Origin of the sequence: Beduinella massiliensis (assembly GCF_900199405.1) — a bacterium.
Classification (GTDB): domain Bacteria; phylum Bacillota; class Clostridia; order Christensenellales; family Aristaeellaceae; genus Beduinella; species Beduinella massiliensis.
The window spans coordinates 517,463-575,133 of record NZ_LT963430.1 but is presented as its reverse complement, the minus strand read 5'-3'; the positions used below and the strand labels follow the sequence as shown (position 1 = coordinate 575,133).

Here is a 57,671-nt window from a genome sequence, read left to right as displayed (position 1 = left end):
CCGTCCACCGCGGTTCGTATCCATCCAGCCAGGTGTCGTCCGCCGCCAGAACGCCTACCTGAGGCTGCATGCGCCCCATGCCCGTCAGGTAGGGGCTGGCGGCGATGATTTCGTCAAAGACCCTGCGGCACTCCGCCTCGGCGGGCGTATTTTTGATGAACCATTCGCCGTCGTGCAGGTGGGAACGCCAATGGATGGGGAAAATGATGCTGATCCCCATGCCCACGTCCTCATAAACCAGCCGGCGCAGCGTTTGCGGCGTAAAGGAACGGCCGCCGCCCGCGGCGCTCAGGTCGGCGGTCTTGTTGCCCAGGCGGGGCACGATGACCGGCGCGCCGTAGGAGGTGTTCAGGCAGGTCAGAATCACGTTTCGGCGCTCCGCGTCGTCGTCGATGAGGATGTGCCCCATCTCGATGCCGTCGCAGGCCGCGGCCAGGGTGTCTGGCTGCTGCCCCAGCCGGGCCCGCGCGTCGCCGTGCATCATGGAGCCATGGGTGGGATAATAGCACAGGTGGGTGTCGTCCTCGCTCAGAATTGCCTGATAATAGTAAGCGGCCCGGTCCGCCATGGCCTGTTCGCGGTAGCGCAGCCAGAGCCTGCGCGCCGGGCTGCCCGCCCGGAGGGTGTCCCGCTTCGCGGGGACCTCCTCGCCCTCCCGGCGGCACCAGGCGGCGAAGTGGGCCCAGGAGGCGGGCCGGTAATCGCCGCTGCCCAGGTTGAAGTATTCCGGGTAGAGCATTTCCGCGCCCATCACGTAGGCGGCGACATAGTGGCAGCCCGGCAGCAGCGCCGCCTGACGGGCCAGCTGCCGCGCGTACAGGCGCAGCAGCTTCGGGTCGTCGATGGCCGGCATGGGAATGGGGGTGCCGTTGAGGATGTCCGGGTCCCTCAGCTCCAGAAAACGGCCGTCCACATCCTGCATCAGCGCTTCCGGGATGCGGGCTTTGTACTGGTGAAAGCCCGGAAAGTATACGTTGTTGTGCTCGCCGCCGCCCATGATGGTGTGGCGCTTGCCCTCGATCACGTCGTGAAAGCCGATGAGGCGCGCCGACAGGTCCGTCTCTTCCAGCACGTATTGGCCCTGCGCCTCGTCCCAGACCACGGGGGAGGTTAATTCGCCGTGGGTGCAGTTGCAGTGCGTGCGCTCCGCGCAGCATTCAAAGTCGGACGCGTTGTCAAAGACGCCGAGCTTTTCGCCGGGGCGGTGGATCCGCCCGAAGTAGGCGGCGTTCATTTCCTGTTGCAGCATAAGTTCCCTCCGTGTGAAAGAGGTTCCCCGGCAGCCGTGCGAGGATACCGGGGAACGCGGTCGCTATTGGGTTTACTGGGCGGCCTCGGCATAGGGCGGGAAGAAGAACTTCACCCCCAGCTGCGCCTTGCCCGCCTGGAGCGCGTCGTCTTGGTACTGCAGGTACAGCTCCATGTCGTACACGGTCGGCAGCGTCTGCTGAATTTCGGCGTACTTGGCCTCAAAGGCTTCCGCGCTTTCCGCGGTGAGCAGCTCGGCCTCCGCGATGTCCAGGTAGCTTTCGCGCTTGATTCTTTCCTCGTTCACCGGCATCGCGCGCTCGTCGTTGGGGTCATACCGGTACTGCGCGGAGCGGTGGGAATACTGCGCCATGGGCTGCTTGAGCTGGACGTCCGAGGTGCGGCTGACCTTCAGGTCGTTGGGGTTGGTCAGGTCCAGATTCGGGTCGTACTGCATGAGGAAGGCGAAATTCGCAAACAGGTCGAAGCAGGACACGCCTTCCTTCTTGGTCAGCGTCGGGTCGTTCTTGCAGGCCTCGGCCCAGCTGTCCAGCGTGGCGATCTTGCCGTCCGCGTCGTACGCCCACTGTTCGCCCTCCCAGCCCTTGGCCAGGTGGATCGCGCCCTCGTCGTTCACCAGGTAGGAGATGAACCGGATCAGCTTATCAGGCGCCTTGCAGTTGGCGCTGATGCAGGTCTGCAGATAGCCCCAGCCGGAGATGTCGCCCAGCACGGGGTCGTCGCCCCTGCTGTTGCGCAGGACGACCGCCTTGTAGTAGGCGTTGGGGTCCGCGTCGTAGAGGGTGCAGAATTCATTGTAGAAATCCTGGGGCGCGGCGATCAGCGCGAACACGCGGCCGCTGGCGATCTTCTCGCGGACCTGGTCGCGGGTGTCGGCGTAGTTGGCGTCCAGGATCAGGCCGCGGCGATACGCCTCGTTCAGGAACGCGTAGGATTCCTTGTTGGTGCCCGCGGCGAAGGCGTCGAAGGCATGGCCGTCTTCGGTCTCCCACGGCTCGGCGAAGTAGGAGCCCACGATGCTCTGCGCCTCGTTGCCGCCCTCGTAGAGCTGAATGCCGACGACGTCCAGGCCGTTATAGGCGCCGATTTCCTTCACCGCGCGCTCGCAGACGTCCAGGAACGCCGCGGGGGAGGACATGTCCGGATTGCCGAGCTGCTCGAGCATGTCGGCGCGCACCATGATGCAGCGGTTCGGCACCAGGCCGGTGCCCTCGGGCAGGTCGTCGGTGGAGTAGGCGAAGTTCGGGTAGGCGTAGGTCTTGCCGTCGGAGAGCGCGTACCAGGCCAGCACGTCGGAGCGGAAGCCGGCCTTTTCCTCTTCGGGCACGTACAGGTCGATCAGCTCGTCATAGGAAACGAGCATCTCCGCCTCGGCCATCTGCCTGATCAGATTGGTCGAGGGGCTGTCCCACAGGCCCTTCATCGTGATGATGTCCGGCACGGAGTCCGAGGAAATGAGCGTCGCCAGCTGAGAGCCGGATTCGTCCGCGGCGGTGACGAACTCGATCTCGATGCCGAACCTTTCCTTGAATTCGGCGGTCATGCGGTCAAGGCCCCAGCCCTCTGAGTTGAACACGAAGGAGGGAACGTCCACAAACCAGGTCAGCCTGACGGGCTCCTCGTCCGCCAGGGCGGGGATGGCGGTCGCCAGAAGCAACAGCGCCATCAGCAGGGAAACCAATCTCTTCATGATAGAGCCTCCTTTTGCGGGTATCCCGCATCTTTCTCAAACCGCGCGCTGCGGTCGGATTCGTTCTTCAGCCCTTCAGCGAGCCGAGCATGATGCCCTTGGTCAGGAAGCGCTGCAGAAAAGGATAGATGCACAGAATCGGCACGGTCGAAACCACGATGGTGGCGTAGCGCACGGTCGTCTGCGTCACGTTCTGCTGCATGTTGGCGGGCAGGCCGCCCATGTCGGCGCTGCTGACGAATTCCGAGGTCTTGATCATCTTGTACAGGAAAAGCTGCAGCGTCTGCAGGCTGCGGTCGGTGGTGTAGACCATGCTGTCATAAAAGGAGTTCCAATGCCCCACCGCGACCCACAGGGCGACCGTCGCCAGCACGGGGGCGGACAGCGGCAGGTAGAGCTGGGCAAAGGTGCGGAACTCCGACGCGCCGTCCAGCATGGCCGACTCGTGCAGCTCCTCGGGGATGCTGTGAAAGTAATTGGAGCAGATAATCATGTTGTAGACCGAATACAGTCCGGGGATGATGTACACCCAGAAGGTGTTGATCAGCTTCAACTGCTTGAGCATGATATAGAAGGGGATCAATCCGCCGCCGAAGAACATGGTGAACATGTTGAACCAGTAGATGGGCGTGCGCAGGGGCAGGTCGCTGCGGCTCATGGCGTAAGCGACCATGGCCGTGAACAGCACATGGGTGACGGTGCCCACGACGGTTCTGAGGAACGTCACCCGCAGGCCTATCCACAGCCGCGAGTCGATCAGCGTCACCATGTAGTTCTGCAGGCTGATCTTGCGCGGCCAAAGGTAGATGCCGCCGCGCATGTAGTCGCCGCCGTCGCTGAAAGAGCCGATCAGCACATACCAGAAGGGATAGACGCAGATGAACAGGAAGAGGAACATGAAGGCGGTCATCAGGTAATCCCAGCCGTTCTTTCTGTTCATCAGGCCCGAAAGTCTCCTTCGGTACTTTCCAAGCGCGCGTTCGGTTTCCGGCATCGTCTCATTCCTCCTTTTTCAGAACAGCCCGTTTCCGGTCAGCTTCTTGCTCGCGAAATTGCCCGCCCCCAGCAGAACCACGGCGATGATCGAGCGGAACAGCCCCACAGCCGTGGTGAAGGAGAACCGCCGCTGGGAAATGCCTACCTTATAAATATAGGTATCCAGCACCTCGCTGGCGGCCAGGTTCAGGGGATTTTGCAGCATGTAGATTCGGTCGAAGTTCGAGCCCAGGATGCCGCTGATGGCCAGCAGCAGCAGCACCGCGATGGTGGAGGAAATGCACGGAAGCGTCACCCGGAAGGCCGTCTGCCAGCGGTTTGCGCCGTCGATGTGCGCCGCCTCATAGATTTCCTGATCGACGCCCGCGATGGCGGACACGTAGATGACGGAGCTCCAGCCCGTTTCTTTGACGACCGTGGAAAGAATCACAATCGCGTAGAAATACTGCGGCTTGGACATGAACGGGATGGCCTGCTCAATGACGCCCGCATCCTTCAGGAGGTTGTTGACGATGCCGCCGTCCGAGGAAAGAAAGGAAGTGACGATGCCGCCGAACACCACCCAGGAAATGAAGTGGGGAAAGTAGGTGCCGGTCTGGATCACCCGGCGGAATTTACCGCTGCGCAGCTCGTTGAGCAGCAGCGCGAAGAAGATGGGCAGCGGAAAGGTGAGCGTCAGCTCCAGCACGCCCAGCGCCAGCGTGTTGGTCATCACATTTTTGAACTGCGCGTCCCGAATGAATTTCACAAAATTCTCCATGCCCACCCACGGCTTGGCATACAGGTCCTTCATGATGTTCATGGAGTAGTCCATGTTCTTAAACCCAATGACGATGCCGACCATCGGCAGATAGGCGAAAACCGTCAGGAACGCTACGCCCGCCATGGCCATCAGGAAAACCTGCCAGTTAAACCGCTTCGGGATCAGGCGCCTCCTCTTGGATGGCTTGGCCCATGCTGTCATACCCCTACCTCCTGTGCTTTTTTCAGGACCCGTCCGCCCGCGCATCCGGGCGGGCCGGGGCCCTTTTTCCCCCGCGCAAAGCGCCTGCGTGCGCAAAGGCCCCGTTTACGGCAAGATGGAATCATTCCACAAATTTGATGCGTCATATTCTATCAATCAAACATGCCGCAATCTTTTTACATTCATATTTTAACAAAACCCTATAACATGTGATATAATAAAATGGCTGGTCATGTATAAAAAATGGCTCCAAAGAGGAGGGAAAGCATGCAGGCCACGATGGAATATCTGGGCATCAATCAGTTTTTGCAAATCCCGTTTTACGTCAACCTGCACACACACAGCACGTATGAGCTGCTCTATTATTACCGCGGCGAGGGAAGTCTCCATTGCGGCAGCAGCCTGTTTGCGTATACCTCCGGTTCCGTCGTGGTCATTCCCCCCAGCGTGACCCACGACGAAATCCATCGCACCGCCACGAACGTGGCGTATATACACTTTTCCATAGACGACGACAGCCTGTTTCCGCAGCCCAGCATCTACAGCGATATGAAGGAAAAGGTCGAGGGCATGGTGCAGGATTTGAGCGCCGAATGGACGTTGGACTCGGCCTATCACGAGGAAAAGCAAAACGCGACGCTGCTGCTGCTGCTCATCGAATTGCTGCGCACACAAAACGCGCACAAGATCGGCGGGATCAGCGGGTATTTCGCGGCGATCCGCTCCAGGGACAGCGACGTAAGGCACTTCATGCTGGAGGAACAGGAAATTTCCAGCCTTGGCTATAGCCGCGACCGATACCGCCATATTTTCAAGGAAAAGACGGGGATCGCGCCGCACCAGTTTATCATCCAGACGCGGATCGAAAAGGCGAAATACCTGTTGACGTACACCAGCCTTACCATTACCGAGATTGCCGCGCTATGCGGCTACTCGTCCAGCGCCTACTTCGCCATGCAGTTCAAAAAGCACCTGGGCGTGACGCCCTCGGATTACAGGGGAACCCGGTAGCTCCCGCATGGGCCCGCCCTCCTGCGCGGCGTCCTTCCGCGCCCCTTTGCCCACGAAAAAGGCCGCGCCCCCCGAATGGGGAGCACGGCCCTGGCCATCGACAAAGTCGATGGCCTCGTGCAAAATGAAGAATCATTTTGCACGAATGTTACGGGTGATGTTTTCCTCCGCAAATGCTGCGCATTTGACTACGGAAAACGCCCCGCCCGACCGGCAAAGCCGGTCGATACGATTCCCCATGAAGGGGAAACTTCCCCTTCATGCATCCCCTTTTACAAGACGATAAATCGCTCAGTTGTACTTCGGCAGCCAGCCCTCGTGCGCGGCGATCAGGTCGTCGCACATCGCCACGATGTCGTCGATGGAAAGCTCGCTCTGACAGTGCGGGTCCATCATCGCCGCCTGATAGATGTATTCCTTCTTCAGCGTGCGCGCCGCCTCGATGGTGAGGAGCTGCACGTTGATGTTCGTGCGGTTCATGGCCGCGCACTGCTCGGGCAAATCCCCGATGACCGTGGGCGCGATGCCGGTGGCGTCCACCATGCAGGGCACCTCGACCACCGCGTTTTGCGGCAGGTTGGTGATGAGGCCGGTGTTGAGCACGTTGCCGCCGATCTTGTAGGGCTGGTTCGTCACCATGGCCTCCATGATGTAGCTGGCGTATTCCTTCGTGCGCTCGTGCGTCAGGTGCGGGTCCTGCGTCAGCTCCACGCGGCGCTTCTCCCAGTCCGCGATCTGCTTCACGCAGCGGCGGGGGTACTCGTCCAGCGGGATGTTGAAGCGCTCGATCAGCTCCGGGTACTTGTCCTTGATGAAGAAGGGCATGTACTCCGCGTTGTGCTCGGAGGATTCCGTCACGTAATAGCCGAAGCGCTTCATGATCTCGTAGCGCACCATGTCGCCGTGCTTCTCGGTGCGCGCCTCGGCGCGGCGCTTGACCTCGGGGTAGAGATCCCTGCCGTCCTTCGTCAGCTCCAGCAGCCAGGCCTGGTGGTTGATGCCCGCGATCTTCCACTGCACCTGCTCGTCGTAGGACATGCCCAGCCCCTCCAGCAGGTTCTTCGCGCAGGACTGCACGCTGTGGCAAAGGCCCACCGTCTTGATGGGCGTCATGCGCAGCATCGCGCCGGTCAGCATGGCCATGGGGTTGGTGTAATTGAGCAGCCAGGCGTCCGGGCAGACCTCTTCCATGTCGCGGGCGAAGTCCATCATCACGGGAATCGTGCGCAGCGCGCGGAAGATGCCGCCGATGCCCAGCGTGTCCGCGATCGTCTGGCGCAGGCCGTACTTCTTGGGCACCTCGAAGTCCGTGACCGTGCACGGCTCGTAGAGGCCGACCTGAATCGCGTTGACCACGAAGTCCGCGCAGCGCAGCGCGTCCTTGCGGTTTTCCACGCCCAGGTAGGTCTTGATCGTCGCCTTGTTGCCCACGTTGTTGTTGATCGCGCCGAGCATCAGCGCGGATTCCTCCAGGCGCTTGCCGTCGATGTCGTACAGCGCGATCTCGCTGTCCGAAAGCGCGGGCGTCAGCATGCAGTCGCCCAATACGTTCTTGGCAAACACCGTGGAACCCGCGCCCATAAACGCAATTTTAACCATTTGATGTTCCCTCCTAAAGGCTTGTCGTTACCTGCATTATAGAAAAACAGGGGCTTGATTTCAAGGCGAAATGGTTGTACATTATTCATGAAATGTTGCATCCTCTGAAATGTTGCATCCTCGAAAGAAGGGAACTCCATGTTTTACGACACGCCCGGCGCCCCGCACGCCCTGCGGCTCAAGGTACGCGCCTGCGGACGCGAGGACTGCGCGCCCGGCCACCGCTTCGGCCCCGCGGTTCGCGAATACTTCCTGCTGCACGTGGTCTCCGGCGGGCGCGGCGAGTTCGTGAGCGGCGCGGGCCGCTTTTCGCTCGGGCCCGGCGAGGGCTTCCTGATCTTCCCCGGCGAGGTCACGGTCTACACCGCCGACGCGCAGGACCCCTGGCGCTACGCCTGGGTGGGCTTTTCGGGCGAGGGCGCGGACGCGCTGCTCGAATCGCTGGGGCTCTCGCGCGCCCGGCCCGTGCTTCGCCTGGGCGAAAGCCTGCCGGGGGCGCTTTCCATCCTCTACGCGCTCTACGAGGACGCGGTCGGCCTGCGCATGGGCGAGCTGGCGGCGGTGGGCGGGCTGTACCGGCTGCTCGCGCTGCTGGGACAGGGGGCGCAGGCCGCGCTGCCCAGCGGCTCCCTGTGCGAGCAATACTACCGCAAGGCCGTCTGGATGATGGAATCGGGCATGGGCCAGCCGCTTCGCGTGCAGGAGATCGCCCGCGCGATGGGCCTGAGCCGCTCGCAGCTCTTCCGCGTGTTCAAGCAGGTCTGCGGCCGCTCGCCGCAGCAGGTACTGCTGGAAAAGCGGCTTTCGCAGGCGCGCCGCCTGCTCGAGGAGACGTCCCTTTCCATCGCGGAGGTGGCGGAGGCCTCGGGGTTTTCCGGCGCCGTGCACCTGACGGACGCGCTGCGCGCGGCGGGCTTCCCCCCGCCGGGCAAGCTCCGCCGCGCGGGGAGCGGCCCGGCCGGCGGGCGCATACACTACGAATGAGCGCCCGGCTTTTCGGCGCTTTTGCGTTGACTGACGGGGCTTCATATGGTACGCTTATGTTTAAACATCGCGGCATTGCCGCGCCAAAGTGGGGTTGAAACCATGATCGTCGATTTCCTCGTGCGCCGCTTCGTGCCCGACTGCGACGCCATCCAGAACCCGAAGGTACGCGCGCGCTACGGCGCGCTCTCGGGCCTCGTGGGCATCTGCCTCAACCTGTGCCTGTTCGCCTTCAAATTTCTCGCGGGCGCGATCACCGCGTCCATCGCCATCACGGCGGACGCGTTCAACAACCTGTCCGACGCGGCCAGCTCCGTGGTGACGCTGGTGGGCTTTCGCATGGCCGAACGCCCCGCGGACGACGAGCACCCCTTCGGCCACGGGCGCATCGAATACATTTGCGGCCTGATCGTCTCCGCGGCGATCTTCGTCGTCGGGCTGGAGCTGCTCAAGAGCTCGTTTGAAAAGGTGCTGCACCCCGCCGCCACCGCCATGGACGCGCTCTCGCTCGTCATCCTTTTGTGCGCCATCGCGGTCAAGCTGTGGATGTGCTTCTTCAACCGCAGCCTCTCCCGGCGCATCGGCTCCACCGCCATGGCCGCCACGGCCAAGGACAGCCTGACCGACGCTGTCGCCACCTCCGCCGTGCTGGTGGGCGTGGGCGTAAGCTCGCTGTTCGGCCTTCACATCGACGGGTACATCGGCCTGCTGGTCGCCGCCTTCATCCTCTACACCGGCTACTCCACCGCGCGCGACAGCCTGTCCCCCCTGCTGGGGCAGTCGCCCGACCCGGACTTCGTTGCGCAGATTCAGCAGACGGTGCTCGCCCACGAAGAGGTGGTGGGCATCCACGACCTGATCGTGCACGACTACGGCCCCGGCCAGCGCATGGTCTCCCTGCACGCGGAGGTGCGCTCGGACGAGGACATCCTCGTCATCCACGACGCGATCGACCGCATCGAGATGGAGCTGCGCGGCAAATTTCACTGCGAGGCGACCATCCACATGGACCCCATCGAGGTGGACGACGCGGCCACCAACGCCATGCGCGCGCGCGTCCGGGAGGCCGTCCGGGCCATCGACCCGGCGCTCTCCATCCACGACTTCCGCATGGTCGTCAGCCCCACGCACACGAACCTCATCTTCGACGTGTGCGTGCCGCACCGCTTCCGCATGACCGACGCGCAGGTCTCCCACTCCGTGCACGAGAGCATACGCAATCTGGGCGAGCACTACTTCGCGGTCATCCAGGTCGAGCACGGGTACCTGTAGGGGACAAGGACGAGGAGGATGCCGGGACGCCCCGATGTGCGCAAATCGACGACAAAAGCCGCCTGAGCGCAAACGGCGCGGTAGGCGGCTCTTCTAATGATGAAGGCCGAATATCAAGCGAATTAAAAATCAGAATGGAGTTTTACCCATGACCGATACGAAGAAGGAACAGGAACGCGCGGAGCTTCACCGCGTGATTTGGAATATCGCCAACGACCTGCGGGGCAGCGTGGACGGCTGGGATTTCAAGCAGTATGTGCTGGGCATGCTGTTCTACCGCTACATCTCCGAAAACCTTGCGGGGTACGTCAACCGCGGCGAATGGGAAGCCGGAAATGCCGCGTTTGATTATGCCGCACTCTCGGACGCAGACGCGGAAGAGGCCCGTGCGAGTCTGGTAGAAGAAAAAGGCTTTTTTATCCTGCCCAGCGAACTCTTTCAAAATGTCCGTGCCAAAGCACCGCAGGATGAAAACCTGAACGAAACGCTGGAGGCGGTTTTCCGCAGCATTGAAGCCTCCGCGCAGGGCAGCGTCAGCGAGGACGACTTTAAGGGCTTGTTTGACGACATCGACGTCAACAGCAACAAGTTGGGCGGTACGGTCGCCAAGCGCAACGAGCGTCTGCTAAAGCTGCTGAACGGCGTAGCCGACATGAAGCTGGGCAATTATCAGGACAATACCATCGACGCTTTCGGCGATGCCTATGAGTACCTCATGGGCATGTACGCCTCCAACGCCGGAAAGAGCGGCGGCGAATACTTCACCCCGCAGGAGGTTTCCGAGCTTCTCACGCGGATTGCGGTCTACGGCAAGGCAGAGATCAACAAGGTCTACGACCCTGCCTGCGGTTCCGGCTCCCTGCTGCTGAAAACGGCGAAGATCCTCGGGAAAGAGAATGTCCGCCAGGGCTTCTTCGGGCAGGAGATCAACATCACCACCTACAACCTTTGCCGGATCAACATGTTCCTGCACGATATCGATTACGACAAGTTTAATATCGCCCATGGGGACACGCTGACCGAGCCCCAGCACTGGGACGAAGAGCCCTTTGAGGCCATCGTCTCCAATCCGCCCTACTCCATCCATTGGGACGGGGACGCTAATCCCCTGATGATCAACGACCCGCGCTTTTCCCTGGCGGGCGTGCTGGCCCCCAAGTCCAAGGCCGACCTTGCGTTTATCCTGCACAGCCTTTCGTGGCTGGCCACCAGCGGCACGGCGGCCATCGTCTGCTTCCCGGGCGTGATGTATCGGGGCGGCGCGGAGCAGAAAATTCGCAAGTATCTGATTGAAAACAACTTCATCGACTGCATTATTCAGCTTCCCGACAACCTGTTCTTCGGCACCAGCATCGCCACCTGCGTCATGGTGCTGAAAAAATCCAAGACGGACAACGCCACCTTGTTCATCGACGCCTCCAAGGAGTGCGTCAAGGTGACGAACAGCAACAAGCTGACGCAGGACAACATCGACGCCATTGTGGAAGCCTTTGCAAAACGGGAGGACAGGCAGTATTTCACCCGGCTGGTGCCAAATGACGAAATCGCCGAGCAGGGCTATAACCTGTCCGTTTCCACCTATATAGAGCAGGAGGACACCCGGGAAAAGATCGACATTGTGAAGCTCAACGCGGAGATTGCGGAGATCGTGGCGCGGGAACAAAAGTTAAGGGAAGAGATTGATAGGATTGTGAAGGAGATTGAAGAGAAATAACCTTATGGGAAACAAACAACAAGAGAAGAAATGTCTCGAACTTGTTCTCCACGATAAACCGTCATGTCAATTCGGGAAAGAAATCCAAAAGTTATTGAAGGGCGAAATCTTGGAGAGGGAAACACCAGATTTTCTGATTAACCGGATGGGTATTGAGCATTTTCTTGCAGATATGTTTTTTACTACAAAGAAAAAGAATGCCATGTCAACAGCGCGAAAGAATTCATCGAAAATAATCGAGGCGGTCAGTCATTATCAAAATAATGCAGAATCTTTAGAAAAAGATGTTGATAATGGAAAAGCAACGGAATTTATTGAGAACATTGTAAATTCTCAAGTTGATGGTATAAGAAATTTCAAATATCAAAATTTTATCGAGAATTATAAGCGACAATTTAATAATCACTATGAAAACAGGAATGAATACAGAAAAAAGTGTGACAAGCTTGGTTTTTTAATAGAAATTCCTTATATAAGTCCCTGTATAGGGGATTACACAATAACAAAAGGCAAACGTACATATCGCCAAAAGGTAAGAACAATTCCCCTTTCCAACAACATGTTCGAATATATTTGGGAACATCATGATTTAGATTTTGTTATCTTTTGCATTTACCCGATTAACATTAACAAAAAAACTCAACCAAAGGAAATTGCTATTGTATATATTGATCCTAAGAATAAAAATCTATTTAATCAAAGCATCGTCTTATGTGATGAATTTGATTACACTATTAAATTGAATAAGAAGTTAAAGCTAAATGTTAAACCTTAGAAGGTGTTTATAGATGTTTAGAATGGATTATCTATTGCAGAAACTTTGTCCGAATGGAGTGAAGCACTTAACAGTCACAGAGCTTTTTAACACAAGAAATGGGTATACACCACCTAAAGCTAATATAGAACTCTGGGATAGCGGAACGATTCCATGGTTTCGAATGGAAGATATCCGAGAAAATGGACGCATCCTTTCTAAAGCGACAAAATATGTTTCTGCAAAAGCAATTAAAGGTTCTCTGTTCCCAGCCAATTCCATTATTATCGCAACGTCTGCAACGATCGGAGAACACGCATTAATTACAGTTCCTTCTTTGGCTAATCAGAGATTTACTTATTTGATGCTCAAAGATAAATACACAAACATTGTCGACATAATGTTTATGTATTATTATTGTTTCAAATTAGACGAATACTGTAAATCACATCTTAATCAAGGAAATTTTGCTTCTGTAGATATGAAAAAGTTTGCAGAATTCAAGTTTCCCCTCCCCCCTCTGCCCGTCCAGAAGGAGATCGTTCGGATTCTGGACAGCTTTACCGAGCTGACCGCCGAGTTGACCGCCGAACTGACCGCCGAGCTGACCGCCAGACGGAGGCAGTATGAGTATTATCGGAATGAATTGTTGCTGTCCGAAGATAATGTTACTACGATGACCTTGGGCGATATAGGAAAAGTTTCAATGTGCAAGAGAATTATGAAATCTGAAACAAGAAGTATAGGTGATGTTCCGTTTTTTAAAATCGGTACATTCGGTAAAAAGCCTGATGCCTATATCTCACAGCAAAAATATGAGGAGTATAGTACAACTTATTCTTTTCCTAAAAAGGGAGATGTCCTTATTTCAGCAGCAGGAACTATAGGCCGAGCCGTTATTTATAATGGTGAACCTGCATATTATCAGGATTCTAATATTGTTTGGATTGATAATGACGAGAGTGTTGTCTTAAACAAATACCTATTTTACTACTACCAACTACAACCTTGGGTAATTTCCACTGGCGGGACAATTGCTCGGCTGTATAACGATAATTTAAGTAAAACAAAAATCACAGTTCCCCCACTTTCTGAACAAGCTCGCATCGTCTCCATCCTCGACCGCTTCGACGCGCTGTGCAACGACCTCACCAGCGGCCTGCCCGCTGAGATCGAAGCGCGGAAAAAGCAATACGAATACTACCGGGACAAGCTGCTGACGTTTCAGGAAAAGGATGTGATCTCATGATAAAGGGCGTTATTTACATTCTGACAAACCCGTCTTTTTCCCATCTTGTGAAAATCGGCTACGCGAAAAACATCGAAAGCCGCTTACGACAGCTCAACAGCAGCGACCACGTGCCCTTCGCTTTTCGTGTCTACGCCGTTTATGAGGTGGAGAAGCCTCTGACAGATAAAAAGCTGCACCTGTTGATCGATAAGCTCAACCCTGATCTGCGCACGATTGAAACCTTTGACGGGAGGGAACGCGCCCGAGAATTTTATGCCATGTCCGCCGAGGATGCGTATAACCTGCTGGAGTGTATTGCGGAGATCAGCGGCACAAAAGACCGTCTTAAGCGCATGACGCCGGAAGGGCACGAGATTATCGACGAGCAAATCGCCGATGATTTGCGGGAAACCGCAAGGCGCGGGCCGTTCCGATTCAGTGATTGCAATATTCCTGTTGGGAGCGAAATCGCCTTCATCGAAGACCCCACCGTCAAGGCCCTAGTGGTGGACGACCGCCATATCGAGTATAACGGGGAAACAACGTCGGTTTCCGCCCTTGCGCAGTTATTGAAAGGATTTGAGCATCCTGTTCAGGGGACATTGTGGTTTACCTATCAGGGGGAACGGCTTACCGATCTTCGGGACCGCCTGGAGGCCTCCGGGCAATAAGGAGGATACCGGTGAATTGTTACAACATCGTCGCCCAAACAACGGAAAACACCGTCGTGGCGGAATACACGCCGCAGCCGCGCCAGTCCGACGCCTACCAGAGCGAGGCGGCGCTGGAAAAGGAGTTCATCGGCCTGCTCTCCGCGCAGGGGTATGAATACCTTGCGATACACAGCGAAAAGGCGCTTATTGCCAACCTGCGCACGCAGCTGGAGCTGCTCAATCGCTATGCTTTTTCCGATGCCGAATGGGAGCAGTTCTTCACCGAGTGCATTGCAGGGAAAAATGATGGAATCGTGGAGAAAACCCGGCGCCTTCAGGACGATTATATCCAGATTCTCCGCCGGGACGACGGCTCCACAAAAAACATCTATCTGCTGGATAAAAGAAACGTCCACAACAACCGCCTACAGGTCATCAATCAATACGCGACCGCGGAAGGAACCCATAAAAACCGTTATGATGTAACGGTGCTGGTCAACGGCCTGCCCATGGTGCATATAGAGCTCAAGCGCCGGGGCGTCGCTATTCGGGAGGCGTTTCATCAGATCAACCGCTATCAGCGGGAAAGCTTCTGGGCAGCCTCCGGGCTCTTTGAGTACGTGCAGATTTTCGTCATTTCCAATGGCACCAATACCAAATACTATTCCAACAGCACCCGCTTCAACCATATCCGGGAGGCGGGAGCTTCCGGGAAAAGCGCCAAGGCCAAAACCAGCCACAGCTTTGAGTTTACCTCTTTTTGGGCGGATGCGCAAAACCGTATCATCCCGGATTTGATTGATTTTACAAAGACCTTTTTCTCCAAGCACACGCTGTTGAATCTTTTGACCCGGTACTGTGTTTTCACGGCAGAAAACATGCTGCTGGTCATGCGCCCCTACCAGATTGCCGCAACAGAACGCATTTTGAGCAGGCTGGAGATTGCGAACAACTACAAAACCTATGGAACCATTGCGGGTGGCGGATATATCTGGCATACCACCGGCAGCGGCAAGACCCTGACCTCCTTTAAAACGGCGCAGATTGCTTCCAGGCTGCCCTACATCGAAAAGGTTCTCTTTGTGGTAGACCGCAAGGACCTGGATTATCAGACCATGAAGGAATACGACCGCTTTGAAAAGGGCTCGGCCAACAGCAACACCTCCACCGCCGTATTGCAGCGGCAGCTGGAGGATAAGGACCGCCGGGGCAATCCCCATGAATACAAGATCATCATCACCACCATTCAAAAGCTATCCACCTTTATCAAAAAGAATCCCGCGCATGAGGTCTACCAAAAGCGTGTCGTCATCATTTTTGATGAATGCCATCGCAGCCAGTTTGGGGATATGCACACGGCGATTACCAAACATTTTAAGAAGTATCACCTCTTCGGCTTTACCGGAACGCCGATTTTTGCGGTCAACGCGCCGCACCACGGAAAACCGACGATGAAAACCACGCCGCAGGTTTTCGGCGGCGAACCGGACAAGGACGGGAAAAGGGTACTTCCTCTGCATACCTATACCATCGTGGACGCGATCAACGACAAAAACGTCCTGCCGTTCCGGGTTGACTACATCAAAACCATGGACAAGGAACCGGATATGGACGATAAGCAGGTCAGAGACATCGACCGGGAAAAGGCCTTCTTAGCTCCCGAGCGGATTTCTCTGGTGACAAAGTACATTCTGGATCATTTCGATCAAAAGACCTACCGGAACCAGCGAACCTATTCGTTCAGCGTCTTACAAAACATTGCAGAGGTAGCCTCCGCGGGCGGCAGGGATGAAACGGAAGAGATCAAGCAAAAACAGCGGTTGAGCGGCTTTAATTCCATTTTTGCCGTTTCTTCTGTGGAGGCCGCAAAGCTTTATTACGCCGAATTTCAGCGGCAGATGGCAGAATCCCCCGCCAAACGGCTGAAAATTGCGCTGATTTACAGCTACGGGAACAACGAAGAGGAAGCAGATGGCCTATTGGACGAGGAAAATCCAGAGGATACCAGCGCATTGGACCCCTCCTCGCGCGATTTTCTGAATGCCGCTATTTTGGATTATAACCGGATGTTCCGCACCAATTATGACACCACCAGCGAAAAATTCCAGAATTATTACAAGGACGTCTCCCTCCGCATGAAAAACAAGGAGCTGGATTTGCTCATCGTCGTCAATATGTTTTTGACCGGCTTTGACGCTACCACGCTCAATACGCTGTGGGTGGATAAAAATTTGAGAATGCACGGGCTGATTCAGGCTTTTTCCAGAACGAACCGCATTCTGAACACCATTAAAACCTTTGGCAATATCGTATGCTTCCGCAACCTGCAAAAGCGGACGGACGAAGCCATCGCCCTGTTCGGCGATAAAGAGGCTGGTGGGATCGTCCTTTTAAAAAGCTATAAGGATTACTATGAGGGCTACACAGACCCGGATGGAAGCAAAAGGCCCGGTTATTGCGATATGGTACAGGAGCTTCTGGAGAAATTTCCGCTTTCCGAGCCGTCGATCATCGGAGAGAAAAACCAAAAAGACTTTATCGGTCTGTTCGGCGCCATTCTGCGTATGCGGAACATTCTGGTTTCCTTTGATGACTTTTGCGGCAATGAAATCTTGTCGGAGCGGGAATTGCAGGATTATCTGGGGCGATATCAGGACCTTCGGGATGAGTGGAAGAGGCAGCGGGAAAATGGCGGCAAGGAGAACATCAACGACGATATTGTGTTTGAAATCGAACTGATTAAGCAAATAGAAATCAATATCGATTACATTCTCATGCTGGTAAAGAAGTATCACGACACCCATTGCGAGGACAAAGAAGTGCTCATATCCATCCGACGGGCGGTAGACGCCAGTCCGGAGCTTCGCAGCAAAAAGGCGCTGATTGAAACTTTTCTTGCCGGGGTCAACGACGTTTCGGACGTACTGCTGGAATGGCGTGAATTTGTCATCAAAGAAAAGGAAGCGGAACTGGAAGCAATCATCGCTTCTGAAAAGCTGAAGCCGGAGGAAACCAAACGGTATATTGAAAATTCCTTCCGAGATGGCGCTTTGAAAACGATCGGAACGGATATTGACAAAATCATGCCGCCTGTTTCCCGCTTTGGAGGCGGAAGAGCGGAGAAAAAGCAAGGGATCATCAGCAGGCTTACGCAGTTCTTTGAGAAGTACTTCGGAATTTAGCTCTATGATATAGCAAACGGAAGGCATATCCGAAAATACGCCTTCCGCTACAAACCAATGATACACCTTTATTAGGCGGCCCCTTGATCAGGCCGCCTTTTTTACGCTTCCGTCCCCGGTCCGGGGAATTATCCAGCCGAACGGACAGCCCGGCCTGCGGTCAGTCCTCCCGTTCGCCTTCCGCCTCAGCGTCCGACGAAGACGAGGACTCCGGCGCATCTGCGGCTTCCTCAAAAGCCTCTTCCTCCGCCTCAGCTTCGTCCTCGGGCTCCGCCTCCTGCGCGCCGTCCCCGGCGTCCGGCGAACCGCCCGCCTCCTGCGCCCGCTCCCGCTGCATGCGGGCGATGATCTCCTTGACCTGCTCCAGCTCTTCGGGGGAGAGCGCCATCATCTTGGCGGACATATCCACCTTTTTCGCGGCGCGATCCACCTTTTCAGACACGTTCTTGCAGAACGCGTCGCTCACGAACTTGCCCTGCTCGACCGTGAGCTCGCCCTTTTCGATCAGGCCGTCCGCGATTTCCTTCGCCTTTTCCGCCGTGACCGCCACCGCGCCCACGCCGGCCATCAGCACCTTTCTCAGTTCGTCATACAGCGCCATCGCCTTGCGCCCCCTTTCTGTCTGCATTGTAAATCCCGGACGGCTCCCTGTCAAGGAAAACGGCGTCCGGGTCAGCGTTCAGAGCCTGTACACGTACTCCTCCGCGAAGTGCGCGGCGGTCGCGCCGTCCGCCGCGGCGGTCACGATCTGGCGCAGCGGCTTTTGCCGCAGGTCGCCCGCGGCGTAGACGCCCGGCAGGTTCGTGCGCGTGGACTCGTCCGCGGCCACGTAGCCCGCCTCGTCCAGCTCCACCTGGCCGCGCACGAGCTCCGTGCTCGGCACGCGGCCGACCGCCACGAAGATGCCGTCCACCGCGATGTCGCTCACCTCGCCGGTCTTCACGTCCTCCAGCCGCAGGCCCGTCACGCGCTTTTCGTGCAGGATGGCCACGGGCCTTCGGCTCAGCAGAAATTCGACGCCGCTCTCCTCGATCAGCGCGCGCTCCCGCCGCGAGGCGCGCAGCTCGTCCCGCCGATGCACGAGGTAGACCTTCTTGCAGATCTTGGAGAGGAACAGCGCGTCCGCTGCGGCGCTGTTGCCCCCGCCCACGACGGCGACCGTCTTGCCGCGGTAGAACATGCCGTCGCAGGTCGCGCAGTAGGCGACGCCCTTGCCCCGCAGCGCGCGCTCGTCCGCAAGCCCCAGCTCGCGCGGCGCGGCGCCCATCGCGAGCACCACCGTGCGGCCCAGCAGCGTGCCGCTTTCCGTCTCAAGGCGCTTGGGGCTGCTTGAAAGGTCCGCCGAAAGCGCCTGACCGAAGACCGACTCCGCGCCGAAGCGCTCTGCCCCTCGCTGCATGCGCTCGGCGAGCTGCATGCCGTCGATGCCGTCCTCAAAGCCCGGATAGTTGTCGATCTGCTCGGTGGTGGCCATCTGCCCGCCGGGCGACAGCGTTTCGATCACCCGGACCGTAAGCCCCGCCCGCGCGCCGTACAGCGCCGCCGTGTAGCCCGCGGGCCCGCCGCCGACTACCAGCATGTCGTAAATCTTTTCTTCCATCGCCGTATCCTCTCTTCCGAATGCCCGGGGCTTCCTCAAAGCGCACCGTTTTCCCGCAGCCAGCCCTCGATCTGCCCACGCGACTGCGGCGCCACCAGCGCCTCGCCCATCGCCTGGCCGCCCCGAAACACGATCAGAGAGGGAATCGTCTCCACCTCGTAACGCCCGGTCAGCTCCGGCTGCTCGTCGATGTCGATCGTGCCCACCTTCACCTTGCCCGCAAGGCTTTCGGCCAGCGCCTCGACCGCCGGGGCGATCCGGCGGCAGTAGCCGCACCAGGGCGCGCTGAACTCCACCATCACCGTCTCCTGCGCCGAAAGCACCTCGGCTTCAAAATTTTCCTTCGTCAGCTTCGTCATTGCCATATGCTGCGCCTCCTTTTGTACATCTTCTCCGGCCCTGCCGGGGTTTATACCGGCTGCCTCGCGCCGAAGATCTTCCTGTCGATCGTCCCGATCGTGATGTGCCGAAGACGCTCCATGCACAGTGCGTCCAGGTCGTCGTACACCTCGTCCAGGATGCCCGCCATGCCCGACGCCACCAGGCAGGCCATGTCCTTGTCGCCGCTGTGCCACGACGCGCACACGAACCGCGCGTTCAGCGCCTGCGCCACGCGGCAAAGGCTCACCTCGTCCGCATCCTGCGTGAAGTGATATCCGCCGTCCAGCCCTTCCTTCGTCTCCACGAGCCCCGCGCGCTTGAGCTGCGCCATCACCTTGCGGATGCGCGCCGGGTTCGTGCAGACGTTGCCCGCCAGCACCTCGCTGGAAAGCGTCTCCTTCTTATGGTTCAGGTAGACAAGCGCGTGCACAGCTACCGCAAATTCACTCGTCATGTCGCTCCACCGCCTATCTGTATTTCCGTTCGTTACAGTATTATTCTAGCGCTTTCCGGCGGGTTTGTCAAGCGCCGGGGGGCAAAATGTTCGCGCGCTCCGCGCAAAAGGGCGGGCCGCCGCGGGGACGACCGGCAATCGTCCCGCGCGGCGGCCCGCTTCATTCTTACAGCTTGATCGAAACGAAGACGTCCCCCTTGCCCTCGACGCGCACGACTTCCAACCCCTTATGCGCGCGCAGGATCTCCCGGCATTCGCGCCACAGGGCGCAGGCGTTCTCCCGGTTCACGAGCGGACGGAAGGCCTCCGGGAAGCTCTTTTGCATGTCCGTAAACGCGCTCTCCGGCAGCAGGCGCAGCACGAGGCCCGCGAGCGCATCCGGAACAGGGAGAAAGAGGCGGCAATCCGGCGACTTAATTCGTATCCGCATGGCGCGCCCCGTCAGTTCACGAAGATGCGCACCGTGGTGCCGTCCGCCGACTCCACGTTGACAAAGTCGCCTTCCACCTCGGCGTCCAGGCACTCGGAGACGGCCTCCATCACTTCGGTCAGGTCCACGCCCTGAAGGCTCGCCTCCGAAATGGGCAGCTTGCCGGTCGCCTTCACGATCTTCTTGATCGCGCCCACCGGGAACTGGATCTTCACGTTGTCGCCCTCGGCGCTCTCCACGAGCACGCGGAGCAGCTTTTTGTCATACCTGCTCGCCTCCGGCGCCGCAAGCGGCCCGGGGGCGTCCGCGTTCAGGGCGGCCATCAGCTCGGCCGCCTGCTCCGCCGTGACCGTTCCCTGCTCCACCATCCGTAAAATCCGCATCTTTTCGTCCATCGCGCGTTTCCTCCCGTCATTCGTCTTATTTGAGTTGTGCGATCGCCTGTTCCGCCGTGATCTCGCCGTTTTCCAGCGACTTGAGGATTTCCTCCCGCTTCGCCGCCTGCTCGTCCGCGCCGGTCTCGTAGCCGAGCTTTTTGATCACCGTATCCAGCCTGGCGCGAACCGTCGGGTAGGAAATGCCCAGCGCTCGCTCCATCTCCTTGATGTTCCCCCGGCAGCGCAGGAACGTCTCCGTGAAGTACAGCTCTTCGTTCGACAGGTAGTCGAACTTGCTGAGCCTGAACGTATTTTCGATGACCGTGTCGCAGGCCTCGCATTTGAGCCTTGCCACGGTGAGCTCGCCTTGGCACACGGGGCAGCGGCTGATGACCTTTTTCACACCCTCACTCCCTTCGCTGTAAACAATATAATACACATCTTCAAATAAGTCAATATAAAAATCAATATATTTAATTTTAAAATTGATTATTTTAAGTTTTTGATTTAAATACTTTTATTTTCTTCCGCATGTCCAAAAAGAAAAGACGCGGCCCGTTGGCCGCGCCTCCGCTCCCGCGTTCTTTTACGCCACCCCGACCGTGATCAGGATGTTCGCGTAGGTGCGCTTTTCGCCCGTGGAGATCGCCAGGCGCACGTCCGGCTCGCAGCAGCGCTCGTAGAAGGCGTAGCGCTCCATCTTGCGGGGGGCCATGCCGCCCAGCATCTGCGTAAACTCCGCGAAGATTTCCGGCTCGCCGCCCTCAGTGGGCTGCATGACCGTCGCGTCCTCGACGACGATCTCCTTTTGCAGCGCCTCCAGCACCTGCGTGACCGTGGGCACGCCCGCCGTCAGGCCGAGAAACACCTTCTGCGCGTCGCCGGTGCGCGATTGCAGCGGATAGTTGCCGTCCGCGATGAGGATTTTGTCCCCGTGGCCGCACAGCGAAAGCGCCTGCATGATTTGGGGATGAATGCACCCGTCCAGCATCATCAGAAAAAACCTCCCTTTCGTGCCTGCCGCGCCGGGGCGCGCCCGCCGCGTGCATCTGTCATAAGGTATTGGACAAATCTTCGCGATCTCCTGCCCAAAGCGAGCGCCCTGCCGGAGCTTTCGCTTTCCGGCAGGGCGCGTCTGTTCGGCCTCTCCCGCGCGCTCAGATGATTTCGAGGTAATCCTTGTCCGGCAGCGGGGCGAAGGGCGCGGTCGGCAGCGTCTGGTACCAGTACGCCACCGACGCGATGTCGTCCTGCAGCGGCAGGTAGCGTCCGCCGCTTCTCCACCCCAGCGCCTGGATCGTCACCCGCAGCTCCTCCTCAAACCGGACTGGGTCCTGCAGGTGCCACCGGTACATCCCGAACCGCATCTGGCTCTTGTACAGCTTGTCCGCGCAGATCACCTGCGGCAGCCCCGCGTACGGCGTCGTGAACGGCACGTATTTGTCGTGCGTGAACGGGTCCTCGAAGTCGTACGACCCGCAGAAGTAGTCCTCCGTTCCCGTCCCGCAGATCGTCGGGTACTCCCTGTCCCCGTCGATGTAGAACTTGATTTCGCCCTCGCCCCACCAGCCGCGGTTGTTCACGCCCCACGCCATGTAGGTGCCCACGTAGTGACCCTTCCCCTTTACGCCGTCCAGGAGCGTGTAGACCTCCTTGTACGGCAGCGGATTCACACGCCTGAACTGCGCGCAGAAGTACGCCGCGTCCTCTTCCACCTCCGTCAGGCAGTAGTCGATCTGGTAGTAGATCGTCACCGGCTCCTCCGCTCGGTTTTCCAGCGTCATCCGGCACCGCTTTCGGAACGGCATCGGCCAGTAGCAGTTGAACGCGCTTCCCGGGTTCACGCACACCGCCAGCGACGACACCTGCGCGTATTCCCCCCAGCCGCACGCGAAGAAGTCCCCGATCGGCGATTCCACCGACGCGTTCTCCTGACCGTCCCAGTACATCCTGAGGATCGTATTGCGCCAGCTTCCCGTCGGCGTCAGCCAGATGTGCTGGATGCAGCCCGGCCCTTCGATGTCCGCGATTTCAAACGTCTCGCCCGGCTGGATGATGATGTACGGGTTCACCTTCCATCCAAGGCCCAGGTCCCGCGCCGCGCGCTTCGCGTTCCCCTCTTCCAGCGGGCAGCGTCCGCCCCCGCCTACCTCGCCCTTGTAGTTCTCCGGCGAGATCGACCGCGTCTTCGCGTTTGACAGCTTGAAAATGTCCGCCATGCTTCCGATTCCGTTGTATGCCATGATCTTGTCCTCCTCGTTTTTTCGATGAAGCCGCCGCCCGTGGCGCGGCCGTCATTCCTTCTTCGTTTCCAGCGCCGGCACCATTTTATTGCATCCTGCCGAAGTCTTCAACGCCGTGCTTTGCGCGCTTTTTTGCGCTTTTTGCGCCTTTAGGGCATCCATAGCGAGACCACCGCTCCCGCGAGCACCAGCGCGGTCAGCAGCTTGACGAGCGGCATGTACCGCCGGAGCTTGTCCGACGCCTCGAACGTGCCCTTGACGCGCACGACGAAGCAGGCGATCAGCGCCGAGGGCGCGAGGAACGACAGGCAGTACGCGAGCAGCAGCAGCGCCATGCGCCCGGCCTCCGTCCCCGCGTGCAGCGCACTCAGCAGCGTCGCCAGGTACACCTGGCCCGCGCACATGAACTCCCCGAGGGAGACGAGCGCCCCCGCCCCCGCGACCGCGAGCAACAGCCCGCCCGGGTGCGAGCGCACCGCCCGCCGAATGCAGCGCGAGAGCCCGCCCCGCAGCCGCGCGGGGAGCTGGTTTCGCACGGCCCCGTAGCGCTCGCGCAGCGCGCTTGCGGCGTCCATCAGGTTGAGCACGACCAGCACAGCCGAAACCGCCGTCGCCGCCAGGCGCACCGCGCCCGGCAGCCAGGCCGCGTCCGTCGCCGCAAACGCCGCGAGGAACACCGTGCCGATCAGAAAGTAGCAGACGCCCTTGACCGCAAGGTACACGGCCGCGTACCGTCCCGCGCCGCGCCCGGCCGTCAGCAGCGCCGAAAGCAGCACCAGCAGCATCGAAAGCGCGCAGGGGTTCAGCCCGCCGACGAGGCCCGCCAGCACCGTCGCCCCGAGGCCCAGCGCGGAGGGTCCGCCCGCCGCGGAAGACGCCGCCTCCGCCTGGGCAGCCGCGCCGTCCGTCAGCGCGCCGCCCGCCGCGAGCGTCTCCGGCAGCGAGGCGAGGATCGCGTCCGCGCCCGCGAGGTAGGTATCCCGCAGGAACACGGTCGGGGCCATCTGCTCGTCCTCCGGCACGCCGTAGCGCGCAAAGAGCGCCTGCGCCGCCGGGAGGTCGGCGGCGATGTTGACCTCCTCGACGACGAGCCGCGAGCGCACGGTCCCTCCCTGCCCGTCCGCCGCCTCGATCTCCTCCGGCAGCGAGGCGAGCAGGTCCTTCACGCGCGCGCAGCTCTGGCAGGCCGTCACGTACAGGTAGGTCACCCGGCTTTCCGGCTCCTCCGCGGCCGCCGCGCACGACGGGATCATCGCCAAGAGAAGCAGGAGCAGCGCGAAGAGCCGCCTCATCGCCCCGCCTCCCTTCTGAGACAAACCGTCGCCGCGTCGGGCCAGGCCCCCAGCAGCATCCGCACGCGCGCGCCGAGCGCGGCGGCCTCCCGCGGCGCATCCGTCGGCAGCGCCGCCTCGATCTCCGCGTGCGCGCGGCTGAGCACGGCCGAGCGGTGGATCTCGCAGGGCTCGGGGTCGCCGAAGAACTCCACGCTCAGCGCGAGCACCGTCTCCTCGGGGAGCGTCAGGCGCTCCAGACGATCTGAAAAGAGCGCGCCGCCCAGGGCGTCCCGAACTTCCAGGCAAAGCCGCGCCCTTTCCTTCCTGCGCAGCAAGGCTCATCCCTCCCCGTTCCCGAGCAGCGCCCCGGCGTCCGGGGTCACCGCGTCCGGGCGTTCCTCGATGCGGCTGGGCAGGGAAAGAAAGATGGAGTCCCTGCCCATCAGCCAGTCCTCCCCGTAAATCACCAGAGGGACGTAGTACTGATCCTCCGGAATGTCGTACCTGGCATGCACCGCGCGTTCGAGCAGCATGCCCTCCTGCGTGCCCACGTCGATCCTTACGACCTCCACGTCCGCCGGCAGCGCGCGCTCGATCCACTTGGAGACCTTCTTGCAGTCCTCGCAGTAGGCGCTGTAAAAGTAGAGCACGCTGCGCTTCGGACGGCTCTGGATCAGCGCGTCCCGCTGCGCCCGAAGCGCCTCGTAGCCGGGGTAGTCCGCGCCGCCCGACGCGATATACGCCTCGATCGCCGCGTCCTGCGTCCCATCCGCCGGAAAGGGCGCGCCGCCGACCAGCACGAGCGGCAGGTCGAAGCCCTCCGGCGCCGCATCCGCAAGCCGCTCCGTCAGCTCCTGATAGCGCTCCGGCGTCCGGCGCAGGTTGCACAGGCGGACGTCCCGCCCGTCCCCGGCCTCCTCCAGCAGCGCGCGGTAGCGCAGGTAGAGCTCGTCTTCCACCGTGCAGTGATCGGCGCAGGGCTTTTCCGCGCCCATGCAGCCCCCGCAGGGGTCGATGCAGTAGATTTCCAGGCAGTCCTCCGCCCGGCCCGAAGGGGCCGGGGCGAACAGCAGGCAGCACAGCGCCGCCGCGATCCATCCTTTCATGCGGGCCCCTCCCTTCCCGGCAGTCCTCAGCCCTGCGCGTCTTCCCCGGTCAGCGGGTGGAAGCAGAGCACCCTGCGCCCGCCGCAAAGGCTTCTGCTTTCGGGCCGCCGCGCGCGGCATTCCTCCGTCGCGTAGGGGCAGCGGGGCGCGAACTTGCAGCAGGTGAGCGAGAAGTCCTGCGTTTCGCCGTCGGACATGCGGATGTTCTTCTTCCACTTGTCGCCCACGTGCGGCACCGAGTTCATCAAAAGCTCCGTGTAGGGGTGCGCCGGGTTTTCCATGATCTCCGCCGCCGTGCCGAACTCGATCAGGCTGCCGCGGTAGAGCGTGGCGATGTAGTCGCTGACGTAGTAGGCGGTGGAAAGGTCGTGGGTGATGTAGATGAAGCTGATGCCGTACTGATCGCGAATCTGCTTGAAGAGGTTGACGATGTTCATCTTCATCGAGGCGTCGATCATGGCGACCGGCTCGTCCGCGATGATGAGCTTGGGCGACGTGATCAGCGCGCGCGCGATGGACACGCGCTGCAATTCGCCGCCGGAAAACTGGGTGGAGTACTTGCCGCGCACGACCTCGTAGCTGAGGCCCACGGCCGCAAGCGCCTCGTCGGTCTTTTTCACGGCCTCGTCGTAGCTCTTTGCGCCGCCGAAGGCGCGCGCGGTGTCGATCAGGTACTTCGCCACCTGGCGGCGGGCGGAGAACGCCTCAAAGGGGTTTTGAAAGATCGGCTGCACCAGCGTGCGGAAGCGCGGGTTGCTCACGGCCCGGCGGTCGTGGCAGTCCTTTCCGTCCAGCAGCACCGTGCCGCGCGTGGGGGCGAGCAGGCGCAGGATCATCTTGGTCAGCGTGGTCTTGCCGCAGCCGGACTCCCCGACGATCGAGAGGATCGTGGGCCTGTCCCCCGGGATCGAGAAGCTCACGTCGTCCACGGCGGTCATCTTCTTGCCCACGACGAAGCTGCCGATGCGGAATTCCTTCGTGAGGTGCTGCAGTTCGAGCAGGTTTTCAGCCATCGATTTTGCCTCCCTTCATTTCGGGATCGAGCAGGTGGCAGGCCGCGAAGCGGCCGGGCTTCACCTCGCGCAGCTTCGGCACGCGCGCGCGGCAGGCCTCCGTCGCGCGCGGGCAGCGCGGCGCGAACCGGCAGCCCGGCGGCGGGTTGCGCAGCGAGGGCGGCGCGCCGGGGATGCCCTCCTTGGGCCGCTTGTCGCCCACGCGGGGCAGCGCGCCGATCAGCATCTGCGTGTAGGGGTGGATGGGGTCCTCGAAGATGGCCTCCGTGGGGCCCAGCTCCATCATGCTGCCGGAGTACATGATGCCCATGCGGTGGGTGATCTGGTAGTGCACGCCCATGTCGTGGCTGACGATGACGAACGTGTTCTTCATCTTCTGCTGAAGTTCCATCAGCATCATGAGGATCGCGCGCTGCACCACGACGTCCAGCGCCGTGGTCGGCTCGTCCGCGAGGATGAGGCTGGGGCGCAAAAAGGTCGCCATGGCGATGACCACGCGCTGGCGCATGCCGCCGGAAAGCTGGTGCGGGTAGGCCTTGAGGATGTCGGGGCTGAGCGAAAGCTCCTCCATGTAGGCGCAAAGCCGCGCGTCCATGGCCTTCCTGTCCTCGTCCGGGCGGTGGCGGCGGATGATCTCGTAGAACTGCTCCTCCACGCGGAACACGGGGTTGAGCACGCTCTGCGCGGCCTGGGGCACGTAGGAGATGGAATCCCACCAGGCCTTCCTGATCTGCCCGCTCTCGTAGGCGCGCGTGTCTCCCCTGCCGTCCTTGGCCTCCAGCAGGACCCTGCCCTGCGTCAGCTCCAGCGGGAAGGAGATCAGGTCGTACAGGATTTTGAGCAGCGTGGACTTGCCGCAGCCCGACTCGCCCGCGATGCCGAAGATTTCGTCGTCGTGAATTTGAAAGGATACGTCCTCGACCGCGAGCACGGGGCCGGTGATCGTCCGGTACTGCGCGGATACGTTTTCAACCTTCATCATACGCTCAGCGCCCCCTCTTCGTGGAGGTATAGTCGTTATACCCCGTGTAGGTCAAAAACAGGCCGATGAACAGCACGATCGTCGCGATGACCGGCGAGCCGATCCAGAACCACTGCTTGAGCAATATCGCCTGGTACTGGCGCGCCCAGTAGATCATGTTGCCCAGCGTCGCCGTGGTCGTGGAGGAAAGGCCCAGGACGGCCAGGCTGGCTTCCGAGCCGATGGCCACCAGGATGGTGTTGATGAAGTTTGCCATGGACCAGGAGAGCACGTGGGGCACGATCTCCACGCAGATGATCTTGAGCGTGCTCTCGCCCGAAAAGCGCGCGGTGTTGATGAATTCGCGCTCGCGGATGGTCAGCGCCATGCTGCGCGCCTGGCGCGCGGGCCAGGGCCAGTTGAAGATGATGAGGATGCCCGCGATCGCCATGATCGACGCGCGCCCCTTGAGGATGGAGCCCATCAGGATCAGGATGGGCAGCGAGGGCACGACGATGATCGAGTCGCAGATGAACATGAGGATGCGGTCCAGCGCGCCGCCGACGAAGCCCGCCGTGAGGCCCACGAGCACGCCGATGACCGTGGCGAAGAGCGCGACCGTCATGCCCAGGATGATCGAATTCTTGATGGATTCCACCAGCAGCCAGAAGATGTCCTGGCCCTGCTTGTTCGTGCCGAAGAAGTGCTCCAGGCTGGGCCTCAGGTTCTTCTTGAAGGCGCTGAGCGCCATGGGGTCCGTCTGGTTGAACAGCGGGAAGATAAAGCCCAGGATCAAAAAGCACAGCGTGATGATGAGGCCGATCTTAAACCGGAGGCTCATCGCACGCCACACCTGTCCGACGGTGGCGTTATGTCTGCGTTTCATGAGTATGTCTCCTCCTTTTCTACCTCTCTTTGGGGCGCCCGTCAGCTATAGCGGATGCGCGGGTCGAGGAACGGATAGATCAGGTCGATGATGAGCGTCGCGGTAGAGACGGCGAAGATGGAGATGGTGATGAGCCCCAGCATCAGGTTGTAGTCCGCGGAGGTGATCGCGTTTTGCAGCAGCATGCCGACGCCCGGATAGCCGAAGAAGATCTCCGTCATCAAAGAGCCGCTGAACACGCCGCCCAGGTGCAGCCCGAGCGCCGTCACCTGCGTGAGAATGGAGTTGCGGAACACGTAGCGGTAGCCGATCGTGCGCTCCGAAAGGCCCTTCATGCGCCCATAGCTCACGAAGTCCTCCTCCGCGACGTTGGAGGATAGGGACTTCATGCTGATGATCCACCAGCCGCAGCCGAGCAGGATCAGCGAAAGCGCGGGCAGGAAGGAGTTATATACGACTTTGGACAGCCACTCCCACGAGAAGGAGAAGGTGGCCGGCAAAGTTGCCATCAATGGGAACCACTTGTTGATGTAGCAGAACAGGATGATGAAGACCAGCGCCATGATGAAGTAAGGCGTGGGATAAATGCAGATGCTGACCGTTTCCAGCAGCTTGGAATACCACTTGTCCTTTTTAAAGCCCGCCAGCAGGCCGATCGCGTTGCCGGCGATCCACGAAAACAGCGTCGTGAACAGTAGCAGGCTCACCGTGTAGGGCAGGGAGGCGGAGATGAGGTCCATCACCCGCGTAGGGTACATGGAAAGGGACGGGCCGAAGTCGAAGGTCAGCATGCGGCCGATGGCGGTCGTGTACTGCTCCCAGAGGGTTCCGTCCAGGCCGAATTGCTTTTGCAGCGTCGCGCGCGTCGCGTCGATTTCCTCGGGCGTCACGCGGGTGCCCATCGTCGTCATCTTGGCGATCATCGACTCGATGGGGTCGGAGGGCATCATGCGCTGAATGACGAACACGATGGATACGCCGACCCAGATGGTCAGGACCCAGATCAGGATGCGCGTGAGAAAAAATTTCACCAGTTTCACCCAAAGGCACCTCCTCGATTGTAAACCGGTCTGTTTGCCGCGCCGCCCTGCAGATGCCATGGGAGAGCGCGCGGGGATGTGAAAAAGCTTCACATCCCCGCCGGGCTATCTTCTTACCATGAGTCAGGGATTCTTATCGGGCGGCGGGGGTGATTTCCGGCATCTGGAACTTGAAGCAGGACCACCACCACCACGGACCGTCGTAGGCGTTGTCGGCCGAGACGTAGTTCGTCCAGTAGTAGTTGTTGACCGGCACCAGCTTGGTCGTGCCGAACATCGGCAGCCAGCCGGCCTCTTCCACGAACGCCTTCATCAGGTTGTGCGCCACCTCTTCGATCTTCGGGTCGTCGGAGGGCAGCTTGGACATCTCGTCCAGGATGTCGGAGATCTTGTCGCTCGAAAGGTGTGCGGGGCCGCCGGCGCTGGTCTGGCCGATCGGGGAGACCAGCTTCTTGTGCCAGCCCGCGAGGTTGCCGTAGAAGTCGAGCTGCACGCCGCAGGACGGCCAGTAGGCGCCCGCGGTGAACTGGCCCATGTTGCCCAGGGTGTTGAACACGGAGCTATCGGCGGCCTGCACGGTCACGTCGAAGCCGAACGCGCGCCACTGGTCGGCGCAGGCGTAGGCCAGGCGGTTGGACTGCATCTCAAAGTCCGCGGGGGCGACGATTTCAAAGCTGAGCACTTCGCCGCCATAGGTCCACAGGCCCTGGTCGTTCTTGGAAAGGCCGCTCTTCGTGAGCAGTTCGGCCGCCTTATCCGGGTCGTGCTTCCACCAGCCGATGCCGAACAGCTCGACCAGCTCGTCCTCGCTCTCCGGCAGGCCCTCGATGCCCTCTTCCTTGAGGATCTCGGCCATCTTCAGGGCGTAGTCCTTGTCAAACGGCTGATAGCCGTCCTCCCAGGTGTAGTTCACCAGCCAGTCGCGAAGCGGCATGTGCACGGCGTTCATCATGAAGGTCGTCGGCGGCATGTTCACGGGAGACACGCGCATCTGGCCGTTGAAGGTGTCCATGGAAACCTGGTTGATGTCGAGCGCCAGCGCCATGGCCCAGCGCACGTCCACCTTGTCGAACGGCTCCGCCATGCAGTTGAACACGATGCCGCGCTGGCAGGGGTCGTCGAAGCAGCCGTAGGGATAGCTGTCCAGCCAGGTCTGCACGTATTCATTGCCCGCCTGCAGCACGTCCCAGGACTCGGGGGTGATGTCGCACAGGATGTCGATCTCGTTGTTGAGCATCGCCATCACGCGCTTTTCCTCGGTGCCGAAGCTCTGGAAGAGCACGTATTCCGGCTTGGGCTCGCCCTTGATGGCGCCCACGTCGGAGTACTGCCAGTCCTCGCGCTTCTGATAGAGGAACCAGTAGCCCTGCGGGTCGCGATCGACCAGCACGTACGGCCCGATGGAGACCGGGTCGGTGTACGGATCGGTCAGGATGTCGATCTTGGAGAAGATGTGCTCCGGAATCGGGCGGATCGAGTTGCCCCATACCGTGACGCCCATCGTCTGCGAAAGCTTCGGATAGCTTTCCAGCGTGTCGATCTGGATTTCGTAGTCGTTCACCAGGCGAATTTCCTTGATGTAGGTGGCAAGGTTCGCGCCGTCCGGCAGCTGATCCTTGTGCTCCATCAGGGTGTTGATCGTGAAGACGACGTCGTTTGCGTCGAACGTCTCGCCGTCGCTCCACTTGAGTCCCTCGCGAATCTTGACGCGAAAGGAGGTGTAGTCGTCGTTCAGGGGCTCCGGGAAGCTCGCGGCCAGGTCACAGAACTGTTCGCCCGTGATGGTGTTGATGTCCCAGAGGTTGGAATACACCAGCTGGTGCAGTCCGGAGGAGAAATTCGTGCCCGTCATGTAGGGGTTGCACTGGTAGGGGTTGCCGATTTTTCCGTCCAGCGGATCGACCACCAGCGTCTGCGAACGCGGGGTGCCTGCGATCGTCGTCTCTTCTGCGAGCGACATCGCCGGAACCATCGTTGCCAGCATGATCGCGGCCAGTACGAGGGTCAGCCATTTCTTCATTCAGGTTCCACTCCTTTTTTATTTTTACGCCAAACCCTGTTTGGCGCAATTTCTAGACCAATATTGACAGGGACTACAGGCGTCTTGAGGGCAAAAAAAAAGACGAATCCCGGCCCGAGAGTGCGCCTTTCAAATCGACACAAATTGTCTACCTTTACAGGCATTTTTGCTTTGTGCCGCCTCGGTTCAAGGCGCGTTCTCTGCCGAAATTCGCAATTTTGCGGAGCGGATTTCATCTTTATTTTACAAATTCATTATATTTGTCTTGGCGTTTTTATTCAATATTTTATTTTGTCGCTTTTTTTACTCGATTTGCGCTCTTGCGGAAGCTATGGGCGGCCCGCCCATTTGACAAGCGCCAAAAAGTATGGTTAAATGATAAAAAACGACGGCATGGTTCGTGCCGCCGCAGAGCGCACCTCTGGGACGCAAGGGGAGGTGTATCGCATGCCCAACATCCATCTGGTCGAATTTCCCGGTCCGGCGCTGGAAATCATCCGAAACCCCGTGCTCCGCTGCGTCGGGCGGTGCAGCAACATCCCCGCCTACTCCATCGACCGGCATTCCCACCCTACGGTGGAGCTCATCTACATCGTCAGCGGCCACGGCTTCGTGGAAGTGGGCGGCAGCCGCCACCCGCTGGAGCCCGGCACGATCGCGGTCTACAACCCCGGCGTGCAGCACGCGGAGCGCTTTGGCCACGAGGAGGAAGCGCCGCTCTTCTATCACCTCAAGTTCGACGAGCTCTCCATTTCGGGCATGCCGGTCAACTGCCTTCTGCCCGCCGGGCTCTCGCCCACCTTCCCCTCAAAGGAGAACGGCGCCTCGTTCGACAAGCTGCTCTCCACCATGTTTCAGGAGGCCGAGCAGCAGAGCCTCGGGTACCGCCAGATTCTCGATCACCTGCTCTACAGCGTGTTGCTGCTGACGCTGCGCATCCTGGATTCGCACTACGTGCAGCTTCGCAAGAAGGACGCGGGCTCGCTCGTCTACCAGATTCAGCAGTACTTCGCCCAGAACTTCAGCCAGAAGCTCTCGATGAAGGAGATCGCGGATCAGTTTCACATCAACGGCTGTTACCTCTCCCACCTCTTCAAGGAGAGCATCGGCCTCTCCCCCTCCGCGTACCTGACGGAATTTCGCATCAACGAGGCCTGCCGCCTGCTCTCGCAGACGGATCTGCCCATCCACCAGATTGCCAGCGACGTCGGCTACGCGAACCAGTCCAACTTCCAGATTCAGTTCAAGAAGAGCAAGGGCATGTCGCCGCTGCAATACCGGGCCTATTACGTCAAAAACCCGCTCAAGCACGTGGACGACGGCTACCCGGACGCGTGAAGGCGCCGCGGGGAGCGCGGAGAACTCCATTCTCTCCAATCTCATCCTCATCCTTCTCCATTTCTCCGTCATAAGGCGTTCCGCTTTATCGCGGAGTTTTTTCATCGGCCGCAAGCCGCGCCGTCCGCGCATTTCCCCTGTTTTTTCACAGCACTATCGTATCCTAGTCCCATCCGCTTTCCCATTGAAAAAGCGCCCTTGGGCAAAACAGGAGCTGTTGGGCCGCGCTTCGCGGCCCAACAGCCCCTGCTTTTTCCGCGCGTCAGGTCATTTCGTCCCGAAGCGCGTCGATGATGTTTTCCTTGCGAATCCGGCTTACCGCGTACGCCATCGTGGTGAAGATGACGAACAGCACGCAAAGGATGCTGATGCCCATGCTCGAAAGCGGCAGCTCGAAGACGATGCCCTCGCCCCCGCCGGCAAACATTCCCCGATAGATGAGGTAGGCGCACAGCACGGAGAGCGGCAGGCCGATCGCCAGCGCCCGCAGGCCGTAGAGCGCGCACTCGAAGCGCATCATCCGGTTGAACGCGGGCTCGGACATGCCCACGGAGCGCAGCATCGCCAGCTCGCGCCTGCGCAGGCGGATGTTCGTGGAGACAGTGTTGAACACGTTAGCGGCCGCGATCAGCGAGATCATGAGGATGAACGTGTACGCGAACACGTCCGCGATGAAGACGAAGTTGCGGTTTTCCTCCAGCACCTGCGACATGTTCAGCAGCGAGTAGGCGGAGGTGACGCCCGCCGCCTGAATCCTCGCCTTCATCTCGGCGGCCGACTGGCCGGGTGTCCCAGAGGTGAAGGTCATGCCCCTCGTGCGCACGTCCGCGACGATGCCCGCGGCCGCGAGCTCCGCCCTGCGCGACCAGGGGGCGATCACGTTGAAGTAGTAGACGTTCTGGTCCGAGTAAGCGCTCGTCCCCTTCGTCGGGGGGATGTCCGGCGACACGGCCTCTACGAGCGTCATCTCCGCGCGAAACGCGTGCGCCCGATCCGGCTCGCCGCCTGCCGTGGGCGTGAGGGTCGTCTCCAGGTGGCCCGGCTGAAACAGGTCGCGAAAGTCCGCGGCTTCCTTTTCCCCCTGCTTTTCCCCGCTCGCGGTCTGCAGCTTGGCGACGGCGACCCACCTCGCGCCCGCTCCGGTGTAGGCCTCCACCGGCAGGCCGGCTTCCTCCAAAAGCGCGCGGTACGTGTCCTCGTCCAGGAACTGCACCTCCACGGGCAGCTCCACCGTCCCGTCCGCCGGGGGCTCGTCCCTGACGTCCCAGTAGGCGTCCGCCAGGTCCGCCGCGTCCACGGAGCAGGAAAACGCCGTTATCTCCTGATAGTTTCCGCCGGTGACGCCGGGCGCGGTCAGCAGGTCTTCATAGAGCGCGATCAGCTTGGTATCGTTCAGCCCGCGCATTTCCAGCCCGACGTCGTAGGTGGTGAAGGCGATCGACTGCGCCATGACCTGCTCCAGATCTCCCACGAACGCGCTGGCCGATATGAACAGCACGACGCTGAGCACGAGCGAAAACACGATACTGCGGTAGCGCCTGCGGTTGCGCTTGAAGTTTTTGACCGCGAGCGTGCCCTCCAGCCCAAAAAGACGCTGCGTGAGCCGGGAGGTCCGCACCGTGCGCGCGCCGACCTTGACCTCGTTCGTCTGGCGGATGCACTCCATCACCGGCATACCCGCGGCCTTTCGGGCCGGGATGTACGCGGAGAGGAGAATCGTGATCAGGCTGATTACGACGGCCGCGGCGATGGCCAGCGGGGTCACGTGCAGGGTCAGCGTAACGCCGCTGTACAGGATGCTGCCAAAGTTCGCGGCGACGACGGCGATCACGATTCGGATGCCCAGCAGCCCGATCAGCACGCCCAGGGGGATGCCGGCCGCGCCGATGCAAAGCCCCTCGAAGAGCACGGAGCCCCGAATCTGCCTGGCCGTCGCGCCCACGGAGGCGAGGATGCCGATCTGCTGCATGCGCTCCGACAGCGAAATGCTGAACGCGTTGTAGATGAGGAAGATCGATCCCACCATGATGATGGAGATGACGACGGTCGCGATGGCGAGCAGCAGGGCGCTGAACACGTTGTCGCCGGAACCGGACGCGAGGCCCATGAAGCGCAGCACCTCGTCGTTAAAGAGGGTCGCGTGGCCCCCGGCGGCCCGCTGCGCGTAGGCGTGCACGCCGCGCGGCGACTTGAGCGTGACGAATGCGCTGAGGCTCTCCGCCGGCGTCCTGCTGTCGGTCCGGGTGATCACGGTGTAGCCGGGCGCGGCGGTTTCCTCAAACGCGGGCCTGCCGTAAGTGCCCACGACCGTGTAGGTTCGCGTCGCTTCGGGCGCGAACGTCTCGTCCGGCGCGTAGGGGTCGTGCTGGGTGAGGCGCTGCGCCCCGCGCATGCGGCTGCCGACGGAGAGGTTCAGGGTGTCGCCCAGGTCGAATTCCACGCCGCCGACCGACGACACGTGCGAGGGGATGATCGCCTCGCCGCCGTTTTCCGGCAGTCTGCCGGAGAGCAGGATGAGGGGCAGGGAATCAAACGCCTTCTGGTCGAAGCCCGCGAGGAAGAGGTAGGGCTTGTCGGCATTTTGACCGTCCGCCAGCCGCGCATAGCCGATGTTTTGAAGGGCGAACACGTCCGCGGCCTCGTCGTCCTGCGCGCGCTCCTCGCAGAAGCGCCCGTCCACGCCCAGGAACGCCGTGTGCCAGCCTCCATACCGCTGCGCCGCGCCCGCCGCCGCGTAGTCCAGCAGGGAGATGCCGAACGTGAGCGCCGCCGTGACCAGCGCGGCGGACAGGGCGACGCCCACGATCGTGACGAGGGTGCGCGTGCGGTTTCGCCGAAGCCCCTGAAAGGCGACCTTGCAAAAGACGTTCATCGCCGCGCCACCTGCCTCTCGTCGCGCAGAACCTTGCCGTCGGCGATGGTGATGATGCGGTCCGCCTGCAGGGCGATGTTCTCGTCGTGGGTGACGACCAGCAGGGTCTGGTGGTACTTCACGTGGCTTTCCTTCAGCAGCCGGATGATCTCCTGCCCGTTGCGGCTGTCCAGGCTGCCGGTGGGCTCGTCGGCCAGGCAGACCTGCGGCGCGTTCATCAGCGCGCGGCCGATGGCGACGCGCTGCTGCTGGCCGCCGGAGAGCTGGTTGGGCAGGTGATCCCTGCGCTCCTGAAGGCCGAGCAGGTCGAGCAGGTCGTTTAGGCGCTCCTCGTTGACCTTGCGCCTGTCCATCAGGATGGGCAGCGTGATGTTCTCCACCACGTTCAGCGTGGGGATGAGGTTGTGGAACTGATAGATCAGCCCGACCTGGCGCCTGCGGAAGATGGCGAGCTTCTCGCTGCTGCCCGCGTACACGTCCTGCCCGTTCAGGTAGATCTTGCCGCTCGTGGGCACGTCCACGCCCGCGATGGCGTGCAGCAGCGTGGACTTGCCCGAGCCGGAGGAACCGACGATGGCGGTGAACTCCCCTTTTTCGAGCGTCAGGGAGACGTGATCCAGCGCGACGACCTGGTTTTCCCCCTTGCCGTATACCTTGCACAGATCCTCAATCCTTAAAAAATCCATGATGTGAGCCTCCTTTTCCTTGGTTCGCCTACATCATAGCGCCGCGCGCTCACATCTTCGTGACTTTCGGGTGAGAGATCCGTCACTTTGGGAAGCGGAGGATGAACATCGCCCCGCCCTGCGGGTGGTTCTTCGCGGCGATCGTCCCGCCCTGGCGCACGAGGATGGTCTTGCACAGGTTCAGGCCGATGCCGTATCCGGCGGCGTTCGTATTCTTCCCGCGGTAGAACCGTTCAAACAGGTGCGGCAGGTCGCCGCTTTCAAAGCCCGGTCCGCTGTCGTGCAGGACGATTTCGCCGTGCAGCGGGGTGTCCGCGCAGGCGATCTCGATCCGCCCGCCGTCGCCCGCGCTCTGCATGCAGTTTTTGAGCAGGTTGGACAGGGCCTGCGTCAGCCACAGGCCGTCGCCCCGGATCGTCATGCCGGGCGGCACGCGCGTTTGAAGGGCGATGCCGTGCAGCTCCATGGAGATGAGGAGGGGCCGGGCCGCGGCGTTCAGCAGGCGCTCCACCTCGATCTCCTCGCTTTGAAAGGCGACGATGCCCGCGTCCAGCCGGGAGAGCTTGAGCAGGGAGTCGAGCAGCCAATCCATCTGCGACAGGAGCTCCTCCGCTTCGCGCAGAAACGCCATCCGCCGCTCCCCGTCGGGCTCCGCCCTCAGCAGCGACAGGATCAGGTTCGCGGAGGTGAGGGGCGTGCGCAGCTGGTGGGCGACGTCGGCCAGCGAGTCGGCCAGATGCTCCTTTTCCCGCCTCAGCGCCTCGTTCTGCTCGCGGATGCGCAGCGTCATCTTCGTGATCTCGCTGTGCAGGATGGAAAGCTCGCCCTCCTCCGCCTCCGCGATAAACAGGTGGTCTGCGTCGTGGAGCACGCGGTCGATCTCCTCCGAAAGGCGCGCAAGGCGCCCGTAGCGCGCGCGGGTAAACGCGAAAAAAGCCGCGCAGAAGGCGGCGGCGGATGCGAGCGCCAGGGCGCCCGCCGCGGGCGACAGCAGGAAGCCCGCAGCCGCGAAGGCGGCGGTCAGGGCGCAGAGCAGGGCGGCGAAACGGCGAATCTCTCTACTGCGAAACATGGTCGCCTCCCAGCCGGTATCCCGTGCCGCGGACGGTCAGGATGATCTTCGGGTTCGCGGGGTCGTCCTCGATCTTTTCCCGCAGGCGCTTGATGTACACGGTCAGCGTGTTGTCGTTCACGAACTCGCCCGCCGCGTCCCACAGCTCGTCCAGCAGCCGCGCGCGCGTGACGATGGCCTTCGGGTTGTTGACGAACACCAGCAGCAGGCGGTATTCCAGCGCGGAGAGGAAGACCTCCGCCCCGTTCCGGGTCACGACGCCGCTGGCGAGGTCCACGCGAAGACCGCCGCACTCAAACGTTGGCGCGGCGCGTCCGCGCCTTCGCTGCGCGGCCGCGATGCGCGCCATGAGCTCGCGCGGGCGGAAGGGCTTGGTGACGTAGTCGTCCGCGCCGAGGCTGAGCCCGGTCACGACGCTCGCCTCGTCGCCGGATGCCGTCAGGAAGATCACGGGGACGTCCTGCTTTTCCCGCATTTCCGTCAGGAGCGAAAAGCCGTTGCCGTCGGGCAGGGAGATGTCGACCAGCGCCAGGTCAAACGCGCCCCGCGCGGTCTGATCCAGAGCCTGCGCGCGCGTCGGCGCGTGCACGACCTCGAACCCCTCCGCGCGCAGGAGCAGCACCAGGTTCCGGGCGATGGCCCGGTCGTCCTCGACCAGAAGGATGCGGTTCATCCGGTTCAACCTGCCTTCCCTTGCGGCGCGCCCCGCGGGGCCTTCGGGGGCGTTCCCCGCTTTCGCCGCTGCATAGACCCATTATATTTCTTTTGCAGAAAATATACAAGCACGCGCGGGAGGCAAAAAAGGCCCGCCGTAAAGGCGGGCGGGAAAGAGGCTTATCCATCGGAGCTGTCTGCGTGTAAGAAACAGAAGCGCGCTGCGCTGGGCCCCTCCCCCTTATGCTTAAATGATTTCGAGGTAATCCTTGTCCGGCAGCGGGGCGAAGGGCGCGGTCGGAAGCGTCTGGTACCAGTACGCCACCGACGCGATGTCGTCCTGCAGCGGCAGGTAGCGTCCGCCGCTTCTCCACCCCAGCGCCTGGATCGTCACCCGCAGCTCCTCCTCAAACCGGATCGGGTCCTGAAGGTGCCAGCGATACATGCCAAAGCGCATCTGGCTCTTGTACAGCTTGTCCGCGCAGATCACCTGCGGCAGCCCCGCGTACGGCGTCGTGAACGGCACGTACTTGTCGTGCGTGAACGGGTCCTCGAAGTCGTACGACCCGCAGAAGTAGTCCTCCGTTCCCGTCCCGCAGATCGTCGGGTACTCCCTGTCCCCGTCGATGTAGAACTTGATTTCGCCCTCGCCCCACCAGCCGCGGTTGTTCACGCCCCACGCCATGTAGGTGCCCACGTAGTGACCCTTCCCCTTCACGCCGTCCACGAGCGTGTAGACCTCCTTGTACGGCAGCGGGTTCACACGCCTGAACTGCGCGCAGAAGTACGCCGCGTCCTCTTCCACCTCCGTCAGGCAGTAGTCGATCTGGTAGTAGATCGTCACCGGCTCCTCCGCTCGGTTTTCCAGCGTCATCCGGCAGTGCTTTCGGAACGGCATCGGCCAGTAGCAGTTGAACGCGCTTCCCGGGTTCACGCACACCGCCAGCGACGACACCTGCGCGTATTCCCCCCAGCCGCACGCGAAGAAGTCCCCGATCGGCGATTCCACCGACGCGTTCTCCTGACCGTCCCAGTACATCCTGAGGATCGTATTGCGCCAGCTTCCCGTCGGCGTCAGCCAGATGTGCTGGATGCACCCCGGCCCTTCGATGTCCGCGATTTCAAACGTCTCGCCCGGCTGGATGATGATGTACGGGTTCACCTTCCATCCAAGGCCCAGGTCCCGCGCCGCGCGCTTCGCGTTCCCCTCTTCCAGCGGGCAGCGTCCGCCCCCGCCCGCCTCGCCCTTGTAGTTCTCCGGCGAGATCGACCGCGTCTTCGCGTTTGACAGCTTGAAAATGTCCGCCATGCTTCCGATTCCGTTGTATGCCATGATTTTGTCCCTCCAAGTTTTGTGTTCAGTCCCCGCTCCGCTCGATCGCGGGCAGCTCGGCTTTCATCCACTGGATGTTGTAGATCGGGAAGAACTGGCTCATCGCGAAGTAAAACGTCCTTCCCTCCTGCTCCACGTATTTGGGGTGCATGAAGGCGCCGTAGAGCGACGGATACGCGGCGCCCGTCGCAAGCGTCACCGGCTCGCCCCACGGGCCCCAGGGCGTGACGCCCTCGCGCATGACGATCGAATACGTCTTCTCGCACATGTACGTGAGGATGAAGTTGCCCAGATATGCGTCGTAGAGCACCGAAATCTCGCCTACCGGCCCTTCGATGATCTGCTTTGCCTGCGCGAGGCCCTCCTCGCCCTGCACGAAGACCGGCGCGCCGGCCTCGTCCGTGCCGGTGAAGTAGGCGTAGAGCGAAAAGTCCTCGATCTGAGCCGTCGGCGCCTTCATCAGCGCCACGCCGCCCATCCGCCCTGCGGGGATGCCGAAGAAGTACATCGTGTCGCCGATCTCGCAGTTGGCCGTCTGAATGAAGTTGCTGTCCCCCGGCCACATGACGTCGCTTAGCTTTTTCCAGGTCTGGCCCTCGTCCTCTGAAACGGCCAGCCCGGAGTGGCGGCAATCCCACCGGCCCGCGTCGCCCCAGTGCGACACGGACATGTAAATGCAGTAGAGCTTGCCGTTCGCGGAAAAGAGGTTGGTGGGGATGACCGTCACCTCCGTGCCCTCCCGCTTGAGGCTGCGCAGCAGCTCCTTGGCCCGGCCGGTCTTGTCGGTCACCGCGTCCGTGATCGTGAGCCCGTCGGACGGGTCGTCGTCCTCGATCACGAACAGCACGTTGCTGCGCCAGTGCGACTGATCCTCCGCGCCGAACGTATCCCCGCCGAACATGTAGGTCTTACCGTTCAGCACGGCCATCGAGCCCAAATCCGTCCCCCAGACCCCGAATCGGGACTGCGTTTTGTTTTCGCTCTCCTCGCCCGTGATCTGGGCGACCTTTGTGACGCGGGTCTTCTTCAGGCTGTGGAGCGCCCATTGCTTGCCGGGCAGGGCGGCGACGGCGGCCTCGTCCCCGCCGCCGCCGGCCGCGAGGGCCGCGGGCGACGTGGCGAGCAGCAGCGCCGAAAGAAGGGCTGCGATCCGTCTTTTCATCATTTTGGCGCCCTCCCTCACTTGATGCCCGATATCATCAGGCCCTTGACGATGTAGCGCTGGAAGCAGAGGAACACGAAGATCGGCGGCAGCGCCGCGATGATCGAGCCCGCCAGCACGACGCCGTAGGAATTGCTGTACATGTTGTTGTACGAGCGTATGACCTGCATCACCTGCAAATACTTGCTGCTGGTGACGGTCATCGCGGGCCAGAGGAAGCTGTTCCAGCAGCCCAGAAACGCGCTGGTGCCCATGATGACGTAGGGCGACTTCGCGTTCGGGATGAAGATGCTGATGAAGATGCGGAAGCGGCTGGCCCCGTCGATGAGCGCGGCCTCCTCGGTCGCCATCGGCATGTTGAGAAAGAATTGCCGAAAGAAGAAGATCGAATACGCGCTCGCCAGTCCCGGCAGGATCAGCACGGCGTAGGAATCGAGCATGCCCAACGTGTTGACGACCACGAAGGAGGTCACCAGGATCGTGATGCCCGGAATGTACATCGTAAAGATCGTCAGCCGCCACAGCGGTTTTTTGAATCGGAAGTCCAGCCGCGCATAGGCGTAGGCCGCCATCGAGTTGATCGAGATCGAAAGCAGCGCCGCCGAAACGGCCACGAACGCCGTGGAAGCGAGCGATTGCAGGAAGGGGTAGGTCGTATCGCTGAACAGCTTTTGGAAGTTGTCCGTGATCCACACGGAGGGGAAGAAGCGCAGCGGGTTCGCCTTCAGGATTTCCTTGCCGGATTTAAACGCGGAAATGCCCATCCAGACCAGCGGGAAGAGGGAGATCACCGTCACCAGGAGCGCGACCGCGGTAAAGACCCATTCGACCCTTTTTCGATTTTTATTGACCGACATCGCTTTCCCTCCTCACTCGTCCTGCGCCTTTTCGGAACCGATCAGCATGAACACGACGCTGTTGAGCAGCCCGATGATGATCATCAGCAGCAGCGACGCCGCGACGGTATAGCCCATGCTGTAATCGGCGCTCTTGAAGTTGTTGTACACGTAGATCATCGGCGTCAGCGTGCTGTTGACCGGCCCGCCGGTGCCGTTCATCATCATGTAGGGCAGGTCGAACATCTGCAGCGTGCCCGCCATGAGGTTGACCATGATGAGGATGAACACGTTTCGCAGCGACGGAATCGTGATGCGAAAGAGCTTGGTGAGCATGCCCGCCCCATCGACCTCCGCGGCCTCGTAATAGCTCTGCGGGATGTTTTGAAGCCCCGCGTACATCACCAGCGAGTTGTAGCCGAACCCCAGCCAGATGGTCGCGAACGATACGGCCATGCGCGAGAGCGTGGGGTCCTTGAGGAAGGCGACGCGCTTGTGGCCCGTCTGCATGATGAGCCAGTTGAGGATGCCGCCCTGGTAGTTGAAGATGAAGAGGAAGATGACCGACGCGACCACGCCCGAGATGACGGTCGGCACGTAAATCGCGGTCTTCGCGTAAGCGCCGACGCGCTGGTTCATGCCGCGCAGCACGTGCGCGAAGAGGAAGCAGCAAATGATTTCGGTGGGCACGATCGCCAGCACGAACCACAAAATGTTCCCGAGCGACCTTTGAAAGAGCTGATTTTTGAGCACCATCTGAAAGTTTTGCAGGCCGATAAATCGGGTCTCGCCGTAAAACTGCCAGTCGGTAAAGCTCTTTTCCAGCGACATCACCAGCGGCGCCAGCACGAAGATGCCCAAAAAGACCAGCGAGGGCAGGATCATCAGATAGGCCGTCCAGTGGTCCATCCGATAGGTGGTGCTCCGCTTTCGGGCCGCCGTTGCCTTATTTGTCATCGCAATACTCCTTTCCTAACTGGTCCAGCGGAATTGAGGAGGGCTCTCGCCCTCCTCAAAACGTCTTCAGGCTTACTGGGGCTTTTTGTTGGCGTAGTCGTTGCCCTCGATGAACAGGTTGATCGCGTCCGCCGCCTGGGCGAGCGCATCCTCCGCGGACGTCCCGTTGATCAGCACCTCGTCCATCGCGGTGAGCAGGAAAGAGCTGATGTCCCAGGCGTAGATCGGCTCGCTGATGGCGTTGGGGATGATCTCCTGGGAGATCGTCTGCATCCACGCGTCGTCCTTTGCCGCGGTGTTTTCCATCAGGTACGCGTCCACGGACTCGCGGGGCGCGTACTTGGAGAAGTTCGCCGCCTCAAAGAAGCTCGCGGTGCGCTGAGCGTCCTGGCCCAGCAGCCAGTAGATGTAGGCCGCCGCGCCCTCGGCGTTGTCGGTCTTGGCGTCGATCGCGTAGGTCCAGCCGCCGACGGTGCTCTTGAAGGGCGAGCCGTCCTTGGTGGGGGCCGGCGCCACGCCGATCACGTCCGCCATCTCCGGGTAGTTGTTGAGGATCTCCGCGATGCCCCAGGAACCGCAGAAGGTCATCGCGACGCTCTCGTCCCCGATCAGGCGCGCGGAGCCGTTGTAGCCCTCCAGCGGCTGAAGCGGCACGTATTCGTTCGTGTACAGCTCGCTCATGAAGTTCAGCAGGTCCGCGTAGCCCTGATCCTGGCAGTCGGCCGCGTCCCAGCCCTCGGTGATGGGCCAGTGGCCCGCGGCGGTGTATTCCCAGCCCCACATGGACCATTCATAGTTCATCGTGGCGCCGTACATGTCGTTCGTCGTCAGCGCCTTGGCCGCCTCGACGAACGCATCCCAGGTCTTGGGCGGGTTTTCCGGGTCCAGGCCCGCCTGCTCGAACAGGTCCTTGCGGTAGTAGAGCACGACCGCGGGCTCCAGCATCTGCGGGTAGGCGTACTTCTTGCCGTTTACCGTCACCATGTCCCGCACGTTGTCGTACAGGTCGTCCCAGGCGTCCTGCGGAATCAGTTCGTCCAGCGGCAGGAACATGCCCTGGTTCGCCTGCCACACGATGTTGCTGTAGTTGGTCAGCAGGATGTCCGGCGTGGTGCCGGCGGCACGCGCGGCGGTCAGCTTTTCATCCCAGGCCGCGCCGTCCACGAACTCCTGCGTCACGTAGTACTTCTGGTTCGGGTCCGCGTTGAATTCCTCGACCATCTGCTCGCACCACGCGCGGTTCCAGTCCTCGAAGATCTGGTTCCACAGCACGACCTCCGTCTTGCCCTCGGTGTCCGCGCCCGCCGCAGCGGGCAGCAGGGTCAGCGCGATGAGCAGCGCCATCAGCAAAGATGTCATCCGTTTCACAAGAAATACCTCCCATTTATGATTTGATCTTTAGCATGTACAGCGTGCGGGGAGAAAGCTCCAACCGAAGCGTCCGCACCTCGCCCGCCTGCAGCATGCCTAAATCCGTCGTTGAGGGGCCCCCGTCCGCGTCAAAGCCCGTGTGCAGCAGCACGCTTCCGGCCCCCAGCGCGTTTGCGTCAAGCTCCACCTCAGCCCCCTGCGTCCGACCGTCCACGTTCGTCAGGAACACGGCCGCGCTCCCTTCGGGCGACCTGAAGCAGCTGGCGAAGACGGCCTCGACCTCGTAGCTGCCGCGCGTCTCCTCGCCGCCCCCGCCGTAGTTGTAGTGGAACCAGGGCAGCCGAATCCGTTCGCAGGCGACGCGCGGCGTGCGCAGCATCGTGCCGTAGGCCCAATAGGGGTTGGCCAGCCCCGTGCGCGCCCTTGCGAACGCGCGCAGGTAGGCGGCGCGCTCCGGCGCGTAGGCGTAGCCGCGCTTCTGAAAGCGGAAGTAGTGCTCCTGTGGGTCGTTCTCCGCCCCCTCCAGCAGCTCCATGGGGCTGTACTCGTGGTTGATCTCGTAAAGCCCGCCCCAGGAATACACCTTGGCCGCGTTGTAGTAGAAGAGATCGCCCGTTTCCTCCACCAGCTTGCCCCAGCCGTCCATCCGGACCGGCCCGTATTCGTGGTAGACGAAGTCGAACATCGGGATCATCCGCGCGCGTCCGTCGCGCATCGCCTCCGCCAGCGGCCAGGTCTCCAGCATCGCGCAGGGCTGGGCCCAGGCGCGCGCCTGGTAAAAGCTGAGCTGCGGCAGGAAGCACTCGCACATCATCTCCGTGCCCAGCGGCACCTCGCGTCCCGCCTCCTGCGTAAGCGCCGCGCGCGTGTCCTCGTAGACCTCCTGATAGCCGCGCGTGATCTCGCATCCGCCGCCCGGCGTGTGCGCGTGATCCTCGCGCTCGCAGATCTTGATGAGGTTGTTGGCCGAAATGTCGTAGTACATCGCGTCTACGCCCGCCTCGCGCAGCACCTGCAGGTCGCGCTCGCGGTGGAACGTCCGGGTGTACGGCTGGCAGGGGCAGAGCATGTTGAACGTGTAGCCGTCGTGACTGTAAGTCGGCGAGGGGAAACGCTCCAGGTTCTCCCGCAGCAGCTCCGGCCTGCTCTTGTCCAGCCCTACGAGAAAGTCGAATTCAAAGGGCGCGAAGCGGTCGCCGTTTTCCCGGATCGCCCGGAGGTTCGCCGCGTTAAAGCGCGTCGGCAGCCAGTCCTCCATCGCGCCGGGGATGCCGTTCTGAAAGTCCTGCAGGCGGTTCGTCCAGTCCGGGCCGAGCACGTGAAAGCCGTGCGCGCCGATGTCCCTGCGATAGCGGTTCAGCCACTTCGTGCGGTCGCTGCCCGCGTTCACGCCGAACGTACAGTACCCCACGTCCTCGTACAGCCAGCGCGCGCGGTCCGCCCGCCCGGCGGCGGTTCCCTCGCGGCACCATTCCTGCTCCGTCGCCCAGGCCTTGTACAGCCCGGCCGCTTCCTCCCAGCCGTCCCCGTCCGTGAAGCGCACGACGAAGTCGTAATCCATCGACACCTTCGCGCCCGGGCGCAAATCCTCATAGCCCGCCATGTGGCTTAGGCAGAGCGCGCCGCCCTGCGTCCAGGCGTTCAGCCACTTCTGGTGACAGCCGCCGTCCTGCGCCGCCAGGTACAGGCCCCCGCGCCCTTCCTCGTAATAGCTCATCAGCTGCATCGACGCGCCCGAAAAGCCTTCGGGGTAGGGCGCAAAGCGCAGCGCGCCCTGTTCGGGCAGCACGGCGGCGGGATTTTGCACCAGCACGCCCGTCGCCCAGGCGTGCGCGAGGCAGCCGCGCCCGCCGTAATCCGTGAGCGGCCCCAGCACCGGGTATTCCACCGCGCGCCACGTGCCCGCAGGCCCGTTTTGAACGGACGCCCGGAACGCGGCGCCGTCCGCGAGCAGGCGAACGCTCGCATTCACCACCGCGTCCGCAAGCTGCCAGCGAATCTCAAGGCCGTCCGCCTCCGCCCGCACCTGCGCCTCGCCCAGCGGCGCCGTCTCTTCGCCCCTGATGACCTGTCCGGCCGTCTTGGCCCCCTCGGCGATATAGCGCCGGTTCCGTTTCAAATCCTCCAGCTGGAGGATCGCGCCCGTCGCGTCGTCGATCTGAAGGCGAACGCCCTCGTTTTGCAAGACCATGCCGTCTTCCCTCCTTCCAATTCATGGCATCGATGTCATACTTTTTGTGATAAGCCTTTGGCGCTGATAAATGCTCCTTTGCAGGAACATTTGAGGCGCTTTTTTTCTTTTGGGCCTCTGTCACAAAAAGTATCCTTTAGATGCAGTCCGAATCAAAAACCGTGCCGTAAATCCAGATGTACCATGACAGAAAATATGGCAATTATGCTATATGAGATCGTTGTCACATTGTCAGTATAGTCCTTGCTGGATGAAGTGTCAATATGTTTTTGCAATTTTGGTACAGTATGCCCCGTCAATCGCCGCTCGAGGCCCGCAGCGCGAGCGAGGGCTGCAGGCGCACGGTCTTCTTTTCCTCGCGCTTTTTGAAGATGCGCTCCATCAGCAGCTGCGCGGCGATCTGGCCGATGTCGTATTCCATCATCTGAACGGAGGAAAGCTCCGGCGTGGTGTACAGGGCGACGTCGGAATTGTCCATGCCGATCAGCGCGACCTCCTCCGGCACGCGCACGCCCGCGCGCTGGCACACGCGCAGCGCGCCCACCGCCATCAGGTCGTTGGCGGCGACGACCGCCGTGGGGCGCTCGCCCGCGGCGAGCAGCTCGCGCATGGCCGACTCGCCGCTCTCGCGCGAGAAATCCCCTTCCTTGAGCAGGGCCTGGTCGATCGCGACGCCTCCCTCGTCCATCGCCTTCACGAAGCCCGCGAAGCGCTCCCGGCCGGTCTGCACCGAGGCGTCGCCGCCGATGTAGCCGATGCGGCGGTGCCCCTTTTGGATGAAGTGCGCGCAGGCCATGCGCACGCCCTCGTAGGTGTCGATGTACACGCAGTCGAACCGGTCGTTGCCGCGGGGCGACTGATAGCTGTTCGTGAGCACGACGGGCATGCCGCAGCCGTTGACCGCGGCGATGTTCTCGGGGTTGAAGTCAAAGGAGACGAAGATCATGCCGTCCCCATACCCCTCCTGCAAATTTCTGAGCATCTGCAGCTCGCTCTTGAGTTCGCCGCGCGTGTGGCAGAGCACGGGGAAGTAGTCGTGCGCGTCCAGCACGTCGCTGGCCCCCTTGATCATGCGGAAGTAAAAGGGGTTGTACAAATCGGGGATGCAGAACAGAATTTTGCTCGTCCGCTTGCTCTTGAGCGTGCGGGCCGCGTGCGAGGGCACGTATTGCATCCGCCGAGCCGCCTCCATGATCTTGTCGTAGCTTTCCTTGCTGCAATATCCCTTGCCGCTCAGCGCGCGCGCCACCGTCGAAGGCGAAACGCCCACCTCCTGCGCGATTTCATAGATCGTTGCCATCCGTCTCTCCCCTTCATGTGCGCCGTATAATATCGATCTCATATTTTTCGGCGGCGCCGCGGAGTTTTCTGCAATCTTCGCCCTGAACGGGCGCATCCGTTCTCCGCCTGCCCCCATCTTATCACACATTTTAGGAAAACACAACAAAACCGACTTGACTTTATAAGCCATATCCGTTATCCTTCCAAGTAACAGCTCGATATGACATCGATTCTATAACCTGCACGCGCCATGATCAAAGGAGGCCGCATCGATGAATCCCTCGCCCATCTACGCAAACACAGCGCCCCACGCTTCCTATCCCCTGGGCGGAATCGGCACCGGCACCATCTCGCTGCACGCATCCGGCCAGCTTACGGAGTTTGAGATCTTCAACCGTCCCTCGCAGGGCAAGAAGCTTCCCTACAGCTTCTTTGCCATGCACAGCGAATGGGCCGGCCACGCGGACACGCGCGTGCTCGAGGCGCCCCAGACCCCGGACTTCGACCTCGCGCGCGGCTGCCATCCGCACCGCGTGATGGGGCTGCCGCGCTTCGCCGCGTCCACCATGCAGGTCAACGTGCCGTTCGCCCGCGTCGAATTTGAGGACGACGCCCTGCCGCTTCAGGTATCGCTCACGGCCTTCAACCCGCTGATTCCCCTCTGCGAGGACGACTCGGGCATTCCCGCCGCGCTCTTCCGCTTCCGCGTGCGCAACGTCTCCGGCTCGCCCGCCCGCGTGCTCGTGGCCTGCTCCATGCCCGACATCCACAACCACACGGGCTTTGACTGCATGGAAAACTACCTTCCCTCCGGTCAGACGTTCAGCGAGGCGCGCCGCGCCGGCGGCGTCAGCGGCCTGTTTATGGACGGAAGGGCCGTGCCGGCGGACGCGCTGACGTACGCCAACAACGCGATTCTGACCCCCGGCGAGGATGCGCTCATCCTGCCCGCCTGGCGGCGCGGCGGTTGGTGGGACGGCGTCACCTCCTTCTGGGACAGCTTCTGCCGGGGAGAGCTGCAGGCGGAGGCGGAGGGCGCGGACGCGCAAAGCGCCATCGGCCCCGCGGGCTGCCGGGTCGGCACGGTCGGCGTACGCCGCGAGATCGCGCCCGGCGGGAGCGCGGACTTCACGTTCGTCCTCAGCTGGTACGTGCCCAACCGCGTGCGCGGCTGGTTTGCGCAGGACAACCCCGGCCGGACGATGAAGAACCACTACGCCACGCGCTTCTCGGACGCCTGGGAGGCGGGCGCCTGCCTGCTGCAAAATGCCGAGCGCCTGGAGGCCGCCTCCCGCCGCTTTTCGGACGCGCTCTACGGCAGCACCCTGCCGCCGCAGGTCGTGGAGGCCGCCGCCGCCAACCTGACGGTGCTGCGCTCCAACACCTGCTGGCGGTGCGAGGACGGCACCTTCATGGCCTGGGAGGGCTGTCTGGAGCAGGAGGGGAGCTGCCACGGCACCTGCACGCACGTGTGGAATTACGCGCAGGCCGCCGCCTTCCTCTTCCCCGGCCTGGAGCGCTCCGCGCGGCTCAACGAGTTTCTGGTGGAGACGGCCGCGGACGGCAAGATGTCGTTCCGCACGCAGCAGCGCTTCGGGCTCCCGCCCTTTGACATGCACGCCGCGGCCGACGGCCAGCTCGGCACCATCGTCCGCGCCTACCGCGAATACCTGCTCGGCGGGGGCGAAGCGTTCCTGCGTGCGGTCTACCCCGCCGCGCAGCGCGCGCTTTCGTACGCGGAGCGCACCTGGGATCCGGACGGGGACGGCCTGCTGGAAGCGCGCCAGCACAACACCTACGACATCGAGTTCTTCGGCGTCAACCCGCTCAGCGGCGTGTTCTACCTCGCGGCGCTGCGCGCGATGGAGGAGATGGCGCGCGCCCTCGGCCTGCCGGAGGACGCCGGGACGTACCGCGAGCGCTTTGTCCGCAGCTCGAAGCTGCTGGACGAGCGATGCTTTACGGGCGAATACTACGTGCAGCTCGAATCCGCGCCCAACGCGCACCCCTACCAGTTCGGCCGGGGCTGCCTGTCGGACCAGCTTCTGGGGCAGACGCTGGCCTGCCTGACCGGACTTGGCGGCCTGCTGCCGGAGGAACACCTGCAAAGCGCCGCGGCGGCGATCTTCCGCCACAACTTCCTGACCGGCGACGCGCGCGGCGCGTGTTTACAGCGCCTGTACGTCGCGCCGGACGAGCCCGGGCTCGTGCTCTGCTCCTGGCCGGACGGCGGCAAGCCGGACTTCCCCTTCGTCTATTCCGACGAGGTCTGGACGGGCGTCGAATACCAGGTCGCCACGCTGCTCGTCCGCGAGGGCATGGTGGACGAGGCCCTGGAGATCGTGCGGGCCGTGCGCCGCCGCTACGACGGCGTCCGCCGCAATCCCTTCAGCGAAATCGAGTGCGGCTACCACTACGCGCGTTCCCTCGCCAGTTGGGGCCTGATCCCGGCGCTCAGCGGTTTTACCCCCCGCGCGGAGGGCGGCTTCACGTTCTCGCCCCGCGTCTGCCAGGACGACTTCCACTGCTTCTTCTCCGACGGCAGCCGCTGGGGCGTGCTGCACCAGACGCGCGGGGAGGATGGGGCGCTTTCCCAGCGGGTGGAGGTGCTCGGCGGCGCGCCGCTTTAACCGGCAAAACCATCCCGCATAACAGCGAGGGCCTGCCCGGCGTCGCCGGGCAGGCCCTCTTTCTCTTTACTTTTCGTCTTCGCGCAGCTTGCCCAGCGAGCCGCCGGGGTGGCGCATCACGTATTCCTGCGGGGTCATGGCGCGCTTGTCCTGCAGCACGACGGACAGCCCCTGCAGCACCAGCGTCTCCGAGAGGATCGAGGCGCGCGGCGCGCGGTTCAGCGGGCCGCCCTCGTTCTCCACGTGCGCCAGCAGGTGCGCGTCCGCGAACTTCGCCAGCCACGAGTCCGCGTTGCCCGTGACCGCGATCACCTTGCAGCCGTTGTTGCGCACCGCCATCGCCGTCGCCTTCAGCTCCGCCGTCTCGCCGCTGTTGGAGATGCAGATCACCACGTCCCCCGCGACGAGCTGGCCGCAGCTGCCGTGCACCGCCTCGGTGCCGTGCAGGAAGTAGGTCGGCGTGCCCGTCGAGGACATCAGGGAGGCCATGTAGCCCGCCACGTGCGCGGGCTTGCCGATGCCCGTGATGTGGATGCGGTTGCCCGCCGCCTGCGCGTCCCAGATGATCTGCGCCGCCGCGTCGAACGTGTGCGCGTCAAAGCTCGCGAGCGTGCGCTCGACCTCCGCGCGCTGGGTTTCAATAAACGTTTCCAGTGCCGTCATGTTCGTCGTTCCTCCTTATGTCGGGCGATCCCTTCGCCCCATGGGCTCAGCAGAGCGCTTCGTAGCGCCCCGCGTCGAATCCCTTTTCGCGCATCAGCGCGACCACCTCCGAGAGCGTCGGCAGGCTCGGCTGCGCGCCGAGGCGCGACACCGTGATGTGCGCCGTGCAGTTCGCGAACTGCAGCGCCTCCTCGTGCGGCGCGCCCAAACATACCGCCACGCAGAACGCGCCCACGAAGCTGTCGCCCGCGGCCGTCGGGTCCTTCACGTCCTCGCAGCGCACGCATGGGCTCACGATGAACTCGCGGTCGTTTTTGAGCACCGCGCCCTCGCTGCCCCGCGTGATGAGCACGTTGCCCACGCCGCGCGCGAGCAGCGCGTCCGCCGCGCGCTTTGCGTCCTCCGCGCTCCGCACCGCGATGCCGGTCAGGTCCTCCGCCTCGTGCTCGTTGGGCGAGATGTACGTCACGTTGGCGAGCAGCTCCCCGCTCGTCGGCGCGGAGGGCGCGGTGTTCAGCATCACCGGCACGCCCTTCGCGTGCGCGTAGGCGGCCACGATCTCGTCGATCTGCATGGGAATCTCGTATTGCAGGATCACCATGTCGTAGCGCGCGATCTCCTCTTCCAGGAACGCGACGTCCTGCGGCGTGATCTTCATGTTCGCGCCCGACACCACGATGATGCGGTTGGCCGTCCTGCCCCCCTGCACCTCCAGCTGCACGTTGCCGATGGCCGAGCACGCGTCCGGCGTGCGGAGGATGCGCGAGGTGTTCACCCCCGCGTCCCCCACGCTCTTCACCATGCTCCGCCCAAAATCGTCTTCGCCCACGCGGCCCACCATCGTCACGTCCGCGCCCAGGCGCGCCGCCTGCACCGCCTGGTTCGCGCCCTTGCCGCCGGAAGCCGTGTGATAATCGAGGCCCAGCACCGTCTCCCCGCTCTGCGGAAAGCGCCCCGTGCTCACGATCAGGTCCATCACCAGGCTCCCCACCACCAGAATCTTGGGTCTCCTGTCCATAAGCATTCCTCCATCCGTTCACAGCGGCGGGGGATTCCTCCCCCGCCCCTGCTCCTCTTCCTTTATTCTATTGCGTTTTTTTCGGCCGGGCAATAAGCTCGCTTGCGGCTTTTGTTTCGATTTTTGCCGGATTGCGCGAACCGTCCCCGCGCGTCAAAGCCTCTTCGGCAGCTTTTCGATCCAGATCTCCGCGACGCTGATGCCCCGCTCGCCGTCCAGGGCGGTGAACGTAAGCTCGAGGTTTCCGCTCCGATAGCTCGCCCGGGGCAGCATGAATTCCAGCGTCAGCATCTGGCGGTCGGTGACGATGTAATCGTGCACCGGGATCTCCCCCGCGCAGAGCTTCACGTGCTGGCCGAAGTAGCCCAGGTAGGTCGTGCGCAGCAGGTAGTCCGCGTCCGCGTCCAGGCCGTCGTAGCAGACGGTGAGCGGCGTCATGTACATCGCGCAGGCGTTGAGCTGCCAGGCGAGCGGCATGTCGTAGGCGTCCATCTCGTCGTGCGGGGGCTGCATCACGAAGGAGCTGAGGGCCGAGTGCAGGAATCCGGGGTCCTCCTCGTAGCGGTCGTGATCCTTGATCCGGTGCCAGCTCGACCAGCTCCCCAGGTTGTCGTAAAAGCCGCCGGGGCCGGGGTTCGTCCGGTTGAGCAGGCGGAGCAGCAGCTCCACCCGGTAGCCCTCGTCGCCGTCGAAGAGCACGCCCGCCTTGTCGTCCGGCGCGGCGGGGTTCGCGCTGGCGAGGATCTCCGTCGGGTTCTTCGCCGCGCGGATGCGCGCAAACTGCGCCGTCAGGAAGCGGTAGTCGTTCAGCGGGATGTCCAGGCACTCCACGAACGCGCCGCGGACCCAGTGCTGCCCGCCGTGGCGCGAGACGGTGAGCTGCATGCCGATGTGCGCAAAGAGGTCGTCGCACAGCGCCGCGATGCGCTCCCGGTATTCGGGGCACACGCGCTCCTCCCTCGCCCGGTTCAGGATGGCCTCCGCCTCGTCCATCGCCCGGCACGCGCCCGCCTCGCGGCAGCGGCGCAGCGCCTGCACGGCCTGCTTTTCCAGGTGCGCCTCGTACAGATAGCGCTCCTTCTGGTAGGCGTCGAAGTAGGCGCGCAGCAGCGCCATCTCAAAGCGATAGTTGTCCCGCCCGTAGGCGCACAGCCGCCCCTCCATGTCCTGCCACTGCATCAGGCAGACTTCCACGTTTTCGTTGACCGCCAGCGGGCCGCGGAAGTTCCGCTCCAGCGAGAGCAGCCCCTGGGCGATGTCGTCCCGCTGCGCCCAGTCGATGAACAGCCCCGCGTAGTCGCGCAGGGTGTCGATCACCGGCGTTTGCGGGTTCCACTCCTGGTCGAGCCAGACGAACTTGTTGACGTCGTCGTTGATGCCCTCCGAATAGCCGATGCTGCCGGTGAAGGAGCGGCAGTAGGCGTTGTGGATGCGCTTTTCGTCCAGCGGGCGGGGGTTGATGCACTCCCGCCCGAGCGTCAGCGCCAGTGGCAGGTCCCACTTGGGCACCGGGAACTGGCAGCGGTAGCTGTGCCCGACGTCGGGATAGTTGCGCAGCGGGTAGCGCGCGGGCGTGCGCGCGCGGAGCACCTCCGCGGGGTCCTTTTCCCAGGGGCCGAAGACCACGCCGCCCAGCCAGTCGGGCTCCGCCTCAAGCTGCGCGTAAAAGGCGTCCGTCCAGCCCCTGCTGGGGGTAAACGTCTGCGGCGAAAGCCAGACGTCTGCCTCCGGGTGGCTCTCGTGCAGCGCGTCTGACACCCGCTTCGCCCAGGCGAAGAGGGGGCCGGGGTCCAGGTCGCCCGGGTCGCCCCCGGGGATGAACAGGTGGTCCAGATACGGCATGCGCGCAAAGACCTCGCGGCGCTCCGAAAGCTCCGCCTGCACGGTCTGCGGGTCCGCGTAGTCCGCCGCCATGTCCGGGTACCAGACCCACACGTCCATGCCGTAGCCGTGCGCGATCTCGGAAAGCCGGGCGATCATGTCCATCGGCTCCACCGGCATCAGCGGGCTGCTCGGGTCGTCGTCCGTCCGCGGGGGCAGCAGTTCCACCGCGTTGGCGCCAAAAAGCGCCAGCTCGCGGATGTACCGGTCGTAGGTCTCCGGCGTCCAGGCGTCGTAGGCGTTCGTCTTGGCGCGGTAGCCCAGCTGATGGCCGCGCAGCGAAAACGCGGGCGTCTGCGTCAGGCTCAGCCCCTCGGGCAGCGAGGCCTCCCCCTGCCGCCAGCGCAGGCAGCGAAGCAGCCTGCCCACCCCGTACAGCGCGCCGCGCGCGTCCGCACCGACGACGGCGGCGGCGCGCACGTCCTCCGAGGCGCTCACCGTCAGGCGGTAGCCCTCGGGGCCCGGCTCCCCGTCCGGGGCCGCGGGGAGCCGCAGCGGCAGCTCGTCCGAGCGCGTCGCGATCAGGATGACCGCGGGCCCCGCGGCCTCGTGCGTCAGAGGCAGGCGCAGCCCCGTCCGCCGCTCGATCTCCTCCTGCAGGACCTGGGCGGCGCGCTCAAGCAGCGCGTCCGCCCGCTCCGGCGTCCAGATGGACGCCTCGTGCAACGTCCACTCGTTCCTCATGCTTCTTCTCCTTTATTCTAAAGCGGTTACAGCCTGTGCTGCAGGGGCTTGATGATGCGCTGCAGCGTGTCCGCCGCGCGCACGACCGTCGCCGGGTCGAAGCGCGGCGACGGCCCGGACACGCTGATGGCGGCGACGAGCCGGTTGTCCGCCCCGAAGACGGGCACCGCCACGCAGCGCACGCCGTACTCGTGCTCCATGTTGTCCACGGCAAAGCCGTTCACGCGCACCTCCTCCAGGTTGTCCCGCAGCACGCCGGGATCCAGAATGGTGCAGTCGGTGCACTTCTCCTTGGGGCTCTGGATGACCGCCTCGCGCTCCTCCTCGGGCAGAAAGGCGAGCATCGCCTTGCCCAGGCCCGTGCAGTACATGGGCGCGGTCTCGCCCGTGATCGAGCGGGTGTTCGCGCCGCTCGAGGGGTAGGCCGCCTCCAGATACAGCACGCTCGCGCCGTAGGGGATGCCCAGATAGCACACCTCGTTCATCTCCTGGGCGATCCGGTGAATGTAGGGCAGGAAGATTTCGCGGTAGTCCAGGTGGCTGTTGATGATGTAGCTGAACCTGAGCATCTTGAGCCCTAGGGAATACTTGTCCGTCTGCGCGTTTTGCGAAACGTAGCCCAGCTCTTCAAACGTCGAGAGGATGTTGTGCACCGTGCTCTTCTGCACGCTTAGCATCTGGGCGATCTCCGTCACGCCCAGCTCCGGGTTCTTGACCGAAAAACACTCCAGCACGCGCATCGCCTTGGCCAGAGACTTGACCTTATACTCCTGCTCCATCTTCCTGCCCCTCTTCTCTCGTGAAGCTCGCGCTTCTGTTTTATTGCGTGCGCAGGAGGAACAGCTCGTTCACCCCCGCTCCGCCCACCTGCCCGTGCGCCTGCCAGGTGAGCGCAAGGCGTCCGTCCGCGTACGCTTCCGCGGGCAGGTCGTATTCATAAGAGACGTCCGCGTCGTGCGCGGGCACCTCCTCGTGCAGCACCGTGCCGTCCGAAAGCGTCAGGCGCACGGGCGACGGCCAGCGCTGCGCGCTGTAGCCCACCCGCAGCCGGTAGCGCGCCGCGGGGTCGAGCCCCGGCACCGTCACCGTCAGCGGCACGTCGTAATAGGTGAACGCCCGCGACAGCATCTCCCACGGCACCGCCCGCTCGCGGTAGGTGCCCGTGTCCTCGTGAACCGCCGTGAGCGCGCCGCCGTCGATGCCCGTGAAGGCCGTGCGCAGCAGGCCCGGGTCGTCCGCCCAATCGTGCGCGCGGGAAAGCAGCGCGCGGCTCTTCGCGCTGCCGAGGTTCACGTAGACGCCGCCCTCGCCGGGGTCCGTGCGCCGGAGCATCGCCGCGATGGCGGCGCGCTTTTCCGCCTCGGTCGGCAGGCGGCGAATCGCCTTCATCGTGACCGACAGGTACTGCGCGTCGCTCAGCGGCGTGTCGATCATGTCCATCCAGGCGCCGCGTCCCCAGCGCTGTCCGCCGCTTCGCGCGGTCGTCAGCTTGATGCCGCAGCTTCGGTGCAGCTCGTCCGCCATGCGCTGAAGCCGCGCGCGAAGCTGCGGGTCGTGCGGCTCGTCGATGCCCCGGTTCAGGATGGCCTTCGCGCGGCGCATCGCCTCGTCCGCGCCCCATTCCTCCGCCCGGGCGAGCGCCTCTTTGCACTCGCCCTCCAGGCGGGCGTCGTAGCGCCGCTTGCCGCGGATGTATTCGTCCGCGAGCGCGCGCATCAGCCCCATCTGGTAGCGGAAGTTCCGCCGCACGGCGTCGCTCGCGCGCGCGTCGATGTCCCGCCACAGCGCGCAGGTGCGCCCGACCGCCTCGTTTTCTTCGATGGGCGCCCCGCAGTCCCAGTTTTCCTCCAGCCCCATCAGCGCGCGCGTGAGCTCGTCCTCCAGCGCCGGGTCGATGAAAAGCCGCACGTATTCGCGCACCGTCTCCTCCGCGTCCTGGCGGTCGTCCCAGTCCTGCTGGCCCCAGACGAACTTGTTCACGTCGTCGTGAATGCCCTCGGAATAGGTGATGCTGCCCACGGTGCAGGGCGCGTGGTGGTTGTGAATTGCCTTCATCGCGCGGGGCCGCGCGTTATAGCACTCGCGCCCCTCGACGATGGCGAAGCAGTTGTCCCAGTGCGGCAGGGCGAACTGGCAGCCGTAGTTGTGCGTGATGTCCGGGTAGTGGCGGATGCGCCCCTTGTACAGGTCCGGCAGGCGCGCGCGCATCTCCTCGATCGTCTGCTGTTCCCAGGGGGCGAAGCACACGCCGTACAGCCAGTCCGGCTGCTCGCTCACGTGCCGGTAAAACGCGTCATACCAGCCGGGCTGCGGCGCAAAGCTCTGCGGCGCGAGGTAGACCTTGGCCGACGGATGGTATTTATGGAGTATTTTAACACATTTCTCGGTCACTGGGAACAGCTCGTCCGGCTCAAGTTCGCCCGGATCGCCCGCGGGCACGAGCATGCCCTCCACGCTTCCCAGCGCGGAGAAGACCTTCTCCCGCTCCAGCAGCTCCGCCTCCAGCACCTTCGGGTCGCCGTAATCCGCGCCCATGTTCGGGTACCACAGCCAAAGATCCATGCCGTAGGCGTGCACGATCTTCTCCAGGCGCACCATCAGCTCAAACGGGTCTCGGCGCATCTTGCGCGAATAAAGGTTGTCGTCCGTGCGCGGGGGCAGCAGCTCGATGGCGTTTGAGCCGAAGAGCAGCAGGTCGCGGATGTAGCGGTCGAACTCCCGCTCGGTCCAGCAGGGCAGGGTGTTCTGCTTGTCGCGGTAGGCGAGCTGGTGGCCGCGCAGCGGATAGCGCGGCGTGGAGCTCAGGCCGGGAAAGAGCGCGTCCGCCTCGATGCGCCCCGGAAAGAGCCGCAGCAGCCGCAGCAGCTTGCCCATCGCGTACATCGCGCCGCGCGCGTCCCGCCCGACGGCGAACAGCGAGAGCGCGTCGCCCCGGCGGCTGAAGAAGAGCCGGAAACCCTCCGCGCCCGGGGCCTCCAGGCGCGAAAGCGCCCGCGCCGCCTGCGGGCAGACGCTGCCCAGGCGCGATTCCGTCGTGATGACGGCGTTGCTCACCCCCGGCATGAAGACCGGGCTTTGCGCAAGCTCCAGCCCCGTGCGCAGGGAGATTTCCTCCGCAAAAATCGAAATCGCGCGCCGCTCCAGCTCCGGCAGCCCCTCGGGGCATACGAGCACCGGCGCAACCGCTTCAAACCTCTTCATGTTCGCCCTCCTCCCGGATGATCCACAGCTCGCTCACGCCGAGGCTGCAAAGCTTTCCGTACACCTGCCAGGTCAGCGTGAGCGTCCCGTCCCGATAGGCCTCCTGCGGCAGCGGGTAGCGGTAGACCGGGCAGAGCGGCGTCCCCTGCGGACGGCGCACGCGGCTGTGCACGAGGCGCCCGCCCGCGCGCAGGTTGACGCAGGCCTCCTCCGGCGCGCCCGGCAGCAGGAAGTCGGGGTATGTCACCTGCAGGCTGTAGCGTGCCCCCGGGCACAGGCCCTCAAAGCGCACGACCAGCGGCGTGCCGTAGATCACGCGCGCGCGGCGGATCCAGTTGAGCGCGATGGGGAACTCGCCCACCCAGCCCCTGTTTGCGTGGAACTGCATCAGGATGCCGTAGGGGTCGTGCGTGAGCTGCGGCGTGCGCAGGCGGCCGGGGTCCTCCGCCCAGGTCGCTTCGGGCACGACGTGGGCCCTGAAGTCCTCGATGCGCCCCAGGCAGACGTACTGTCCGCCCGGGCCGGGATTCTGCCAGTTCAGCAGCTCGTCGATCCTGCGCAGCCTTTCCCCCTCGTCCGTCAGCCGAAGGATGCTGAGGAGGTGCAGCCTGTACCACTGGTCGTCGCTAAGCGGCGTGTCCAGCGTGTCCAGCCAGGCGCCGCGAATCCACTTCTGCCCGCCGTGGCGCTGCGTGCTGAGCTGAATGCGGCAGCCCGGCGTCGCGCGCAGCTCGTCC

The 57,671-nt window shown here is 62.4% G+C and carries 49 protein-coding genes (2 of these 49 running past the window's edge); 10 read left to right on the top strand and 39 right to left on the bottom strand.

Annotated features, from left to right (window positions below; genetic code table 11):
• From C1725_RS03360 to C1725_RS03345, 4 genes are all read right to left on the bottom strand, one after another.
• On the bottom strand, positions 1-1,249 hold the 5' portion of the coding sequence (locus C1725_RS03360) for a hypothetical protein (protein WP_102410269.1). Its footprint begins 1,118 nt before the window's first position; only the first 1,249 of its 2,367 coding nucleotides appear in the window; it begins with the start codon at positions 1,247-1,249; its stop codon lies beyond the left edge, outside the window.
• A gap of 72 nt (positions 1,250-1,321) precedes the next feature.
• Positions 1,322-2,959: a type 2 periplasmic-binding domain-containing protein gene (locus tag C1725_RS03355; protein WP_102410268.1), complete on the bottom strand. Its 1,638-nt coding sequence runs from the start codon at positions 2,957-2,959 to the stop codon at positions 1,322-1,324.
• A 67-nt stretch (positions 2,960-3,026) separates the two neighbouring features.
• Positions 3,027-3,953, bottom strand: coding sequence for an ABC transporter permease subunit (locus C1725_RS03350; protein WP_102410267.1), 927 nt, complete (start codon positions 3,951-3,953; stop codon positions 3,027-3,029).
• An 18-nt stretch (positions 3,954-3,971) separates the two neighbouring features.
• Positions 3,972-4,919: an ABC transporter permease subunit gene (locus tag C1725_RS03345; RefSeq protein WP_102410266.1), complete on the bottom strand. Its 948-nt coding sequence runs from the start codon at positions 4,917-4,919 to the stop codon at positions 3,972-3,974.
• A gap of 267 nt (positions 4,920-5,186) precedes the next feature.
• On the opposite strand from C1725_RS03345, the gene C1725_RS03340 reads away from it, so the two are divergent.
• On the top strand, positions 5,187-5,930 hold the full coding sequence (locus C1725_RS03340; protein WP_346026295.1) for an AraC family transcriptional regulator: 744 nt from the start codon (positions 5,187-5,189) through the stop codon (positions 5,928-5,930).
• Positions 5,931-6,221: 291 nt separating this feature from the next.
• Here the strand turns inward: C1725_RS03340 and melA are convergent, their stop codons facing one another.
• A complete protein-coding gene (gene melA, locus C1725_RS03335) occupies positions 6,222-7,529 on the bottom strand; it encodes an alpha-galactosidase (RefSeq protein WP_102410264.1) in 1,308 nt (435 codons plus the stop codon).
• A 138-nt stretch (positions 7,530-7,667) separates the two neighbouring features.
• Here melA and C1725_RS03330 point away from each other — a divergent pair, with 138 nt between their 5' ends.
• The 7 genes from C1725_RS03330 (at position 7,668) to C1725_RS03300 (ending at position 17,319) form a co-directional block, all read left to right on the top strand.
• Positions 7,668-8,513: an AraC family ligand binding domain-containing protein gene (locus tag C1725_RS03330; RefSeq protein ID WP_102410263.1), complete on the top strand. Its 846-nt coding sequence runs from the start codon at positions 7,668-7,670 to the stop codon at positions 8,511-8,513.
• Positions 8,514-8,615: 102 nt separating this feature from the next.
• Positions 8,616-9,785 carry a cation diffusion facilitator family transporter gene (locus C1725_RS03325; RefSeq protein WP_346026294.1) on the top strand — a complete coding sequence of 390 codons (1,170 nt, stop codon included), beginning with the start codon at positions 8,616-8,618 and terminating at the stop codon, positions 9,783-9,785.
• A gap of 148 nt (positions 9,786-9,933) precedes the next feature.
• Positions 9,934-11,499, top strand: coding sequence for a type I restriction-modification system subunit M (locus C1725_RS03320; RefSeq protein ID WP_102410262.1), 1,566 nt, complete (start codon positions 9,934-9,936; stop codon positions 11,497-11,499).
• A 4-nt stretch (positions 11,500-11,503) separates the two neighbouring features.
• The gene (locus C1725_RS03315; protein WP_102410261.1) at positions 11,504-12,274 is read left to right on the top strand and encodes a hypothetical protein; all 771 of its coding nucleotides are present in this window, start codon (positions 11,504-11,506) and stop codon (positions 12,272-12,274) included.
• 13 nt (positions 12,275-12,287) lie between these two features.
• A complete protein-coding gene (locus tag C1725_RS03310) occupies positions 12,288-13,502 on the top strand; it encodes a restriction endonuclease subunit S (RefSeq protein WP_346026293.1) in 1,215 nt (404 codons plus the stop codon).
• On the top strand, positions 13,499-14,155 hold the full coding sequence (locus C1725_RS03305; protein ID WP_102410260.1) for a GIY-YIG nuclease family protein: 657 nt from the start codon (positions 13,499-13,501) through the stop codon (positions 14,153-14,155). Before C1725_RS03310 ends, C1725_RS03305 begins: the two co-directional genes overlap by 4 nt.
• Positions 14,156-14,166: 11 nt before the next feature.
• The gene (locus C1725_RS03300; protein WP_102410259.1) at positions 14,167-17,319 is read left to right on the top strand and encodes a type I restriction endonuclease subunit R, EcoR124 family; all 3,153 of its coding nucleotides are present in this window, start codon (positions 14,167-14,169) and stop codon (positions 17,317-17,319) included.
• 160 nt (positions 17,320-17,479) lie between these two features.
• Here the strand turns inward: C1725_RS03300 and C1725_RS03295 are convergent, their stop codons facing one another.
• The 17 genes from C1725_RS03295 to C1725_RS03215 form a co-directional block, all read right to left on the bottom strand.
• On the bottom strand, positions 17,480-17,920 hold the full coding sequence (locus C1725_RS03295; protein WP_102410258.1) for a hypothetical protein: 441 nt from the start codon (positions 17,918-17,920) through the stop codon (positions 17,480-17,482).
• 78 nt (positions 17,921-17,998) lie between these two features.
• The gene (gene trxB / locus C1725_RS03290) at positions 17,999-18,919 is read right to left on the bottom strand and encodes a thioredoxin-disulfide reductase (RefSeq protein ID WP_102410257.1); all 921 of its coding nucleotides are present in this window, start codon (positions 18,917-18,919) and stop codon (positions 17,999-18,001) included.
• A 35-nt stretch (positions 18,920-18,954) separates the two neighbouring features.
• Positions 18,955-19,284: a thioredoxin domain-containing protein gene (locus tag C1725_RS03285; protein WP_102410256.1), complete on the bottom strand. Its 330-nt coding sequence runs from the start codon at positions 19,282-19,284 to the stop codon at positions 18,955-18,957.
• 44 nt (positions 19,285-19,328) lie between these two features.
• Entirely contained in the window at positions 19,329-19,754 is a 426-nt protein-coding gene (locus C1725_RS03280) for an Rrf2 family transcriptional regulator (protein ID WP_102410255.1), read from the bottom strand.
• A gap of 166 nt (positions 19,755-19,920) precedes the next feature.
• Positions 19,921-20,184: a hypothetical protein gene (locus C1725_RS03275; protein WP_102410254.1), complete on the bottom strand. Its 264-nt coding sequence runs from the start codon at positions 20,182-20,184 to the stop codon at positions 19,921-19,923.
• A gap of 11 nt (positions 20,185-20,195) precedes the next feature.
• Positions 20,196-20,579: an SHOCT-like domain-containing protein gene (locus tag C1725_RS03270; RefSeq protein WP_102410253.1), complete on the bottom strand. Its 384-nt coding sequence runs from the start codon at positions 20,577-20,579 to the stop codon at positions 20,196-20,198.
• 25 nt (positions 20,580-20,604) lie between these two features.
• Positions 20,605-20,964 carry a DUF2089 family protein gene (locus C1725_RS03265; RefSeq protein WP_102410252.1) on the bottom strand — a complete coding sequence of 120 codons (360 nt, stop codon included), beginning with the start codon at positions 20,962-20,964 and terminating at the stop codon, positions 20,605-20,607.
• 183 nt (positions 20,965-21,147) lie between these two features.
• Positions 21,148-21,555, bottom strand: a complete 408-nt coding sequence (locus tag C1725_RS03260) for an RbsD/FucU domain-containing protein (RefSeq protein ID WP_102410251.1) — start codon at positions 21,553-21,555, stop codon at positions 21,148-21,150.
• 163 nt (positions 21,556-21,718) lie between these two features.
• Complete coding sequence (locus C1725_RS03255; protein ID WP_102410250.1) at positions 21,719-22,804, bottom strand: DUF2961 domain-containing protein; 1,086 nt, start codon at positions 22,802-22,804, stop codon at positions 21,719-21,721.
• A gap of 149 nt (positions 22,805-22,953) precedes the next feature.
• Entirely contained in the window at positions 22,954-24,096 is a 1,143-nt protein-coding gene (locus C1725_RS03250; protein ID WP_102410249.1) for a hypothetical protein, read from the bottom strand.
• A complete protein-coding gene (locus C1725_RS03245) occupies positions 24,093-24,413 on the bottom strand; it encodes a hypothetical protein (protein ID WP_102410248.1) in 321 nt (106 codons plus the stop codon). The genes C1725_RS03250 and C1725_RS03245 overlap by 4 nt, the downstream gene beginning before the upstream one ends.
• A 3-nt stretch (positions 24,414-24,416) precedes the next feature.
• Entirely contained in the window at positions 24,417-25,184 is a 768-nt protein-coding gene (locus C1725_RS03240) for a thioredoxin domain-containing protein (protein ID WP_102410247.1), read from the bottom strand.
• A 26-nt stretch (positions 25,185-25,210) separates the two neighbouring features.
• Complete coding sequence (locus tag C1725_RS03235) at positions 25,211-26,197, bottom strand: oligopeptide/dipeptide ABC transporter ATP-binding protein (protein ID WP_102410246.1); 987 nt, start codon at positions 26,195-26,197, stop codon at positions 25,211-25,213.
• Positions 26,190-27,179: an oligopeptide/dipeptide ABC transporter ATP-binding protein gene (locus C1725_RS03230; protein ID WP_102410245.1), complete on the bottom strand. Its 990-nt coding sequence runs from the start codon at positions 27,177-27,179 to the stop codon at positions 26,190-26,192. Before C1725_RS03230 ends, C1725_RS03235 begins: the two co-directional genes overlap by 8 nt.
• 4 nt (positions 27,180-27,183) lie before the next feature.
• Entirely contained in the window at positions 27,184-28,044 is an 861-nt protein-coding gene (locus C1725_RS03225) for an ABC transporter permease (protein ID WP_346026292.1), read from the bottom strand.
• A gap of 41 nt (positions 28,045-28,085) precedes the next feature.
• A complete protein-coding gene (locus tag C1725_RS03220; RefSeq protein ID WP_102410244.1) occupies positions 28,086-29,084 on the bottom strand; it encodes an ABC transporter permease subunit in 999 nt (332 codons plus the stop codon).
• A gap of 133 nt (positions 29,085-29,217) precedes the next feature.
• Positions 29,218-31,104: an ABC transporter substrate-binding protein gene (locus C1725_RS03215; RefSeq protein WP_102410243.1), complete on the bottom strand. Its 1,887-nt coding sequence runs from the start codon at positions 31,102-31,104 to the stop codon at positions 29,218-29,220.
• Positions 31,105-31,551: 447 nt separating this feature from the next.
• Between C1725_RS03215 and C1725_RS03210 the strand changes: the two genes are divergently transcribed.
• Positions 31,552-32,442 carry a helix-turn-helix domain-containing protein gene (locus C1725_RS03210; protein ID WP_346026291.1) on the top strand — a complete coding sequence of 297 codons (891 nt, stop codon included), beginning with the start codon at positions 31,552-31,554 and terminating at the stop codon, positions 32,440-32,442.
• 262 nt (positions 32,443-32,704) lie between these two features.
• On the opposite strand, the gene C1725_RS03205 is transcribed toward C1725_RS03210, so the two are convergent.
• The 11 genes from C1725_RS03205 to C1725_RS03155 all read right to left on the bottom strand — a co-directional run bounded on the left by C1725_RS03205 (position 32,705) and on the right by C1725_RS03155 (position 46,876).
• Entirely contained in the window at positions 32,705-35,314 is a 2,610-nt protein-coding gene (locus C1725_RS03205) for an FtsX-like permease family protein (RefSeq protein ID WP_102410241.1), read from the bottom strand.
• The gene (locus tag C1725_RS03200; protein ID WP_102410240.1) at positions 35,311-36,000 is read right to left on the bottom strand and encodes an ATP-binding cassette domain-containing protein; all 690 of its coding nucleotides are present in this window, start codon (positions 35,998-36,000) and stop codon (positions 35,311-35,313) included. Before C1725_RS03200 ends, C1725_RS03205 begins: the two co-directional genes overlap by 4 nt.
• An 82-nt stretch (positions 36,001-36,082) precedes the next feature.
• Positions 36,083-37,072 (bottom strand): ATP-binding protein, encoded by a 990-nt coding sequence (locus C1725_RS03195; protein ID WP_102410239.1) that lies wholly within the window; start codon positions 37,070-37,072, stop codon positions 36,083-36,085.
• Positions 37,059-37,745 (bottom strand): response regulator, encoded by a 687-nt coding sequence (locus C1725_RS03190; protein WP_102410238.1) that lies wholly within the window; start codon positions 37,743-37,745, stop codon positions 37,059-37,061. Before C1725_RS03190 ends, C1725_RS03195 begins: the two co-directional genes overlap by 14 nt.
• Positions 37,746-37,973: 228 nt before the next feature.
• Entirely contained in the window at positions 37,974-39,059 is a 1,086-nt protein-coding gene (locus tag C1725_RS03185) for a DUF2961 domain-containing protein (protein ID WP_102410237.1), read from the bottom strand.
• Between the two features lie 25 nt (positions 39,060-39,084).
• Positions 39,085-40,224: a DUF4185 domain-containing protein gene (locus C1725_RS03180; RefSeq protein WP_102410236.1), complete on the bottom strand. Its 1,140-nt coding sequence runs from the start codon at positions 40,222-40,224 to the stop codon at positions 39,085-39,087.
• Between the two features lie 14 nt (positions 40,225-40,238).
• Positions 40,239-41,078, bottom strand: coding sequence for an ABC transporter permease subunit (locus tag C1725_RS03175; RefSeq protein ID WP_102410235.1), 840 nt, complete (start codon positions 41,076-41,078; stop codon positions 40,239-40,241).
• Between the two features lie 12 nt (positions 41,079-41,090).
• Entirely contained in the window at positions 41,091-42,014 is a 924-nt protein-coding gene (locus tag C1725_RS03170) for an ABC transporter permease subunit (RefSeq protein ID WP_102410234.1), read from the bottom strand.
• Positions 42,015-42,086: 72 nt separating this feature from the next.
• Positions 42,087-43,373 carry an extracellular solute-binding protein gene (locus C1725_RS03165; RefSeq protein WP_102410233.1) on the bottom strand — a complete coding sequence of 429 codons (1,287 nt, stop codon included), beginning with the start codon at positions 43,371-43,373 and terminating at the stop codon, positions 42,087-42,089.
• 25 nt (positions 43,374-43,398) lie between these two features.
• Positions 43,399-45,576: a DUF6259 domain-containing protein gene (locus C1725_RS03160; RefSeq protein ID WP_102410232.1), complete on the bottom strand. Its 2,178-nt coding sequence runs from the start codon at positions 45,574-45,576 to the stop codon at positions 43,399-43,401.
• Positions 45,577-45,871: 295 nt separating this feature from the next.
• Positions 45,872-46,876 carry a LacI family DNA-binding transcriptional regulator gene (locus C1725_RS03155; RefSeq protein ID WP_346026290.1) on the bottom strand — a complete coding sequence of 335 codons (1,005 nt, stop codon included), beginning with the start codon at positions 46,874-46,876 and terminating at the stop codon, positions 45,872-45,874.
• A 253-nt stretch (positions 46,877-47,129) separates the two neighbouring features.
• Here C1725_RS03155 and C1725_RS03150 point away from each other — a divergent pair, with 253 nt between their 5' ends.
• Positions 47,130-49,487, top strand: a complete 2,358-nt coding sequence (locus tag C1725_RS03150; RefSeq protein ID WP_102410230.1) for a GH116 family glycosyl hydrolase — start codon at positions 47,130-47,132, stop codon at positions 49,485-49,487.
• 66 nt (positions 49,488-49,553) lie between these two features.
• On the opposite strand, the gene C1725_RS03145 is transcribed toward C1725_RS03150, so the two are convergent.
• The 6 genes from C1725_RS03145 to C1725_RS03120 form a co-directional block, all read right to left on the bottom strand.
• The gene (locus tag C1725_RS03145; protein ID WP_102410229.1) at positions 49,554-50,150 is read right to left on the bottom strand and encodes an SIS domain-containing protein; all 597 of its coding nucleotides are present in this window, start codon (positions 50,148-50,150) and stop codon (positions 49,554-49,556) included.
• Positions 50,151-50,196: 46 nt separating this feature from the next.
• Positions 50,197-51,168: a ribokinase gene (gene rbsK, locus C1725_RS03140; protein ID WP_102410228.1), complete on the bottom strand. Its 972-nt coding sequence runs from the start codon at positions 51,166-51,168 to the stop codon at positions 50,197-50,199.
• A 153-nt stretch (positions 51,169-51,321) separates the two neighbouring features.
• Positions 51,322-53,733 carry a glycoside hydrolase family 20 zincin-like fold domain-containing protein gene (locus C1725_RS03135; protein ID WP_102410227.1) on the bottom strand — a complete coding sequence of 804 codons (2,412 nt, stop codon included), beginning with the start codon at positions 53,731-53,733 and terminating at the stop codon, positions 51,322-51,324.
• Between the two features lie 26 nt (positions 53,734-53,759).
• Positions 53,760-54,512: an IclR family transcriptional regulator domain-containing protein gene (locus C1725_RS03130; RefSeq protein ID WP_102410226.1), complete on the bottom strand. Its 753-nt coding sequence runs from the start codon at positions 54,510-54,512 to the stop codon at positions 53,760-53,762.
• A gap of 40 nt (positions 54,513-54,552) precedes the next feature.
• Positions 54,553-56,934, bottom strand: coding sequence for a hypothetical protein (locus C1725_RS03125; RefSeq protein ID WP_102410225.1), 2,382 nt, complete (start codon positions 56,932-56,934; stop codon positions 54,553-54,555).
• Positions 56,921-57,671: the final stretch of a hypothetical protein gene (locus C1725_RS03120; RefSeq protein ID WP_146009118.1), read on the bottom strand. It continues 1,664 nt past the right edge of the window; the window shows 751 of its 2,415 coding nt (coding positions 1,665-2,415); its start codon lies beyond the right edge, outside the window — the gene reads right to left on this strand; the stop codon is at positions 56,921-56,923. The genes C1725_RS03125 and C1725_RS03120 overlap by 14 nt, the downstream gene beginning before the upstream one ends.

Bases quoted from the DNA above. Each gene is read 5' to 3' on its own strand.
- trxB (WP_102410257.1), bottom strand. From the start codon at position 18,919: ATGGAAGAAAAGATTTACGACATGCTGGTAGTCGGCGGCGGGCCCGCG.
- C1725_RS03225 (WP_346026292.1), bottom strand. From the start codon at position 28,044: ATGAAACGCAGACATAACGCCACCGTCGGACAGGTGTGGCGTGCGATG.
- C1725_RS03170 (WP_102410234.1), bottom strand. From the start codon at position 42,014: ATGACAAATAAGGCAACGGCGGCCCGAAAGCGGAGCACCACCTATCGG.
- C1725_RS03325 (WP_346026294.1), top strand. From the start codon at position 8,616: ATGATCGTCGATTTCCTCGTGCGCCGCTTCGTGCCCGACTGCGACGCC.
- C1725_RS03155 (WP_346026290.1), bottom strand. From the start codon at position 46,876: ATGGCAACGATCTATGAAATCGCGCAGGAGGTGGGCGTTTCGCCTTCG.
- C1725_RS03165 (WP_102410233.1), bottom strand. From the start codon at position 43,373: ATGACATCTTTGCTGATGGCGCTGCTCATCGCGCTGACCCTGCTGCCC.
- C1725_RS03195 (WP_102410239.1), bottom strand. From the start codon at position 37,072: ATGTTTCGCAGTAGAGAGATTCGCCGTTTCGCCGCCCTGCTCTGCGCC.
- melA (WP_102410264.1), bottom strand. From the start codon at position 7,529: ATGGTTAAAATTGCGTTTATGGGCGCGGGTTCCACGGTGTTTGCCAAG.
- C1725_RS03315 (WP_102410261.1), top strand. From the start codon at position 11,504: ATGGGAAACAAACAACAAGAGAAGAAATGTCTCGAACTTGTTCTCCAC.
- C1725_RS03205 (WP_102410241.1), bottom strand. From the start codon at position 35,314: ATGAACGTCTTTTGCAAGGTCGCCTTTCAGGGGCTTCGGCGAAACCGC.
- C1725_RS03130 (WP_102410226.1), bottom strand. From the start codon at position 54,512: ATGGAGCAGGAGTATAAGGTCAAGTCTCTGGCCAAGGCGATGCGCGTG.
- C1725_RS03350 (WP_102410267.1), bottom strand. From the start codon at position 3,953: ATGCCGGAAACCGAACGCGCGCTTGGAAAGTACCGAAGGAGACTTTCG.
- C1725_RS03200 (WP_102410240.1), bottom strand. From the start codon at position 36,000: ATGGATTTTTTAAGGATTGAGGATCTGTGCAAGGTATACGGCAAGGGG.
- C1725_RS03145 (WP_102410229.1), bottom strand. From the start codon at position 50,150: ATGACGGCACTGGAAACGTTTATTGAAACCCAGCGCGCGGAGGTCGAG.
- C1725_RS03175 (WP_102410235.1), bottom strand. From the start codon at position 41,078: ATGTCGGTCAATAAAAATCGAAAAAGGGTCGAATGGGTCTTTACCGCG.
- C1725_RS03255 (WP_102410250.1), bottom strand. From the start codon at position 22,804: ATGGCATACAACGGAATCGGAAGCATGGCGGACATTTTCAAGCTGTCA.
- C1725_RS03125 (WP_102410225.1), bottom strand. From the start codon at position 56,934: ATGAAGAGGTTTGAAGCGGTTGCGCCGGTGCTCGTATGCCCCGAGGGG.
- C1725_RS03285 (WP_102410256.1), bottom strand. From the start codon at position 19,284: ATGGCAATGACGAAGCTGACGAAGGAAAATTTTGAAGCCGAGGTGCTT.
- C1725_RS03135 (WP_102410227.1), bottom strand. From the start codon at position 53,733: ATGAGGAACGAGTGGACGTTGCACGAGGCGTCCATCTGGACGCCGGAG.
- C1725_RS03210 (WP_346026291.1), top strand. From the start codon at position 31,552: ATGCCCAACATCCATCTGGTCGAATTTCCCGGTCCGGCGCTGGAAATC.
- C1725_RS03150 (WP_102410230.1), top strand. From the start codon at position 47,130: ATGAATCCCTCGCCCATCTACGCAAACACAGCGCCCCACGCTTCCTAT.
- C1725_RS03185 (WP_102410237.1), bottom strand. From the start codon at position 39,059: ATGGCATACAACGGAATCGGAAGCATGGCGGACATTTTCAAGCTGTCA.
- C1725_RS03280 (WP_102410255.1), bottom strand. From the start codon at position 19,754: ATGACGAGTGAATTTGCGGTAGCTGTGCACGCGCTTGTCTACCTGAAC.
- C1725_RS03305 (WP_102410260.1), top strand. From the start codon at position 13,499: ATGATAAAGGGCGTTATTTACATTCTGACAAACCCGTCTTTTTCCCAT.
- C1725_RS03340 (WP_346026295.1), top strand. From the start codon at position 5,187: ATGCAGGCCACGATGGAATATCTGGGCATCAATCAGTTTTTGCAAATC.
- C1725_RS03330 (WP_102410263.1), top strand. From the start codon at position 7,668: ATGTTTTACGACACGCCCGGCGCCCCGCACGCCCTGCGGCTCAAGGTA.
- C1725_RS03355 (WP_102410268.1), bottom strand. From the start codon at position 2,959: ATGAAGAGATTGGTTTCCCTGCTGATGGCGCTGTTGCTTCTGGCGACC.
- C1725_RS03260 (WP_102410251.1), bottom strand. From the start codon at position 21,555: ATGATGCTGGACGGGTGCATTCATCCCCAAATCATGCAGGCGCTTTCG.
- C1725_RS03235 (WP_102410246.1), bottom strand. From the start codon at position 26,197: ATGGCTGAAAACCTGCTCGAACTGCAGCACCTCACGAAGGAATTCCGC.
- C1725_RS03160 (WP_102410232.1), bottom strand. From the start codon at position 45,576: ATGGTCTTGCAAAACGAGGGCGTTCGCCTTCAGATCGACGACGCGACG.
- C1725_RS03180 (WP_102410236.1), bottom strand. From the start codon at position 40,224: ATGATGAAAAGACGGATCGCAGCCCTTCTTTCGGCGCTGCTGCTCGCC.
- C1725_RS03310 (WP_346026293.1), top strand. From the start codon at position 12,288: ATGTTTAGAATGGATTATCTATTGCAGAAACTTTGTCCGAATGGAGTG.
- C1725_RS03295 (WP_102410258.1), bottom strand. From the start codon at position 17,920: ATGGCGCTGTATGACGAACTGAGAAAGGTGCTGATGGCCGGCGTGGGC.
- C1725_RS03320 (WP_102410262.1), top strand. From the start codon at position 9,934: ATGACCGATACGAAGAAGGAACAGGAACGCGCGGAGCTTCACCGCGTG.
- C1725_RS03270 (WP_102410253.1), bottom strand. From the start codon at position 20,579: ATGGACGAAAAGATGCGGATTTTACGGATGGTGGAGCAGGGAACGGTC.
- rbsK (WP_102410228.1), bottom strand. From the start codon at position 51,168: ATGGACAGGAGACCCAAGATTCTGGTGGTGGGGAGCCTGGTGATGGAC.
- C1725_RS03190 (WP_102410238.1), bottom strand. From the start codon at position 37,745: ATGAACCGCATCCTTCTGGTCGAGGACGACCGGGCCATCGCCCGGAAC.
- C1725_RS03345 (WP_102410266.1), bottom strand. From the start codon at position 4,919: ATGACAGCATGGGCCAAGCCATCCAAGAGGAGGCGCCTGATCCCGAAG.
- C1725_RS03230 (WP_102410245.1), bottom strand. From the start codon at position 27,179: ATGATGAAGGTTGAAAACGTATCCGCGCAGTACCGGACGATCACCGGC.
- C1725_RS03215 (WP_102410243.1), bottom strand. From the start codon at position 31,104: ATGAAGAAATGGCTGACCCTCGTACTGGCCGCGATCATGCTGGCAACG.
- C1725_RS03240 (WP_102410247.1), bottom strand. From the start codon at position 25,184: ATGAAAGGATGGATCGCGGCGGCGCTGTGCTGCCTGCTGTTCGCCCCG.
- C1725_RS03250 (WP_102410249.1), bottom strand. From the start codon at position 24,096: ATGAGGCGGCTCTTCGCGCTGCTCCTGCTTCTCTTGGCGATGATCCCG.
- C1725_RS03275 (WP_102410254.1), bottom strand. From the start codon at position 20,184: ATGCGGATACGAATTAAGTCGCCGGATTGCCGCCTCTTTCTCCCTGTT.